We start from the raw sequence: 56,869 nt of genomic DNA, 5'->3' as shown, positions 1-56,869 counted from the left end.
TGCGCTGATCGTGCCGCCGCTGCATTTCGACCACATCGGCATGATGGAACAGCGCCTGGCGCTGCTGGAGGGGGAGCGCGCCACGATCCGCCGCTATCTGGCGGCCGGGCGGTTGGTCGCCTCGTCATTCACGGGGGTGGCCATGCTGGCCGATGTGCTGCCCCCCGGCCAACGGCTGACGGTGACGTGGCTGATCGCTGGCTGGGTGCAGGGCAATTTCCCGCAGTTGAAGGTGGTGCCGGCACAGGCCATCGTCAGCAGCGGCAACGTGATTACCGCGCGGGCGATGGAGCATGGCGTGGCGCTCATGCATCGCGTGGTGGGGCGGCTGGCCGATGCCAGGCTCGCGCGCACGTTGGGCAATGCGGTGCTCGATCACCCTTCACGCGGCGAGGCCATCGGCATCTGGCTACGCAGCAAGCCCGCCATTCGCGACAGCGTGGTCCTGCGCGCGCGGCGCTATCTGCAGCAGCATCTGCACGAACCGTTTGATCTGGGGACGCTCGCCGCCGCCGCCTCCACCAGCGAGCGCACGCTGCTGCGGCATTTCACGAAAACGGTGGGGATGTCGCCGTTGCAATTGCTGCACCGGCTGCGCGTGGAGCGCGCCTGTCACCTGCTGGAAGTCAGCATGCTGAGCCTGACGGCGATCGCTGAACAGTGCGGCTATCAGGACATGTCCGCCTTCCGGCGGTTGTTGCGGCGGCACACGGGGCTGCCGCCGGGGGAACATCGGCGCGCGCATTCGGTGCGCGCCGAGTTGCGCAATTAAGCGGCTTTCTTTTTCTCGCCGATGCGGCTTTCCTTGCCGGCGAGCAGCTTGGCGATATTGGCGCGGTGGCGTGCAATCAGCAGCACCGCCATCAGCGCAACCGCGCCGGCAATCCAGTCGAAGCCGTTCATCAGCACGTAGAAGAACGGGGCAAACACCGCCGACACCAGCGCCGCCAGCGACGAGTAGCGGAAGAACACCGCGATGATGAGCCACGTGGCCAGCGTTGCCAGCCCCAGCCACACGTTGACCGCCAGCAGAATGCCCGCCGCCGTGGCGACGCCCTTGCCGCCGGCAAAGCGGTGGAACACCGGATACAGGTGACCGAGGAACACGGCGATGACCACCAGCGCAATGCCTACCTCATCCACGCCAAAGCGCGGTGCCAGCAGTTGCGCGAGCCACACCGCCAGCCAGCCCTTGGCCGCATCGCCCAGCAACGTGAGGACGGCCGCCTTCTTGTTGCCCGAGCGCAGCACGTTGGTGGCGCCGGGGTTGCCCGAGCCGTAGGTGCGCGGGTCGGCCAAGCCCATGACGCGGCTCACGACCACGGCAAACGAGACGGAGCCGATCAGGTAGGCGGCCACAGCAAAAACGACGGTTGCGACGACAGGGGACATAGCGGTTCTGTGAAATCAGGCTGCGCGATTGTAGCGTGGGCGGGTAGGGTGCCTAAGGGTGCCCTAGCCGCCGGGGCCGTTTCAATCGGGGTTTGCACAGTGGACGGGCTGCGCGTTCAGCACCGTCGTCAGCGCGCTGGGTGCAATGCTCACCAGAAAGCCGCGCCGCCCGCCATTGATGTAGATGCTCTCCAGCTCCAAAACAGACGCTTCCACGTACACCGGCATCGCTTTGCGCACGCCAAACGGCGACGTGCCGCCCACCAGGTAGCCGCTGTGCCGCTGCGCCACCTCGGGCTTGCACGGCTGCACGCTCTTGCGGCCGGTCTGGCGCGCGAGGTTCTTGGTGGAGACCGAGCAATCGCCGTGCATCAGCACGATCAGCGGCTTGGCGTGCTCGTCTTCCATCACCAGCGTCTTGATGACGGCGTGCTCGTCCACGCCGAGCTGGCGTGACGATTCAGTCGTGCCGCCCTTGTCGATATAGTCGTAGGTGTGTTCGGTAAAGGCGACGCCGTGCGCCTTGAGGAACTGCGTGGCCGGCGTTTCGGAAACGTGCTTGGACTTGCTCATGGGCAAAAAGAACAACGCTATCCGCGCGGATGGTGCTGCGCATGCAGCGTGCGCAGGCGCTCGCGCGCGACGTGGGTGTAGATCTGCGTGGTGGAAATATCTGCGTGGCCGAGCAGCATCTGCACCACGCGCAAGTCTGCGCCATGGTTGAGCAGGTGCGTGGCGAACGCGTGCCGCAGCGTGTGCGGCGACAACGGCGCGTGAATATCGGCGAGCAACGCGTAGCGTTTGATGAGGTACCAGAACGCCTGCCGTGTCATGCCATCGCCGCGTGCGGTGACGAACAGCGCATCGGCGGTGCGTTCGCCCAGCAAAGCCGTGCGGCCATCACGCAGATAGCGCCGCAGCCAGTCGCCCGCCTCGGCGCCGAAGGGCACCAGCCGGTCCTTGCCGCCCTTGCCGCCGATCACGCGGACCACGCCTTCGTTCAGGCCCACTTCCACCGTCTTCAATCCAACGATTTCCGACACGCGCAGGCCGCTCGCATACATCAGCTCGATCATGGCGCGGTCACGCAGGCCTAGTGGCGTGTCGACATCGGGCGCGTCGATGAGCGCCTCGACCTGCGCTTCGGACAACGTCTTCGGATAGCGCGGCGGTTGCTTGGCCGTGGGCAGCAGGCGCGACGGATCAGTGCTCACCACGTGCTCGCGCATCGCCCACACGAAGAAGCGCTTGAACACGGTGCGCCGGCGGTTGGCGGTCGAGGCGCGGCTCTCGGCATGGCGTGCGGCGAAGTAATCGGCCAGGTCGCCGTCTTCGGTTTCAGCGATGGACTTGTTGCGCTCGGCCAGCCAGTGCGCGTAGAGCGTCAGGTCGCGCCGATACGCATCGAGCGTGTTGCGGGCGAGGCCGTCTTCCAACCACAGTGCGTCGCAGAACCGCTGGATGGCGTCTGCGCTTTGCGGCGGCAGGGCAGGAGTGTCAGCGTCTTTCAGTGCAGCCTTTCTCATATCAGCATCACGCCTTCGTGGCGCAGCAGCCAGTGCTTGATGTTCATCAGGTAGCCATCGGTGTGGTGTGCGAACCCGCCGATGCCCGACGCGCTCACTACGCGGTGGCAGGGGATGACGATCGGGAACCAGTTGTCGCCGCACGCCTGGCCCACCGCGCGCGGCACGCTGCTGATCTGCTTGGCGATGGTGCCGTAGGTAATGACGCTGCCGCACGGGATGGCGCGGATGGCATTCCACACGCGGTGCTGGAAGTCCGTGCCGGCGGGTGCGAGGGGGATGTCGAACGTGGCGCCGGGGTTGCCGTAATACGCATCGAGCTGCTGGGCCAGCGTGCGGACCAGCGTGTCGCTCGAATCGACGGTGGGGGTGCTCTCCGGCAGGTAGACGAGCTCACGCAGGGCACCATCGGCCACGCGCACTCCCAGCTTGCCGAAGGGTGCGGCGAGAACGGCATCAAACGGGGAGGGCATGACAGAGTCCGGCGCGAAAAAAGCGATCCCGAGAATCTAGCATGCCGCCGGCGCGGGCCCTGTCGGGCGAATGCTCAGGTGCCGAGCAACCCGCTCTTCAAGTCGCGGTCGACGGGGTAATTGCCGATGAAGATGCTGAGCACGGCCTGGTAGAAATCTTCGCCGGGGATGGGCTTGGCGCGAGCCACGCCGTTGATGCTGATGGTGGTGCCGGCCTCGGGCGCGTAGTCGAAGTTGATGGTGTCACCGCGCTTGGTCGAGCCGATCTGGCGCATCGTGTCTTCCAGTTGCGTCAGGCGGTCGGCCAGCTTTTGCATCTGGATTTCGGTCTGATTGCGATGGATGCCGTCGTTCAGCGCGCGAATGAAGGTGTCGGCGCCCACGTCGCGCAACGGATGGATCTGCAACCGCTTCGGCCCCTTCATGCCGAGGATGACCGCCGCATTCTTCGCGCGCTCAGGCAGGTACAGCCCTGCCACGTAGCCCTTGATGACGAACACCGCGCGCAGGCCCGTGCCGTTGAGCAGCAGCTCGCGGCCGGCCACGCGAGCGGCATCGTCGAATGGCACGCCCTCAATGCTCACCGTGGCCCATGCGGGTGCGGCGCAGGCGGCGAGCAGCACGGCGGCCATCACGCTGTGGCGCCACGCGCGTCGCACGACAGGCAGACGACCAAAAGCGTGGGCACGCACGACAGAACGCAGCGCGCGGCGGAAATCAACAAGAGCGGGAAACATCGAAATGGGCGGTTTTTGGACAGCCTCTATTTTGTCGATGTTTTATCTGCAAACAATTGGTATCTGCCCGGATGCGAAACCGTTTGCATACCGCGTGGTATCAAGGTTTGCGTCAACGGGCGTTAACAATGGAATGCGAGTGGAATGCGGCATTTGTGTTAAGCGCGACATTGTCTTGCTTTTAAAACATTTGCGATTGGGTTTGCCGCGCTGACATTAAAACGGCAAAGGGTGAGCTGGCGCCGTCAGGTCGCCAGTGCCCAGGCCACGTGCTCTCGCACGAGTTCAGAGGCGTCTTCCGCGCGCGTCTGCAAGGCAGCGGTGATTTGCGTGCGAGCCCGTTCGGGCAACGGCCCGCGCAGCGCATTGCCCATGGCCACTGCCAGGTTGCGCAGCCAGCGTTCATGCCCGATACGGCGGATCGGGCTGCCTTCCAACCGCTGGTTGAATTCCGCTTCGGTCCAGTTGAACAACGCAACCAGCGAGGCAGCATCCAACCCGTTGCGCACATCGAAGTCCGGCAGATTGGCCGGCACCGCGAACTTGTTCCACGGGCAGATGAGCTGGCAGTCGTCGCAGCCGTAGACGTGGTTGCCCATCGCCTTGCGCAATTCCACGGGGATGCTGCCCTTGTGCTCGATGGTCAGGTACGAGATGCAACGGCGCGCGTCCACCACATACGGCGCGACGATGGCCTGCGTGGGGCACACGTCGATGCAGCGCGTGCAGTTGCCGCAATGCGGCTCCACGGGTGGGTCCACGGGGAGCGGCAGGTCGATCAGGATTTCGCCGAGGAAGAACATCGAGCCGGCATCGCGATCGAGCAGCAGTGTGTGTTTGCCGCGCCAGCCCAGGCCGCCGTTGGTGGCGAGCGCCACCTCCAGCACCGGCGCGGAATCGGTGAACACGCGAAAGCCGTACGGCCCGGCGACACCGGCAATCTTCTCTGCGAGCTTCTGCAAGCGCTGGCGCAAGACCTTGTGATAGTCCCGGCCACGCGCATAGAGCGAGATGGTGGCGTCTTCCGGGCGGCGCAGGCGGTCCCACTCGATGGCGCGCCAGTCACCGCCCGCAGGTTGCGCCCCTGTGCCATGTGGCAGATACGGCATCCGCGCGACGATGGCACGTACCGTTCCGGCAACAAGTTCGGCCGGGCGCGCGCGGAGCATGCCATGGTTCGCCATATAATCCATGTCACCGTGAAACCCCTGCGCAAGCCACGTCTGGAGCCCTTCTTCCGCGTGCGAGAGGTTAACATCGGCGATGCGGATGGCATCGAAACCGAGTTCGGCGCCCCAGGAGCGGATCTGCGCCACCAGCGCGAGCATGCCGGCTTCATCGGCTGGCAAGCGCGCATCCAGGTTCGTTTCGAGTGAGGACGTGGGGGTGGCGGACATGCCCAAATTGTACGCAATGCCCACCGTGCTCCCAGCTCTCAATCGCCTGCCATGCCCTCTGGTTTGACCCCGCCGCTCGCCGAGCACACCGTGACGCTCGCCGACGAGGCAGCCACGTCGGCCTTTGGTGCGGCGCTTGCGCAGGCCGTGCTGGCGCTGGGTCCGCGGCCCGTGCAGGTGCAGCTTTCGGGCGATCTTGGCGCGGGCAAGACCACGCTTTCGCGCGCCATCCTGCGTGGCTTCGGCCATACCGGCCGTGTGCGCAGCCCCACCTATACGCTGGTCGAACCCTACGAGGTTGCCGGAACCACTGGCACGCAGAAGGTCTATCACTTTGACCTGTACCGTTTTGCCGATCCGGAAGAATGGACCGACGCGGGCTTCCGCGACTGCTTTGCCGAACCCGCGCTGTGCCTCGTCGAGTGGCCGGAGAAGGCTCAGGCGTTGCTCGGCACGCCCGACCTGCATGTCGCTTTATCGGTCGACGTTGTGCACGAAACCTACGATGACGGCGTTGAGCATGCACCGCGCCTTGCGCGTCTGAGTGCCCGCACGCAGACCGGCCTCCAACTCTTACAGTCGCTGTAACCGCCGCCCCATGCTGATCAAGCATCTGCCGACCGACCAACCGGATGATCCCAACCTGCCGAGCCAGGCACGCCGGCAATGGCTTGCGCGCATGGCAAAAGCCGGCGCGGGCACCGTCATCCTGAGCCTGGCCGGCCCGCAGCTCGCGCGCGGCGCCAACATCGTGGCGGTGCGCGTGTGGCCCGCCGAAGACTACACGCGCGTGACCATCGAATCCGATGTCGCGCTCAAGGCCACGCACCAGCTCATCACCGATCCGGACCGCTTGATGGTCAACATCGATGGGCTGGATCTGAACCCCACGCTGCGCGAGTTGGTCGCCAAGATCACGCCGAATGATCCGTACATCCGCCAGGTGCGTGTGGGCCAGAACCGGCCGAACGTGGTGCGCCTGGTGTTTGATCTGAAGGAGAGCGTCAACCCGCAGGTGTTCACGCTGCTGCCGATTGCCGGTTATCGCAACCGGCTCGTGTTCGATCTGTATCCGACCAATCCGCCCGACCCGCTGATGCAGCTCGTGCAGGCCACCGAAGGCAAGCAGCAGCGCTTTGCGGCTTCGGGTGGCACGCCGATGCCGACACCGGCTGAAGACGACGACCCGATCGCCGCATTGGCCCGCCGCGACGGCAGTGCGACGACACCCGCCGCGCCGCCTGCAACGGCAACGACAGCGGAATCGCGCCCGGCGCTCGCCAACCGCACGCCGCCGCGCAAGACACCGCCGACCACGTCAGCGAATCCGCCGTCGACGCTCGCCAACGCGCCGAATACCCCGCCGCTGGACGTCGTGCCGGAGGCACCCGTGTCGCGCACGCCGTCCAGTGGCCCGCGCATGCGCCGCCTGCTGACGGTTGCCATCGACCCCGGCCATGGCGGCGAAGACCCTGGCGCCACGGGCGGTGCCGGCACGCATGAAAAAGACGTGGTGCTGTCGATCGCCCGCATGCTCAAGGCCAAGATCGACGCCCAGCCCAACATGCGCGCCATGATGACGCGCGATTCCGACTACTTCGTCCCGCTCGGCGTGCGCGTGCAGAAGGCGCGCCGCGTGCAGGCGGATTTGTTCGTCTCTATTCACGCTGATGCGTTTGTTACGCCGGAGGCGCGGGGCGCTTCGGTGTTTGTGCTATCGGACCGCGGGGCGTCGAGCGCGCAAGCCAAGTGGCTCGCCAACAAGGAGAATGCGGCGGACATGATCGGTGGCGCGAACCTCGGTTCGAAAGACGCGCAGGTCACGCGCGTGCTGCTGGACTTGTCGACCACCGCGCAGATCGGCGACAGCATGAAGGTCGGCCGGGCCGTGCTGGAACAGATCGGCGGTATCAACCGTCTGCACAAGGGGCAGGTAGAGCAAGCGGGCTTTGCGGTGCTCAAGGCGCCGGATATTCCTTCGATCCTCGTCGAGACGGCCTTCATCTCCAACCCGGAAGAAGAGGCCAAGCTCAACGATCTGGGCCACCAGAACCAGTTGGCCGACGCCATCCTGCGCGGCATCCGCGCGTACTTCGCAAAGAACCCGCCGCTGTCGCACAACCCCGGCGTTTGATGGCCCTACGCTGATTAAGCCGTGCGTCGTGCCGGTGCCCCTTCTTGGACCTTGGCATCGGCCTCGGCATGTGCGACGCGATCCGCATACTTGCGCGCCAGCGCCGAGCACACGATCAACTGCAGCTGGTGGTAGATCATGGTGGGCAGCACGATCAAGCCCAGCGCGGGGTTACCGGCAAATAGAATCTTCGCCATCGGGATGCCGTTGGCGAGGCTCTTCTTGGAACCGCAGAACACGGCGGTCACCTCATCGGCCAGCACAAAGCCGGCGCGCCGCGACAGCCATGTTGTCGCGCCCAGCACCACAAACAGCAGCGCGCCGCTCATGATGGCCACCGCCACGATGGTCTCCCATGGGTACTTCGACCACACGCCAGCGTGCGTGGAATCCGCAAACGAGTTGAAGACAATCAGCAGGATCACCACGCGGTCGACCTTGTTGATGATGGTCTTGTACTTGTTGATGAGGCCGCCGACGGCCGGGCGCAGCAACTGACCGAGCACGAACGGCAGCAGCAATTGCTCGGCCACGCCCAGCAACGCCTTACCTACCGATAGATCTGCGCCCGACGCGTGAATCACGAAACTCATCAGCAGCGGCGTGGCAATCATGCCGATCAGCCCCGAGATGGTCGCGTTGAAGATGGCCGCCGGCACGTTGCCCTTGGCCATCGCCGTCATTGCCACCGAAGACGACACCGTCGAGGGCAACGCGCATAGGTAGAACACGCCCAACAACAGTTCGGCGGGAATGAATGGCTTGCACGCCAACAGAATCGCTGCGCCGATCAACGGAAACAGGATGAACGTGCAGCTCTGCACGAACAGGTGCAGGCGCCAGTTGCGGGCGCCTTCGATGATCTTCTCGCGCGAGAGCGCCGCGCCGTGCAGAAAGAACACCAGCGAGACGCCAAGAATGGTGACGACATCCAGATGCAACGGGCCATCGCTCGCGCCCAGCGCGGGAAAGAACAGGGCCAGCAGCACCATGACCAGCATGGCCTGGATGAACCCATCAATGCGGGAGAGCAGCGGAATCTTCATGTGCAAGTGCCATCACCATGACGCGATGGCTGGAGGAAATGCGGGGAAGGCGTTATTGCACAACATCGGCATCTAGAATACAAATGCATTGATCGAATCAATTCATACGGTGCTGGCATGAATGTGACGCTGCGGCAGTTGCGCGTGTTTCTAGCGGTGGCACGTGCGCACAGCTTCAGTCGCGCTGGCGACACAATTGGCTTGACGCAGCCAGCGGTGAGCCGGTCGATCTTGGAGCTGGAAGGCGAACTCGGTCTCAAGCTGCTCGACCGCACCACGCGCGAGGTCGTGCTGACGGAAGTGGGGCGCTCGCTGGCTACCGCGCTCGACCGCCTGATCGCTGACCTGGACGACACGCTGCATCAAGCGCGCCAGGTGGGGGAACAGCGACGGGGGCGGGTGGTGGTGGCATCGAGCCCGACCGTATCGACACGCCTGATGCCCGTGTACGTGGCCGAGTGCGCGACGCGCTACCCGGACATCCGCATGATCGTGCGGGACTCGGTGCAGGTTGACACGCTGCAACTCATTCGTACTGGCGGGGCGGATTTTGGCGTGGTGGTGGAGCCGCTCGATACCGAGGGCTTATGGACCGAGTCTGTGTTGACTGATCCGTTCTGCCTCGTCTGTCGGCGCGACCATCCGTTCGCCCAGCGCAGCAGCGTGCGCTGGAAAGACTTGCATCGCACCGCAGTCGTGCTGCTGGATCACGCTTCGGGCAGCCGCCCGCTGATCGATCGGATCTTCCTGCGCCACGGCGTGCACCCTGATGTGGCCCAAGAGATGGGCCATAGCAGCGCCGTGTTCGGCATGGTGGAGGCGGGCATCGGCGCTGGCGTGGTGCCGTCGCTGTCGTTGCCACTGCCGTCGTCGTCACCGCTCGTGGCGGTGCCGCTCACGCCCAAGGAAACGCGCGCCATTGTGCTAGCGCGCCGGCATGACAGATCGCTCTCGCCGGCGGCCGAGGCGGCGTGGCAGATGATTCGCCGGATGGCGTTGCCTACCGTCAAATGACCGCCTGATCGCGCTGCTTACTTGGGTTGCATGCGGATGGCGCCGTCCAAGCGGATGGTCTCGCCATTGAGCATCGGGTTCTCGACAATCGCACGCGCGAGTTGCGCATACTCCGCCGGCTTACCGAGCCGCGGCGGGAACGGCACCATCTTGCCCAGCGCGTCCTGCACTTCGGGCGGCATGCCCAGCAGCATCGGCGTCTCGAAAATACCCGGCGCAATCGTCATCACGCGGATACCGTCACGCGACAGGTCACGCGCAATCGCCAGGGTCATCGCCACCACGCCCCCCTTGGACGCCGCATAGGCCGCCTGGCCGATCTGCCCGTCAAACGCTGCTACCGATGCCGTGTTGATGATCACGCCGCGCTCGCCACCCGCGTTGGGCGTGTTGCCCGCCATGGCCGTCGCGGCCAGGCGGATCATATTGAACGTGCCGATCAGGTTGATGTTGATGACGCGCGCGAACTGATCCAGCGGATGCGGCCCCGTCTTGCCCACCGTGCGCGAGGCGGTGGCGATGCCCGCGCAGTTCACCAGCCCACGCAGCGTGCCCAGCGACGTGGCGGCTTCCACCACGGCTTGCCCATCAGCTTCCGACGTGACATCGCAGCGTACGAAGCGCCCGCCCAGTTCCTGTGCCAGTGCCGTTCCGGCGGCTTCGTTCAGGTCGGCAATCACCACCTTGCCGCCAGCCTCGGCCAGCGTGCGTGCCGTGCCGGCGCCCAATCCCGATGCGCCGCCCGTAACGATGAATACCTGGTCGCGAATCTCCATGCCGTGTCTCCTTGATTGTGGTTGGCGAGTTACTTGACGTTTACGTCAACGTCATATGGTACCAAGAAGGTGGCGCTCCGCAGCAATTGTTGTGGGCGGTGAATTTGCAGAAGCGGAATTTCATGCAATGTCGGCACTTTGCATCGTTTCCGACGGATGTCACGGCCAATGTGGTGCGTTTTGTGGACGACCCCGCTGACTCAGAATTCTCCTATGTGTGGGCCTGAGCGATTTCCCTACAGTACGCGCTGCCGATGGAATGGATCGGTTGTGTTCTCAACATTCAGGAAATTTTTCGCTCATGAAAAAAACCATTATTTCGGCAGCTGTGGCTGCTGTTGGCGTGCTGGGTGCATCCGCTGCATTCGCACAGGCTGTGACGCAAAGCACCGTGATTTTCCGCGGCGAAGTCACCTCGCAAACCTGCAGCATTGATGCTGCAGACCGCGACAAGGTCGTGACGCTGCCGACTGTGTCGACGAGCGCTTTGGATGTTGCCGGTAAGGCGGCTGGCTCGCAGCAGTTCGACATCAAGGTGTCGAATTGTTCGGCACTGCCGGTTCCCCCGGTTGCCGGTTCGGTTGAAACGAACGGCATTCGTGCAGTTGCTGCTCACTTTGAAACCACAAACTGGGACTCGGTCACGGGTAACGTGTTGAACGCTACCGGCACAGGCCGTGCGCAGAACGTGCAGGTTCGTCTGTACAACATGAATGGCATGGCTCCTGCCAACCAGATTCGTCTGGGCTCGACGGGTCTCAATGCCGCGGGTCAGTACTTCCCCGTGACGGGCACTGGCGTAGACCGGGGCGCGACCATGAGCTATGTGGCCTCCTACTACGCAACGGCTCCTTCTGTTGCCGGTACGGTGGACGCTGTCGCGACCTACACGCTGGCTTATCAGTAAGGCGTCCTAGTCCCCTGGTCTGGGTGACTTTTGCGGGGCGCGCTCTTGCGTGGGCGCGCCTTGCATTCCCTGTGTATCCCCTCCGTTTGCTTCGAGACCCAACATGCGTTTGTGGAAAACAATCGCCGCTGCTGCGGCACTGATGAGTGGTTTGACAGCGACTGTCTCGCAGGCAGGCGTTGTGATTACGGGTACGCGCGTGATCTATCCCGAAATGAAGCGGGAGATCAGCGTTCGGTTGACCAACCCTGACACGGAACCAGCACTCGTGCAGGCCTGGATTGACGACGGCAATGCGTCTGCGCCGCCGAACGAGATTCACGTCCCTTTTTTGATTAACCCTGCCGTGGCGCGTATCGAGCCCACAAAGGGTCAGACGCTGCGCGTGATGTTCACCGGCGAGAACCTGCCGAAGGATCGCGAGTCGGTCTATTGGTTCAATGTGCTCGAAATTCCCAAGAAGGCAGCGCCTTCTGCGACGGGTAACCAGCTGCAGCTGGCATTTCGCACGCGCATCAAGATGTTCTACCGCCCGGACACGCTTCGCGATGATCCGACGACCAAACGCAGCGAACTGAAGTGGTCGTTCGCCAAGGACGATGCGGGCAAGACCGTGCTGCGTGTGGAGAACCCATCCCCCTACTACCTTTCGTTTGCCGATGTGGTGGTGAAGGGTGAGACGGCGGCTAAGGGTCTGCAACTGGACCCCGGCATGGCACCGCCAAATGGTCATGTGGATTTTAAGGCACCCGAAGGTGCGAGTGTCCTGCATCAAGCGCCATCGACGATTTATTACACGCTGATCAACGACTACGGCGCCGGCGTGCAGGATACCGCGCGCGCCGAGTGAGCGGCCGCACAAGCATTGGTCGGTGAATGGGAGCATCAGCAGTGAGTAGCGCAGGGAACGAAATGGAACGAAGCAAGCGACAACGTAACTCCGGCAAGGCATTGCGGTATCACCCGCTTGCCTTGGCGGCGGCGTTCGTTTCCAGTTCGTTGAGTACGGCGGCGTTCGCCGTCGAGAGTGCAGTCACCAGCAGCGCTTCGCGCGCGGTGCGCTCGGGCAAGTCGGCCGATATTGCTGTTGACGAAGGCGCTGAAAGTGGTAGCCGTCCCGCCCCACCTTCGATGGCGGAGGCTGGCAATTCACCGAGTCAGGCGGCTGACAGCACCGTTGGCGCAGACGCAAAAGGCATGGGCCACTCCACTCCACCCGCGGTAGCGGCGGCGGACGATGCGCCGATGGAGATGGAGTTCAACCCAGCGTTCTTTAACGGCAACGTTGCGGATCTCTCGCGCTATACCCGTGGCAACCCGGTGTTGCCGGGCACCTACTCCGCTGATGTGTCCATCAACGGACGGGGAGCCGGCCGGATTGACGTGGTGTTTCGTGAAGTGCCGGGCAAGGATAGCGCGGCACCGTGCTTTAGCCTGGAGACCCTGGACAAATTCGGCGTCAACATGGCGCGCGTGGTGAAGCGCCTGAAGAATCTGAACCCAGAAGGCAACATCGATGTGCTGGGTATCGAGGCCTTGGCAGGCACCTTGCCCAAGGGCGCTTGTATTCCGCTGCAGGAAACCGTTCCGGATGCCAAGGTCTCGTTTGATACGTCCGATCTCAAGCTCGACATCAGCGTCCCTCAGATTGAGATGCGCAATGTGCCGCGTGGTTATGTCGAGCCCAGCCGCTGGGGCGAGGGCATCAACGCGGGTCTGCTGCAATATAACTTCAGCAGCTACACATCCCATCAGAGTTCATCGGATAGCACGAGTGCATTTCTCGGGCTGCAGGGCGGTTTTAACTTCGGTGGTTGGCGGTTTCGCCAGCGCTCCAACGTCAGTTGGCAAAACACGGGTGGGGCGCGTTGGACCAACCTAGCGACGTATTTGCAGCACGACATCACAGCGTTGCGTAGCCAACTGACGCTGGGGGATAGCTATACCAGCGGCGACATCTTTGATGGTTTCTCCGTACGGGGCGTTCAACTGTCGAGCGATGACCGGATGTTGCCGGACTCCATGCGCTCGTATGCCCCGACCGTGCGCGGTGTGGCGGAAAGCAATGCCCGCGTGGTGGTTCGTCAGAACAACAACATTCTGTACGAGACGAGCGTGCCGCCGGGGCCATTCGAATTGGGGGATTTGCCCGCCACCGGCTATGGTGGCGACCTGGAAGTCACCATTACGGAAGCCGACGGCCGTTCGCGGCGCTTTACCGTGCCGTTTGCTTCGGTGGCGCAATTGTTGCGCCCGGGAGTGTCGCGGTTCAACGTGACGGCGGGCCAGTATCAAGACCCGCTGATTTCGTCCTCTCCCATGGTGGCGCAGGCGACCTATCAGCGTGGCTTGAGCAATGTGGTGACCGCGTACGGCGGTGTGCTCGGCTCGGTCGGTTATGGCTCAGGGTTGTTGGGTGTGGCGCTCAATACACCGGTGGGTGCGGTCGCCCTGGATGCGACGCTGGCCCGCACGAATCTGCCGGGCGATACGTCGCGGCAAGGGCAAAGTTGGCGTGTCAGCTACAGCAAGCTGGTGCCAGGCACGAATACCAACTTTACGATGGCGGCGTATCGGTACTCGACGTCGGGCTTCTACAGCCTGCGCGATGCCATGACTGCGCGCAATTGGACGGGCGATACGTCAACGCTGACCAACTTCCGGGCCCGTAGCCGTGTTCAGGTGAACATCAATCAGCCGGTGGGAGAGCGCAGCTCGTTTTACCTGTCCGGTAGTTCGCAAAACTATTGGGACAGCAATGGTGCTACCGACCTGCAATACCAGATTGGTTTTACCAGTGCGTTCAAGTCGGTGTCGTATACCGCCTACGCGCAGCGCTCACGCAATGCGGTTTCGGGGCGATTCGACACACAGGTTGGCCTGAATTTCACTATCCCGTTGGGCCGGAATTCGTACGTCAAGCGCAATACGTTTGATGTCATGTCGGCCAATCTGACGCGCGGTTCCGATGGGTCGAATAACACGCAGGTGACCGCTTCGGGCAGTACCGCCGACGACGCTCCGATCAACTACGGCGTGACCGCGCTGCGCAATGAAAGTCGTGGGAGCCGCCTGGTGTCGTTGGGCGGGTACGGCACATACCGCACACCGTTTGGTACCTATAGCGCCAACGCTTCAGTGGGTGACGGCACACGGCAGGCCTCTCTGAATGCAGAGGGCTCCCTCGTTGCGCACGCGGGCGGCGTCACGCTCGGCCCGCCGGTCGGCATGGCCGCAGCATTGGTGGAGGCCAAGGGCGCCGAGGGCGCCAGGATCATCAATGGACAAGGCGCGCGCATTGACAGCCATGGCTATGCATTGCTGCCGTCATTGACGCCCTATCGTCTGAACACGGTGGCGGTGGATCCGCAGGGCATGTCAGATGATGCGGAGCTGGAATCGACCTCGGAAGAAGTGGTGCCACGTGCCGACGCGCTGATGCTCGTGCGTATCAAGACCAAACAGGGGCGTCCGGTGTTTGCCTCCATGGAGGGCTTGGATGGCATGGGGCTGCCCATGGGCGCGGACGTGCTGGACTCTGCCGGCAATTCCGTCGGTACGGTAGGCCAGGGCGGCATGGCATTCCTGCGCGGTGTGCAGGGAACAGGCGCCCTGACGGCCAAATGGGGCATGGGCCCGGGCGAGCAATGTGTCTTGCCGTACTCCATCTCGCCGCCCATGGCGGGGGAGCGCCCGTCCATGCTGACGCGCGTGCGGCTGCGCTGCGTGCCGGCGCTGGATCAATGAATGTTCAGTATTGCTCCTCGTGTTGCAGGCGAGGAACGAAGAGAAGCCAACCCATGAAACGAAAGACGCTCCACGCCACGCTCGGCTTGCTCAGCCTGCTGATGCTCCTTGGCGGGCTGGCCGCAGCAGAAGACCGCAGCACGGTGACCTTCAATGGCAGAGTGGATGAGGTGACCTGTTCGATTGACTCGGGTGACCGGGACCAAACCGTTCATCTGCCTGTCATTTCCGACAAAGCGTTGCTGGTGAGCGGTACCACAGCAGGGGCGACCCCGTTTCGGATCAACATACGTTGTCCTCTCGGTGCGCTACAGGTCCGTGCGTATTTTGAAAACTCAACCTATTCGGACCCAGACACCGGCAACCTGAGACTGCAAAACGAAGATGGAAAGTTGAGCGCCGGCAACGTTCAGGTGCGTCTACTGCGTGTGGACGGCACACCCGTTGCGGTCGGGAACCGGCTCTCCATGCCGGTCTTTCCGGTGAACGCCGGGGCGGCCAAACTCGAATATCAAGCCGTCTACTACGCAACGGGCGAGGCAACGGCAGGCCAGGTCTACACCACGGCCACCTACGCACTCGAGATGCCATGAGAAAGCACATGTTCCCGCTGCAGCCGCAACGCGTTTTCAAGCTGGTGGCATTGCTGGTGGCTGCCACCGCCTCTACCTTGGTGTCGGCGGCTAGTACGCCAACCGTGACGATCAACTTCACCGGTAAATACGTGCTGTATAGCTGCGCGATTACGGGGGGCGCGAACCAAACCGTGACGCTGCCAACGGTATCGGACAAGGCGCTGAGCTCACCAGGCAGCACGGCTGGGTCGACGCCATTCCATATCACCGTGAATTGCGATGGGGAAGATCCAACGACACCCGGTAGCGGGGTCAAGGGCGCTAGAGCCTTTTTTGAGCCTGGCACGACAGTTGATGCGGGTACGGGCAACCTGATCAATCAGCCCGCTCCAGGCGGCACGACTGCGGGTGGCGTCCAGATCCAACTGCTGAACGAAGACAACTCGGTCATCAAGATAGGCGATCGCACGACCATGCCGTTCAAAGCTGTGGGCGCGGCCGGCGGTGATGTGCGGCTGAACTACGTCGCACGCTACTACGCCGCCGGTACCGTCACGCCAGGAATGGTCCAGACGTATGTGACTTACATCCTCGAAATGCCATGAGATCGGCGTCGCCTCGCTGGCGATTTCCTTCATTTTCCAACCCTTAATCGAGCTGTCCCCACGGCTTATGTCCTCTTCACCGCTCTCCTCGCTGCAGACACTCCTGCGCCCGACCCTGTTGCTGGTGACGTTGCTCTCGCAACAGGCCAGCGCGTCGGCCGTGCACATGCTGCGTGCGCGCGGTGCGGGTCTGGTCGAGCAGCTTCAGCAAGACTTGCTCGATGCCGGTTATGACGACGCGACGGTCTCCGAAGCGACCTTCGCCCAGTGCGCATTGCTGGACGATGCCGTGCGGCGCCATCTGGCGCCCATGCAGCGGGCCGAGTGGGATCGTGAATGGCTGCAGGCTCGGTTCTTCGGTGCCCGCGACGCACAGGGCGTGGTGCTCCAACGCATCGAGGAAGCGGCGAATGGCTTGTCCGCTTCGCTGGAGATGGCGGCGATGTACCGCATGATGCTGAGCCTGGGTTTTGCCCAGGGCGCGATCGACGCCACCTATCGTCAGCAACTGGTGGCCATGCTTGCGCCACGCAGCAAGCCGGCACTCAACACAACGGCCTCGCCCCTCTTGCCGCCAGCCTTTGCTGATCCAGCCGAGACTTCGACGACGACCAAGGGGAACGTATGGGCGCGCACCGCCATCGTCGCTACTTGCTTGGCCGCGCTGTGGGCCGGACTTAGCCTGCATATCGCCCGTTTGATTCATCACACCCCTCAACCGGTCGCGACGGAGCAGCGCGACGCTCACGTTTCGCTGCCATGACGCTTCTGTCTCGTTGGATGCTGCCCGTCGTTTGGACGGTGACGGCAATTGCCCTTCTGACTCTTCTGGTGCTGCCGCTGCCTGCGCAGCCGCGCTGGCAGGTCGTTGCCCTGGCGTTGGTGCTCGTCATGTTGTTCAGTTTGGGCTCGGTTTGGCGCTCGAGGAAGGAGCGAGCCGCCAAGGTGTCGACCAACGGGGCACTGCCGTCGGTGGGCGCCGATTTGCCTGTTGTCTTTGTGATCGGGCCCTATGCGTCTGCGTTGTTCCCACGCAGTGCCGAGCCGTTGGCGATGCGTCGCGAGGGCGGCGCCGTCTGGCTGTACGTTCCCACGCCGGCAGCACTGGATCAGGCCATGACGCGCATCAAGCAAGTGCATGGTCATCTTCCACATGCCGCGCTCTTGCCGGTCATTCCCGATGGCAATACCGATGCGGCCGTGATGCGTCGCGAGTTCACGACATGGCGTCGCACGCTCACTGAAACTTGCCAGTACCCGGCGAGCGTATTGCCGTGCTTTGTTGCCACCTATGCGCACCTTGGCGCAGACGCGAAGCGTGATGGCGCTGCGTCTGCGGTGTGGTTTGGCGACACCATTGATTTCTCTGCAAGCCTGCCGAGCGTGGACAACCTGCGTCAACGCATCCGGGCCGTTCGCGAAGGGCTTGAACAGTACGTGTCCGACGCAGCCTATGAGACGAGCGTGCAGCGAAACGCAATGGGCCAAGCCTTGCTCACCTGGCTCGACGAGGCGGCGCTGAGTTCCATTCTGGCGCCGTTGGGCAACACCGCGCCGTTCGCGCTGCAGGGCTTTCTGCTGGCGGACATTCCCACAGGGCCAGCCCGCCCCAGCGCATGGACGTATTGGCTGACGGAAAAGACCGGACTGCAGGTGCGCTTCAGCGAATCCGCTTCGGGGCCGCTGCCTGTGCCCTCAGTGGCTCCCTTGCAAGCTCGATTGGCGTCGATGCCGCTTCCCGAAGCGAGTGTCCGACGCAAGAGCGCGCGCTGGGCGATCGTAGCGCCGGTGGCTTTGCTGGCACTGTGCTTCATCGCGTCTGGTTGGAATAACGCTGATCTGGTGCGCCGGATGTCTACCAGCCTTGCCGTGTACAACCAGGTGCCGAACAGCAACCCCGACGGCAAGCGAGACGCGCTGCATCAACTCGAAAGCGACCGCACGGAGTTGCGCAACTACGAGCGTGCTGGCGTGCCGCTGGGCCTGGGGTGGGGGCTCTATCCGGGCGCCGCGCTGGGTGCCGTGTTGGATCAGGCCATTGCCAGCTACCGCCCGCCACCCGTGGCGCTCACACTGGATAGCCTGTCGCTGTTCGACAGCGGCAAGACCACGCTCAAGCCGGGGGTTGCGAAACAGCTGGCCGGTCCGCTGCGGGAGATTCTTGCCAGCCAAGGTACGCGCGTACTCATCGCCGGGCATACGGACAACGTTGGCTTGGCTGCCACCAACTTGCAGCTCTCCGAAGCGCGTGCCCGCGCCATCCGAGATTGGTTTGTCAGCCAGTCGGGCTTGTCTCCCACGCGGTTTGCCATTCAGGGCTACGGCGACACCAGGCCCGTGGCCAGCAACGAGAGCGCCGACGGCCGCGCTCGTAATCGTCGGGTTGTCATCACGCTCATCCCGGACGAGCCGTCGCACTGAGCCCTATCGGGTCATGGCGTGAACGTTGGCACAGCCTGCACGTTCACGCCCCCTGCTTTGGGTTGTCGCAAGGGTTTCGCGTTGCTTAACAGCACCCATTTTTTCGGGATAACGCGACGCCCTTTAAGACAACTCTCATATATCGCGCGCTGACAGCGTCGTACGATCATCTGCGGAAAATACGTTGGGACCCCTAAGAGGCGAACCCACCGGTCCGCTCAATTTCACCACGAGATACAACGCCGGAGCTTCCATGTCCGTATCCAATAGTTCACAGAAATTCATTGCGCGAAATCGTGCACCCCGCGTTCAGATCGAATATGACGTCGAGATCTACGGCTCGGAAAAAAAGATCGAATTGCCCTTCGTCATGGGCGTGCTGGCCGATCTGTCGGGCAAACCGCTCGAGCCGCTGCCTGCTGTGGGTGATCGCAAGTTCTTCAACATCGACATCGACAACTTCGATGAGCGCATGAAGGCCATGAAGCCGCGCGTTGCATTTGCGGTGCCCAATACGCTAACGGGCGACGGCCAGCTCATGGTGGATATCACCTTCGAGAGCATGGACGACTTCTCGCCAGCCGCCATCGCCAAGAAGGTCGGCTCGCTGTCGCAACTGCTGGAAGCGCGCACCCAGCTCGCCAACCTGCAAACGTATATGGACGGCAAGTCCGGCGCCGAAAGCCTTGTGACGCAAGTGCTGAAAGACCCTGCCCTGCTGAATGCCCTCGCCAAGGCACCGAAGGCAGAACCGCGTGACGCGGCATCTGCCGAGCCGAAGTCCCAGGATTAATTGCGCATTCAGTCGCAATTATCAATTCAGCTTATTTGAGAGGAAGAGATGGCCGCACGCGAATCACAAGCAAAAGCCTCTGCTGTTAATCAACAAGAAACGCAATCCGATTTCAACGCGCTGCTGTCGCGTGAATTCAAACCGAAAACCGAGCAAGCACGCGAAGCCGTTGAAAATGCGGTGAAGACGCTGGCCGAGCAAGCGCTCGCCAACGCCACGACGATTTCCGACGACGCTTACAAGAGCATCGAAGCCATCATTGGCGAGATCGACCGCAAGCTGTCCGAGCAGATCAACCTGATCTTGCACCACCAGGAATTCCAGCAACTCGAAAGCGCATGGCGCGGTCTGCATCACCTCGTGACCAACACCGAGACCGACGAGAAGCTGAAGATCCGCTTCATGGACATCTCGAAGGAAGAACTGCGTCGCACCATGAAGCGCTACAAAGGCGTGGCATGGGACCAAAGCCCGTTCTTCAAGCAGATCTACGAAGAAGAATACGGCCAGCTGGGCGGTGAGCCGTACGGCTGCCTGGTTGCTGACTACTACTTTGACCACACCCCGCCGGATGTGGATCTGCTGGGCTCGATTGCCAAGGTTGCTGCGGCGGCTCATGCGCCATTCATCACGGGTGCTTCGCCGTCCGTGCTGCAAATGGATTCGTGGCAAGAGCTCGCCAACCCGCGCGACCTCACCAAGATCTTCACGCAGAACCTGGAGTACGCGCCGTGGAACTCGCTGCGCAACTCCGAAGATGCGCGCTACATCGGCTTGGCCATGCCGCGTTTCCTGTCGCGACTGCCGTACGGCGTCACGACCAATCCGGTCGACGAATTCAACTTTGAAGAGGCAACCGACGGTGCCGACCACAGCAAGTACGCGTGGTCGAACGCTGCCTACGCGATGGCCGTCAACATTAACCGCTCGTTCAAGCGCTACGGCTGGGCGACGTTGATCCGCGGCGTGGAAAGCGGTGGCGTGGTGGAAAACCTGCCGAGCCACACCTTCCCGACCGACGATGGCGGTGTGGACATGAAGTGCCCGACCGAGATCGCCATTTCGGACCGTCGTGAAGCTGAACTGTCGAAGAACGGCTTCATGCCGCTGATTCACCGCAAGAACACCGACTACGCGGCTTTCATTGGTGCGCAGTCGCTGCAAAAGCCGGCTGAATACCATGACGCGGACGCGACGGCCAACGCCAACCTGTCGGCGCGTCTGCCGTACCTGTTCGCGTGCTCCCGTTTTGCGCACTACCTGAAGTGCATCGTGCGAGACAAGATCGGCTCGTTCAAGGAGCGCGAAGACATGCAGCAATGGCTCAACGAATGGGTCATGAACTATGTCGACGCCGATCCGGCCAACTCGTCGCAAGAAACCAAGGCACGTCGTCCGCTGGCGGCGGCTGAGGTGGTGGTGGAAGACGTCGAGGGCAACCCGGGTTACTACCAGGCCAAGTTCTTCCTGCGCCCGCACTTCCAGCTGGAAGGCTTGACCGTGTCGCTGCGACTGGTCGCCAAGCTGCCGCTGGTGAAGGAAGCCGCCTAAGCGAAGAGCCACGTGCGCTGCCAGGCTGGTAGCGCACCGCTTGCCACGAGCTTTCACTTGAACGCCGCTCTCTAAGCGCGCGCCCAATACGCCGAATGGTCCATTCCGCAATTCGGCTGAGCGGTTGGGCGGGCGCTCTCTAAATATTCCTGACCCTTCAGCTCTTGTTTTGAAGTTCAACCACGCAAGTTAAGGAGTAGTGCGATGGCACAGGACATTTTCCTGAAAATTAATGGCATCGACGGTGAGTCGGAAGACGCTAGCCACAAGAACGAAATTGAAGTTCTGAGCTGGTCGTGGAACGTCTCGCAGCAGTCGAACATGCACGCTGGTTCGGGCGGTGGCGCTGGTAAGGCGACCGTCAACGATCTGCAATTCGAGCACTACATCGACCGTGCGACCCCCAACCTCACGCAGTACTGCCTGCTGGGCAAGCACATTCCTGAGGCAAAGCTGGTCGTCCGTAAGGCCGGCGGCAGCCCGCTGGAATACCTGAAGTTCACGATGAAAGACGTGCTGGTGACGCAAGTCAGCCCGTCGGGCGTGAGCACCGATGAATCGCGTCCGCGTGAAATCGTGCGCCTGTCGTTCTCCAGCATGAAGCAGGAGTACGTCGTTCAGAACGCCCAAGGCGGCAGCGGTGGTGCCATCACCGCAACGTTCGACATCAAGAAGAACACTGCCTAATCCCGCGTTCTCAACCGCTGGATGAAGATTCCCCGCCGACATGTCGGTGGGGGTCTTCCGGGCTGTTGACCGGAGCGTCGCATGCGGCGCTTCGGCCAGTGGCTCCTCCAGCCCATTCATAGATAGGAAGCCTCTGATGAGCGTCTCTCTGTTGGTACGCCGATCGCTTGGGCGCTCATCTGCCTGGTTGGCCGTGCTCTGTCTGTGTGTGTCGGTGAGTGCCTGTAGCTCTTGGGCGCCTCCGGCCAAGGAACCGATCGGTTTGCGGCTCCAGGTGGAAGTGGCTGACGACGTCAACCCAGACGAGCAGGGGCGGGCCGCACCGGTCATGGTGCGCATCTACGAGTTGAAGTCGGCCACGGCTTTTGAGCAGGCGGATTTCTTCTCATTGCAGAACGCAAGCAAGAAGACGCTGGGCGAAGACGTTCTGGCAACGGATGAATACATCCTGCGCCCCGGCGAAAAGCAGGACATCACTCGCAAGTCGAACCCGGCCACGACGGCAATCGGGGTTCTCGCTGGCTATCGCGACCTGGGCAAATCGGTGTGGCGTGTTGTCTACAAGCTGCCTCCCGCACCTGACGCGGCTTGGTACCGCGCGGTGCTTCCCGAGCACAAGGCCCGGCTCAAGATCGACCTCGGCCGGCAAGCGGCAGCGATCCAATCTGAGGATAACTAACCATGAGTTGGTACAACAAGGTTGTGTGGAGCGAAGGCTTGTTTCTTCGTCCGCAGCTCTTCCAGCAGCAAGAGCGCTACTTCGAGTATTTCGCGCACAAGCGTGCCGCGGCGTTGAGCCCGTTCTTCTGGGGCTTCAGCCAGTACGACATCGACCATGAATCGCTGTCGTTCGGCAAGCTCGTCTTCAAGAGCGGGGCCGGGGTCTTTCCGGATGGCACGCCGTTCGATGTGCCTGGCCATACGCCGCCGCCGCCGCCGCTGACGATCGCGCCCGAGCACCAGGACCAGGTCATCTACCTGGCGGCGCCCCTGCGTCTGCCCAATACCGAAGAAACGACGTTTGCCGAGCAGGATGGCGGGTCACTGGCGCGCTATCTCGCCTTCGATAACGAATTGCGCGACAGCAACGCCATCGGGCAAGGGCCGAAGCCGGTTCAACTGGCGCATCTTCGCTTGCGTCTGTTGCCTGAGAAGGAGCTGACGCAATCGTGGATCGGCATTGCACTGACCCGCATCAAGTCGCTGCAGGCTGACGGTTCCGTCACGCTGCATGATTCCGACCATATTCCACCCGTGGTCAGCTATGGCGCCAATCCGCTCCTGCGTGAGTGGGTGCTCCAGCTGCATGGGCTGGCCAAGCTGCGCGCCGACGCGTTGGCGGGCCGCCTGTCGGGCAGCGACGGCAAGCCTGGCGTGTCAGCCGAAGTGGCGGACTACTTGCTGCTGCAAGTATTGAATCGCTATGAGCCGCTGCTCGACCATATGCGCCGCATCGGAGAGACAGCGCCGGTGGAGTTGTACAGCCAACTGGCGATGCTCGCAGGCGAGCTGTCGACGTTTGTGCGTTCGCAGACGCGTCGCCCGCTTGCTGCGCCTGGCTACGACCATGCCCGTCTGTATCAGAGCATCAAGCCGCTGGTCGATGATGTCCACTATCTGCTGAACCAGGTGCTGGTGCGCGGTGCGCAGCCGATTCCGCTGGTCGAACAGCCGCACGGTATCCGCGTGGCCACGATGCTGCCGACCGAGCTGGCGGGCTACGCCAGCCTGGTGCTGGCCGTCGGCGCCCAGATGCCGTCGGAAGTGCTGCAGCAACAGTTTGCCGCGCAGACCAAGATCAGCCCGCCGCAGCGCCTGCCGGAGTTGATCCGTTCTCACTTGCCGGGTCTCACGCTGGTGCCGCTGCCGGTACCGCCGCGCCAGATTCCGTTCAACTCGGGCTACATCTATTACGAGCTGTCGCGTTCCGGTCCGTTCTGGGATCAGATCGCGCAACAGGGCGGGCTGGCCATGCACATCGCCGGACACTTCCCCGAACTGAAGCTTGAACTGTGGGGGGTCCGTCTGAAATGAGCGGATATGACGAGGCGTCGTTCGATTTTCTCGCGACGTACCCCGCTTCCGACGCGCCAGTGAAACCCGAGGCGCGCGCGCAAGCGCCTGCCACAGAGCAACAGCATCAAGAACCGGTGGTCGATCTGAGCCTCTTCGACCCGCTGGCGGATTCGCAGGCGCGTCTGGACCAAGTCTTGGCAGCGCCGAACCCGTTGCTGGAAGCGGCTCAACCGCTGCTGCGCGCGCTTGCCGATATGCCGACAAGGCTCGACAACCTGCAGGCGGTGGCCTCCTTGCGCGCGTTGCTCGTGCGTGAGGTCAGCGTTTTCCAGAAGCTCTGCGACAAGGCCAATCTGCCCTGGAAGCACATGGCGGCGGTGCGTTATTGCCTGTGTACAGCGCTGGACGAAGCGGCTAACCGTACGCGTTGGGGCGGCGGTGGCGTGTGGGCGGCCAAGAGCCTGCTCATCACCTTCGAAGGCGAAGTGGATGGCGGCGAGAAGTTCTTCCTGTTGATCGGCCGCATGGCGACCGATCCGCAAGAGTACGTCTCGGTGCTGGAGATCCTGTATCGCGTGCTCGGCCTCGGCTTCGAAGGGCGTTACAGCGTGGTCGACGATGGCCGTCGCCATCTGGACAAGATTCGTCAGCGCTTGCTGACGCTCATCAGCGGCGCGCGTGAAAACGTGCAGCACGAACTCTCGCCGCATTGGCAGGGCGAGGCGCCGGGCCAGCTCCGCGTCATGCGCACGGTGCCGGTATGGGCCATGGGTGCCGTGTTTGCCCTGGCGTTATTCGGTTTGTTCTCTTGGTACAAGTACCAACTGCTGTCGTCCAGCAATGGGCTCGAGGTGCGCATTCTGGAGATCGGGCGCCAGCAGGTGGTTGCCGCGCCCGCGCAGAAGCTGCGCCTGTCGGTGCTGCTCAAGGATGAAATCGCACGTGGTCTGGTGACCGTGAAGGAGGACGACCACAGCAGCCTGGTGACGTTCAAGGGCGATGCGATGTTCGTGCCCGGGCAGAGCCAGGTACGTCCTGAAATCGATCCGATTTTGGAAAAGGTCGCGCGCGAAGTCGCCCGTGTTGGCGGCAACGTGACGGTGACGGGGCATACCGATAGCCAGCCGATCAAGACGAAGGAGTTTCCGAATAACCAGGTGCTGTCGGAAAAACGTGCGGCGTTCGTCGCGCAGATCCTGCAGCAGCACGGCACACCGGCAGCGCGCATCCAGTCCGTCGGCCGAGGTGATAGCGAGCCTATCGCCAGCAACGCCAACGCGGCCGATCGCTCCCGCAACCGACGCGTCGAGATTCTCGTCGTGACGCCGTGACGGGAGGACAGCTATGTCTTATTTGAAACGATTTTTCCAGTTCATTTTCTCGCGCCAGATGCTGGCGTTCATCGCCATCGTCCTGCTGGGTGTTGCCGTTTGGTTTGTCGGCCCCTTGCTGGCGTTTGGCGGGCTGCATCCACTCGCAAGCGTGCCAATGCGCGTGACGGTCATCGTCATGCTGCTGGCGCTGCTGCTGTTCTGGTGGCTGAAATGGCCGGCGAGCGTCATTGGCGTAGCCGCACTGTGTCTGCTGTTCTGGCACGCCGCGCCGCTGCTGGCTGTGGGCGAAATGCATCCGTTTGAGCCTGTCTGGGTGCGGGTGCTCGCTATCTCCATCGTCGTGTTCTGCTACGCCATCTATGGGCTGTATCGCTTGTGGCAGGCCGTGCGCTCGAATGATGCGCTGCTCAAGCGGATTCTGCATCCGTTGACCGACAAGAGCACCGGCTCCATCGCCCGCGATGAAATTCGTGAGGTGAGCAACGTTGTCGCCAAGGCGATGCAGCAGCTCAAGCGCATGCGCAGCACCTCCGTGGGTGTGCGTCAACTGTTCGAAAGCAAGCGCTATCTGTACGAGTTGCCGTGGTACATGGTCATCGGCACACCGGGCGCGGGCAAGACCACCGCGATTCTGAACTCCGGCCTGCAGTTCCCGCTGGCCGAACAGATGGGCGCGGTTTCGGTGCAAGGTGAGGGCGGCACGAGTAATTGCGATTGGTGGTTCACCAACGAGGCCGTGCTGATCGATACGGCCGGCCGCTACACCGAGCAAAACGAGCAGAACGACAGCAACGTTGCCGATACCAACGCCGCTGAGTGGCAGGGTTTCCTTGGACTCCTGCGTAAGTATCGCCCGCGTGCGCCCATCAACGGTGCGGTGCTGACGATCAGCGTGGCCGATCTGCTGAGCCGCTCGGCCGCCGAACGTACCGCCATGGCAGCCGCTATGCGTGCTCGCCTGGGCGAGTTGCGCCAGCACCTGGGGATTCGCTTCCCGGTGTATGTGGCACTGACCAAGCTCGACCTGCTGCCGGGGTTCGCCGAGTACTTCCAGTCGTTGACGGCCGAGGGGCGCACGCAGGTGTGGGGCTTCACGCTGCCCTACGAGGAAGACTTCACCCGCGTGAGTGCCGAGAGCCTGCGCCAGCGCTGCGTGACCGAGCTGCAATTGCTCGAGCGCCGTCTCGAGGCGGGCATGGATAACCGCCTGCAGGAAGAGTACGAGAACGATCGCCGCAAGAAGCTCTACGCGTTGCCTCAGGAGTTCCGCAGCCTCGCGCGCCTGGTGACGGCGACGGTCGATCTCATCTTCCTCGACTCGCGCTACGACGACACGCAACTGCACAGCAACCTGCGCGGCGTGTACTTCACCAGTGCAGCGCAAACTGACCGGCCGATGCCGGGGGACCGCACGACCCTGTTCCAGCGACTGCGTCGCGGGCTAGCCCGCCTGGCGCCTGGGCAAGGTGCGGATGACGGCTTGGCTCAAAGCACGGTGCCCACCGCACACCGCAGCTATTTCCTGCACCATCTGTTCCAGAAGGTCGTGATTGCCGAAGCGCACCTTGTGCGGCCAAACCTGCGCTGGGAATTCCGCTTCCGCATGCTGCGCATGCTGGGGCACGTGGTGTCGCTGGTGCTGTTCATCTGGCTGGTGAGCGCCCTCATCGTCAGCTTTGACAACAACCACGCCTACCTGCAGGCCATCAGCAAGAAGACCGATGCGCTGGCTGCGCAGGTCAAGACTTTCCGCAAGGCGCCGAACGTGAGCGGTATCCGCGAGATCCTGACCGCCTCGCGCGATCTGCCGCAGTATCAGAACATCGACCTGGAAAGCCCGGGCGGCGGGTATCGCTACGGCTTGTATACGGCACCGGGCGTGATCGACGCTTCCGAGAAGACCTACCAGAGCCTCGAGCGCCAGATGCTACTGCCGCAGATCGTGCGCCGCATCGAAGGCGCGCTGGGTGATGCCATTGCCGCGAATGATCCGGATGGCACATATCGCACGCTGACCATCTACCTGATGCTGTTCGACAGCAAGCACTATGACGCCAAGGCGATCAAGCATTGGGTGATGCGCGATTGGGAACGCAATGACAGCGGCAGCGCCTTTGGCGACCGCACGGTCATGGCACAGCATCTGGACGCCCTCTTTGCCGACGGCAAGCCGGTGGCACCGAGCGTGACCCGCAACGCCGAGCTGGTGCAACGTGCCCGCACGTTCCTGAACAGCAACCCCGCCCCCGCGCGTTTATACGAGCGCGCGAAGGCGGTCATGGAGCGTGAAGCGCCCGAAAACTTCACGCTCGTCACGGCGGTGGGCCCGCAGGCCACCTCCGTCTTTACCTTGGCCGGCAATCCCGCGCTCGATCGCGGGGTGCCCGGGCTCTATACATACGAGGGTTACCACGAGGTGTTCGAGAAGCGCCTCCCCGAGTTTCTCGCGCAGGCGCAAACGGAAGACGCGTGGGTCATGGGTCGTGAGGACATCGCCGCAAAGGTGACCAGCGCCATGCAGAACACTGGTCTTCCGCTTGCGCGCGGCGCGTTGGCGCAGGACATTCGCCGGCAATACCTCACGGACTACGGCAACTACTGGCAGCAGTTTGTCGACGACATTCGACCTGTCTCGATCGGTGACGATGTGTCCGGATCGCTGGCGCTGGATCTCCAGACCCTACGCACGATGGCATCGCCCGATTCCCCGCTGGTGCGCTTGGCACGTGCCATCGTCAAGCAAACGTCGTTGTCGGCGATGGACGCCGCGCCAGCCGATAGCACCGGGTTGGCCGACGCGGCCGCGAGCGAGGCCAAGCGCCGCTCGCGCGCGGCAAGCATCGCTGCATCGGCAGCAGAGAAGGTAGGTGCCGCCCGCCCCGAGCTGCGCATGGAGAAGGAGCTCGTGGACAACCACTTCGCCGCCTTGCGCGAGGTTGTCACGGGCATGGCCGACACGGGCAACGGACCCGCGCCGCAGAGCGCACCAGTCGCCAGCGCGACCAAGCCGCTGCAGCTTGACGCGATCATCGGGCTGATCAATGAGCAATACACCCGGCTGGCAGTTGCCGACAACGCACTCGCCACGTCGACGATGCCACCGACGGCCGACATCGGTTCCGCAATGAAGATGGAATCCGCCAAGCTGCCCGCGCCGCTGCGGGCCATCTTGGCCGGCATCTCAGACCGCACGACGCAGAAGGTCAACCAGGGGGTCGGCAGCATGCTCGCACTCCAAGTCGATTCCAGCGTTGGCGAGGTGTGCCGTCGCGCCATCGATGGCAAGTATCCGTTTGCCGCGAGCACGCAGGAAGTCGATATCGAAGACTTCAACCGTGTGTTCGCCGCCGATGGGCTGCTCGATACGTTCTTCCAGAAAAACCTGGCTGCCTATGTCGACACGGGAACGAAGCCGTGGCGTTACAAGCCGCTGAGCCCAGGCATGCCGGCCATCAATGGCCCGAGCCTGTTGCCGTTCCAGCAGGCGGCGGCGATCCGCGACATCTTCTTCCGCGAGCCGGGCGCCAAGCGCATGGCTTGGAAGATGGACGTCAAGGTGGCGTCGCTCGATCCGGAGGTCACCGAGTTGTCGATGGACATCGATGGTCAGGGAATGCGTTACGCACACGGGCCGGTCGTGCCGTTCTCCGTCACCTGGCCAGGGCCCCGCGGTGGCGCCACGGCTGAGATCACGGCCAACCCGCGTGTGCGTCCGGAAACGTCGACGATCCTCGCCAATGGGCCGTGGGCGTTGTTCCGGATGATGGAGCGGGGCCGTGCCGTTGAAACGGCATCCGCGAGCCGCATGGCGGTCAACTTCACGCTGGACGGCCGACACGCGGTGCTGGAGCTGGTGACCAGCGGTCAAGCCAATCCGTTGACTTCGTCGCTGCTCAAGGGCTTCCGTTGTCCGCGAGGAGGAGGGGCATGATGGCGTGTCAGGCTTCAGTGTGGGGAAAACTGCCGGCGTTCGGTGATTTCATTCGATCGAGGGCCAGTGCGGCGCAGGTCGAGGACTGGCGCCACTGGTTCCAGTGTCATCCCATCCAGGAGATGGGGCGGCGGCCGCTGTCGCTACAGCGGCATGGTTCGGGTATTGCGCCGGACTGGCATCGCGCGGACGCCGCAGCGTCCGCTTCGGTGCCGGCGCACCCATTGCCGTGGAGCTTCGTCTTGTCGCCAGGATGTCTGCCGTTTTCGGGCAACCGGTTTGTGGCCGGCGTGATGATCGATTCCTGCGACAAGGTGGGCCGGCGGCATCCGCTCGTCATCTTTCAAGTGGTTTCTGGCCGCTGGTTGGTGGACGCGCTCGCACAACCGCGCAACGCGCTGTTCTGGCAGGCAAGGTTGATTGCGCGTTATATGCCGACACCTAACGGTCAGGTGGATGTTGCTTGCACGGCGGTGCCGCTCGATGTGCGGTTGGCGCGGCTGTTCGATGCGGCGCGACCCGGTATCCTGGCCAAGCTGGGTTTACGTCGGGCTGTGCCCCCGCAAGACATGGCGGCTTTGCTCGGCCCCGAACACCAAAACGACATTGCAGGCGCACTGCGTGGCACCGCGTCTGCCCCCTGGTCCCGCTGGCCGCATTGCCTGACAGAGCAGCGTAACAGCGGCTGGTTCTGGCAACAGGACCGCCAAGGCCACTTCGTCGGTTGCCACCGCATCACGGTCGACCGCACTTACCGCTACGAGGCGGATGTTCTGGTCGGTGCATGACCGGACCCCGACGGGCGTTGGCCCCTGCATTCCTTTGATTTCCCGGTTTGTTCGACTATGCACACACGCGCCGCAGACACGACTTATTGGTTCGACCAACTGCCCAGCTACTACGAGCCCGAAACACGCGAGCTTGAGCGGGCCATCGCCTCGAACTGCCACACGCTGCGCCACTACCTTCCCGCCTATCGCGAAAGCCTGGCGTTTCGGCGGCAGCCGAACAGCGACAAGCTGCAGCGCGCACTGACGTACGTCGGGCGACGCCTGCCGGGAGCAAGCGACGAAGCCATCAGCGCGCTGCATGCGCCGCGCAACGTCAGCAAGATTGCCAGCCTGCTCGTGCATTGGCTTGGAATCTTCGCCACCCCCATCGCGTGGGTGACGGAAATCCTGGGCGAAGACGGCACGGTCGTGGCATCAGGCGTGCCCGCCGTCAGCGTGATGTACGAAATCGTCGGCTTCGGCAATGACGTGGTGGACGCCCGGACGGACCGCGACCTCGAGTTTGCGGCGCAGCGGCTGCTGCGCGCGGCGGCCGTGCTACCGGCTGACGTGGTGATCGCCATCCTGCTGCGCAAAGCGTCGGTTGGCGTACGCCGCCCCACACGCGGCACCAGCGCCGCATCTGCATAGATCTTGTGGGCTCCGTTTGTGCCGGGATGGGCCGGGTGCAAAAGCGAGTCCTTGTTGTCGATGGTTTGTAAAGAGAAGATTGAATGTCGACTAATCCCTTGACCTCAACCCGCGTGGGCAACCGAACCGTCACTGTGCGCAGTGATGCGATGCCCCAATTGCTGGGTGAACCGGCGCTGCGTTTCCTTTCGATGCAGGGCGCCGAGACGCTGGGCAAGTTGTACCAATACGACCTGTTGCTGCGCACCCCGGACGATTACACCGTGCCGCTGGCGGCCAGTGCGAACCTGGATCTGAAAGATCTCGTTGGCAACGAGATGACGGTGTCCATCCAGCTTGACGGCTCCGGTGCTGGCAGCGAAGGCGGTGTAGGCGCCGGCACCCGAGAGATCAGCGGGCTGGTGACCGAGGCAGGGTTCCTGCGCGAGGAAGGCCGCTACAACGTCTATCGAGTCGTGATCCGGCCATGGCTGTGGCTCACCACGCTGACCACCGACTACAAGATCTTCCAGGACAAAAGCGTCGTCGACATCATCGACCACGTGTTGTCGGAATACCCGTTCCCGGTGGAAAAGCGCCTGGAGGCGGCCAAGTACCAGATCGCGGGTTCCAGTGCCCGAAACGAGCCGCGCGCGTTCCAAGTGCAGTACGGCGAGACGGACTTCGACTTCCTCCAGCGCCTGATGGAGGAGTGGGGCATCTACTGGTTCTTCGAGCATGGCGATGGCAAGCACCGGTTGGTGCTGTGCGACCACGTGGGCGCGCATCGCAAATCCCCGAGCGAGGCGTATCACAAGCTGGCCTACCTGCCCGAAGGCGGCAAGGTGGACGAGGAGTACATCAGCCTGTTCACGGCATGGGAAGACATTCGCCCGGGCGTGTTCATTCAAGACGACTTTGACTTCACGCGTCCGGCCGCACGTCTGTTGACGGTCAACCGGCAGCCGCGTGAAACCAACTGGGCTCAGGGTGAAGTGTTCTCCTGGCCCGGCGACTACACCGATGGCACGCACGGCGACTTGATCGCCCGCGTACGCATGGAAGAGCAGCGCGCGCCCGGCACGCGCGGCCGTGGTTTGGGCAACGTGCGCGGACTGGCTTGCGGCCAGACCTTCATGCTGACCGGCCACGAGCACACCGACGCAAACCGTGAATACCTAGTCATCGAATCCAAGCTCAGCCTGTCGGAGATTGCGGAAGAGTCCGGCGGCGGTTATGCGTACGAGTGCCAGAACGGCTTCCTCGTGCAGCCCACCAGCGAGGTCTTCCGCCTGCCGCGCGTGACACCCAAGCCGAAGGTCAGCGGCGCGCAGTCGGCGATTGTCGTGGGCCCGTCCGGGCAGCAGATCTGGACCGACGAGTTTGGCCGCGTCAAGGTGCGCTTTGCGTGGGACCGTTACGGCCGCAATGACGAAACCGATTCCTGCTGGGTGCGCGTGAGCCAAGCCTGGGCGGGTACGAGCTTTGGTGGCATCTATATTCCGCGGATCGGCCAGGAAGTCATTCTGGACTTTTGGAATGGCGACCCGGATCGTCCGCTCATCATCGGCAGCCTGTACAACAGCTCGACGCGTCCGCCTTGGGAGCTGCCGGGCAATGCCACGCAGAGCGGCTTCAAGAGCAACACGGTCGGCGGCGGCTCGGGCAACTACAACGGCATTCGCTTTGAAGACAAGCCAGGCGCCGAGGAGCTGTACATCCAGGGTGAGAAGGACACCAACACCCTTACCAAGAACAACGAGTCGCGCACGGTTGGCGTCAACTACACCGTGGGTGTGGGCTCCAACATGGACCGCTCGATTGGCGACAACTACAACAGTGTCGTGGGCTCCAACAGCACCTACAGCGTAGGCGGCAAGCAGACCTACTCCATTGCGCAAGACTCGACGACCTCGATCGGCACGTCGAACACCATGGTGATCGGTACGTCGTGCAAGACGACCATCGGCACCGAGCACGTGATGGTGATCGGCACGAAGTCGAGCACCAAGATCGGCGCGCTTGACACCAAGCTGGTGGGCGGTGCCTCCATGCTGACCGTGGGCGGTGCAACCACCTCCACGGTGGGCGGTGCTTCTGTCAACGCAGTCGGGGGTGCCTACACCATGACCGTGGGCGGTGCCCACATGACGACCGTCGGCGGCGTGGCCTCCACCATGGTGGGTGGCGCGCTGCTGATGGAGGCGGGCATCAACGTTACCATCAAGTGCGGCCAGTCTGCGATCGTGTTGAGTCCGGACGGTACGGTCAAGATTCTTGGCAACATCATCAAGATGATTGGCGATGCCATGGTCACGATCCAGGGCGGGGTGGTGCAGATCAACCCGGGCGATTCCGACAGCGCTACCGGTGGTGGTGGCGGTGGCGGTGTGGGTGGGGCTGGCGGTATCGGCGGTGGTGCCGGTGTGGCTGGTGCTGTGCCGCTGCCGCTGGTGATCCCGGGGGCGGGGGATGCCCTTTCCGGCACGACGCTCGCTGACGGAACGGCTGGCGGTGTTAACAAGAAGAAAACGGGAACGCCGACTCCGGCACCGGCGCCTGGGCCGGCACCGACGCCTGGCCCGACGCCAACGCCTGGCCCGACGCCAACGCCCACGCCGACGCCCACGCCGACGCCGACGCCGACGCCGACGCCAACGCCAACGCCAACGCCAACGCCAACGCCAACGCCAACGCCAACGCCAACGCCAACGCCGACGCCGACGCCCACGCCCACGCCCACGCCCACGCCCACGCCGACGCCCACGCCGACGCCGACGCCGACGCCGACGCCGACGCCGACGCCCACGCCGACGCCAACGCCAACGCCAACGCCAACGCCCACGCCAACGCCAACGCCCACGCCGACGCCCACGCCGACGCCCACGCCCACGCCCACGCCCACGCCCACGCCGACGCCAACGCCAACGCCAACGCCAACGCCTTCGCCGACAGGCTTCGAGCCATAAAGCGGCAAGCAGCACAGCTCAATGTCAACAGGGCTGTGCTGCACCTACGGATCATTCAATAGCGAGAGATTTATGCAACCAGCAGCACGAGTAGGTGACTCAATCAGCGAAGGCGGCTCCGTCACGAGCGGGTCGTCCGACGTTTTCATCAACAGCATTCCCGCCGCGATTGCGAATACGAGTCAGGGCTCGTGCTCGATTCACGGGTCGGTGTCTGTGACGCAAGGGTCGGGTACGGTGTTCATCAATAGCCAGCCTGCTGCTCGGCTGAGTGATTCCGTGTCTTGTGGAGCGACTATCTCCGCAGGGTCGGGGAATGTCCTCATTGGAGGCTAACGAAGGGCGTGCGCAGTCCGTACTGCTACGCGCGGACTGCTCTCGGGTAGGCTGATGCGCGGTAGCGAGAAGGAAAAGGCCACTCCTCAATCGGGGTGGCCTTTTGTTATTTAATTGAGTGCGGTTGCGGTGGGCTGCAACCGCATGTTGCGCAGCCGCAAGGACGCGCAGAGCTTGCTGATCGAGTGGATAGCATCGAGATGGGCTACTCCAGCTCAGCGGGGGCGTTTAGGATCGGGTTGTTCTGCAGCAAAGAACCGGCCGACGGCAATGAGGCGTTTCCGGGTGGCGCGCCGGGTCGCGTGCCTTGCCCGGTGGCTGGCAGGCTATGCGTGGCCGTGGCGACCAGCATACCAATGGCTGAAAGGGTTGCCAGGGCGGGTGTGGCAGATGCTTGTGAAGTCAATGTGAGTCGGTCGCGATCTGGCATGCCCATGTGCTCGGAAAATCAGCGAGCGCAGAGTGTGGGGCGTTGGCTGGGGACTTATCCATCAGGCAAATCTGAGTACGGCCGGGGCATCACATTTGCATTGCCGACGCGGCCGCAAGGGTGAAGGGCTAGACCCAGAAAGGCATCGAAGCGTTAATGTTTACCGAGTGGCTCTTCGATGCGGGCCATCAATTGTGAGGTGGCGTTTCGCGTCGTAATCACATAGCGCATGGGCGCTCTTTCGACGTCGTCTGAGACGAAATGCAGCACGTAGTCCAGCCAATGGTTTTCGATGCGATCGCGTAGCTCTGCGCCATCAAATATTTGCCGGTGCATCACTTGGCCGGCACGGTCCTCCACCTCCACAACGCACTGGTCGATGGCGATGAGTTCGCCTAGTGGGTTCTGATGCGAGCAGATTCGTATGCTGTTGGAGCGCTTGAGTGATGCTTTCCACGTTTCGTCATCTGGCATGTCGCGCATCGTTGGAGGCAACCGCTGGAGGGTGGCCTGCTCAACACCGCGCCATTTGAAGCTGACGCCGGCATACGCTTCATACTGCCTGAGTGAGCGTTTGGTCCCAAAGCCGTACTTGCCGAAATCGATCTGCGATGGATCCTCTCCATCTATCCCGAACAAAATCCGATTGCGCTGGAGGCAACGGCGATCGCGCTCCCACCATTCCATATCAACGCTGCCGGTGTCTTTGGCTTCGGAACCATGCTCGTCCCACATCTTGACGCGGCCCTTGCGTGAGTATTCATGCCACGCAATCAGTCGATGCGGATAGTAGATGTCATAACCGTGAGTGAAAGCGCGCACAGCGATTGAGATTTCTTCACCATAGAAGAAGTACTCCGGATCGTGCTGTACCTCCTGCGCAAAGCTGCCATCGGCAAAGGCGAAGTGCGCACCGTAGAAGCGCCCAGGAAGCGGGGCGTCCATGGCTTCCCATCCCGTGATGTCTCCAGAGTTGAAGATGACGACCCCTCCTGCAGTAATTTCCCTGAACCAGGTGCCTGTGGGCGTGCGGCCGCGCGTCTCCGGAGTGTCATCGTCAGGCTCATAGGCTGGCAGGTACGCCGTGAGAAGCGGCTTCGGGCTGGATGGCCGCAGCGATTCGAGCATCTCAATCACCTTCACATCCCAGTTCGGCACGAACCGATGGTGTGAATCTAATTGCAGCGTGTAGCGCTCGCCCTGATAGTGCTGCTGAATCTTGTTGCGCGCCCAACAGGCACCTTGCGATCGCATGTGAGGCACGTCGATGAGCTCGATGCGTGCGTCGCCATAGCGCAACGTGTGCACGGTGTCTTCACCCTCGCGATTGACCGTCCAATTCCTGAACCCGTGCGCGATGAACTGCGCAGTTACCTCCTGCGGTGCATGCTGCCAGCACACCACAACGCGCAGGTTCTCGGGTCGCGAGGCTCGGTCGACAAGGTCGATGAGGGTGGGGATCAGTTGCGGATCGCGGTACGCAGCAATCTGAACAAAAATGGTCGGGGCTTGCATGGCGATGGAAATACCGAAGGCCACGGCAGCTCGCACCGTGGCCGTCCGGTGTCATTCGAGGTTCAGTGTGATGGTGGCGATGGACGAAATCGTCCCAGCCGTGGGCGTGGCAGTCCCCACGCGCAGGACTTGTGTTGTCAGCGCAAACTCGGACCCGTCATCAACAAGCGTCTGTTCTAGCTTGCTGACGGGGTTGTTGGGGGAAAACACGGTGCCCGTCGAAACGTCCGCAAGCTGGATGGCGAGATGCTGAGCGGTGCCATCGTTCTTGATGAGGCTCGCGTTGACCGGATCCGGTGTGCCACTCAACGTGGCCGTCACCTTGGTGGGAATGTTGTCCCCAGTGCATGCCAGTCTGAAATTGACAGGGCGGCTAGGGCCAGATGTAGCGGTGACGTTACGCGGACCGAAGGTACCAAAATCGATGTTGATGTTGCTGCTGTTGACGGTGCAGCGTGGCAGGATTTTGATATTGACGAAGTTGCTGCTGACCTGAATGACTGTATTTCCATCCTGCGCTATACCCGAGCCGACAACGCCGCCCAATACGTTGACGTTGTTGGCGATATCACCGGTCTTGATCAGCGTCGCCTTGAAGTGCGCACCTTCCCGGAGTTCCATGTATCCCAGTCCGCTAGGGTTGCCAGGAAAGGTCGTGTCGAACTCAAAGTCCGACGTAGTGCCGCTCGGACGGACATAGGTAAGTTGCAGGCCAACACCATCCACCCCGGTTTGATAAACAGGGCTTTTTACTTCGTTGCGGTTCGCCATGTGCCAAGTCATCGTCCCTCCGACGGCTTGTTCGCACACGCCAAAGCGCACCGTGCCGCTTTGGAGGTTCGACGTGCCAGAAGCAATGGTTCCGCCAATCGCAAGGTCGGGTGATATTTCGACTGCACTGGGGAGGGTGAGTTGGTACGACTGAAGCTTGACGGCCGCTGCAGCCGGATTGTCTATCAGCGAAGCATCGATATCGGCCTTCGACATCTGGCGACAGGCTGCAAGAGTGTGTTGCGAGACGGCTAGCGTGCCGAGAGCCAAAAGGACGGTCAGGATTCTTTTCATACCGGTTCTGCGAGAAAACATAAAAAACATCAGTCATCCACCTCATCCCACTTCGCCAACAGCTCCGCAGGAATGATGTGAGCCAACTCGGAAAACCGCTTGCCGACCATGCGTTCGGATTGGCGCAGGAGCACGATGACGGGGCTGCTGGGCTCGTTACGCTCAAACCATGTGCGCACGTCTTGCAGCGTGGCCAGGGCGGACCAGCGGTCCATGCGGGTTGGGGCGGATGGGGTCATGGGCTGGGGCGTGGGCAACGCCGGCTGATCCGGGGTTTCCGTGGTGGTGGTTTCCGCGCTCAAGGAGGGGGCAACGCTGTCATCGACGGTGTCCGATGCGGCGTCCATGGCCGGCGCGGCGCTTTCCTGCCCGCCATCCAGATGCGCGCGCGCGTATGGTTGCAGCACGCGGGCTAGCGCACCCAGGTCGGGCGCGTCGGCGCCGAGCGCATCGATGGACCAAGTGTTGATGGCCTCCAGCAACTGTTGCGACTCCATCAGCGCGGCGACGGCCTTTTCGCAGCGCCCCCACAGTTCTTGCAGCAGGCGCGTGGCCGATTCTGGCGCCAGCACGTCTTTTTGGCGCGGCACCATGAACGACCGCTCGACGTCGCGCAGTTGCAGTTGCAGACCGGAGGCCTTGGGTAGCGCGATATCGCGCACGTCTGCCAGCATGGCATCCGGGTCGGCAAGTGCGGCCAGGGCGTTGGACAGCAGGAGCGGATCCCGCTCGCCATCGGCAAACGGCGTGGGGTGCAGGGCTTCGCCATAGCGCTCAAGCATGTCTTTGAGCAGCGCCAGACCGTCGCGCAGGCCGATGGCACCGCCTTGGCGCGCACGGCAGCGGGTGAGGATGGTCACTACGCGAATGTCTTTCGTGCGCAGCAGAAGGGCGCGTGCATCGCGTTCGGCTTCGGCCCAGTTCACGGATTGCGGCGTGTCGACAAAGTTGCCGTACTGCGCTTCGGTGCGCGGGGCAACAGCCGCTTGCAACATGACGAAGGCCGGATCGTATTCGAGGTCGGGCCCGGTGGGGTGTTCGGTTGATACGGGTTCCAGGAGGTCTGCAAAGCGCAGAACGGCGGGCGGAGTGTTGGCGTTCATAGCGAGGATGTCTTTGTCAGAGGTATTGCTCAGGCTCGAAGACCATGCCCGTGACGGGCAGGTCGTCCATCGATTCACCGAGCCACGTGGAGTAGCCCAGTCGCTGCGAGGCGTCGGCGCGCGCAGGCGGTGCGGTGTGCGGTTTGACCAGCAGCTTGACCTCCCAGTCGTACTCGTGACCGACGAAGGCACGCACCCACTCGACGAGGGTCGGGAGATCATCGCCGTGTGGCGTGAGCCGCAGGTACTGGTCGAGATCGAGCGGGCCGACCACGAGCCGGAATTTGTGCTGGCGATCGGGAATCATCTCGCCCAGGATCGCACCCTCGCCCATGATGGCGGCGGGGCCTGGTTGGCCAAGGTAGGCATGTTCGCTGGAGGCCAGCGGAATCCAGTGGGTGACGTATTCATCTACGGAAAACGGCACGCCAAAGTAGTTCGACAGCGTGGCGGCCAGGCCATCGGGGTTGCGCGACTCACGCACGAGGTGGGCCACCGCGGAGAACCGTGCGTGCGGGGCCAACGGGGAGTGCTGGACTTCGGCTGGGTCAATGCCCATCAGGCTGCCGACGTAGAACGAGAAGTCTCCGTCTTCGCCACGATCGAGCGATGTGGTGGCCTGTGACGATGCCCACGCCCGATAGAACTGCGAAAGCGCGCGATGGTGGAACAGGTCGGCAAACGCGGCCAGCGTGTGGTCTTGGTGGCCTTCGCTGCGGCTGTAGGCCAGTTCCGTCATGTGCAGCGGCAGCGGGCCCTGCGGCCCCCACAGTCCCAGGCCGAACAGTTGGACGTCGAGCTTGCCGTCGTGCATCTCCACGGAAGAGATTTCGCGCGGTGGGAACGCCATCGTGGGGCGCTGCCCGATCCGGAACGACTCTTCCTGCGGGCGCGTGGCGGTGCCGGGTGCTGGAGCATCCGTGTCGCGCGCGGCAATGCAGCGCATCAGACTCAGGAAGCCGGAGTTCCACGGTGTGCGGTCGTTGAACCACGCCTGCAATTCATCGGGATGCAGGTGCGGCGTGTGCTCGATCGGGTACAGGTCAGGCGTGCTCATCGTCAGACAGCTCCGCGCCCGCCCATGCGCGCGGGCCACCGGGTGACGGGCCCGCGCTGCATCGAGATCAGTTCGGTCTCGGTAAACGTGTTGATGGAGACGTGCCGCGCCAGGTAGTGCTCCAGCACCAGGCCAAACAGGTACGGGCTGATGCCCGAGAAACCTGTCTCGTCGACTGTGAGGCTGCAGCGCACACCGCGCCCGTAGACGAGCAGGCCCTCGCCGGGCAGGCGGCGAACCACGGGCTCCGTGCGTGCACCAACCAGCGCGTCCACCTGGGCCATCTGTTCGCGCTCGCCGGCGGCAACAAACAGCCGCAGCATGTTGCGCAGCGCCTGCCCCCCATCGGCGTGGTCGAGGTCCGACAGCGGCATGTAGTTGAAGCTCAATTGGCGGATGAGTCGCCAGGCGGTTTCGCCGCTGGCGTACGGCGGGCGCGGAGCACTTGGCGGGTGCACCAGGCTTACGCCCTCAATCGGCACCGAATCCGACATCGACAGATCGCTCACCCCGTTGCGCGGAATCAGGCGCGGCAAATCACGGTTGGTGACCCAGGCCTCCACCGACAGGTAGCGGATGTCGTCGGAATACGGTGCTTCTTTCTGGTCGACCAGCGACACATAGACCTCGGTGCCGACATAAGGCGTGCGCGTGCCGTACTTGCGCGCGTTGGCCGAGAGGGCACGCTGCTCGCGCCGGATGGAGAAGTAACGCCCGTTGTTGCCCACGTCGCTGTGCAGCGTTTGGTACAGCGGGTTGAAGGCGATTTCGGAAGACGTCTCGGCCCGCTGCCCGAACACGCGCGAGACCGAGAACACCTCATAGTCGAGCGGCCGGCTGCGGTCCGGCACCAGGTGGAAATCGGTGTGGGCACGGTTGACTTCCACGCGGTCCGTGCGCTTGGGGAACAGGTTGATGATCGGCGTGCAGAACAGCAGAAAGCGCAAGGCGTCCACGTGCGTCGCCAGCTCTTCGGGCAGGCGGTTGAGCAGGATGACGATCTCGGCTTCCTTGCTGTTGACCTTTGAGAGGCCGCGCGCCAAGTCGTTGAGCGCAAAAAAGTAGAAGCGCTGGCGACAGGCGAAGTATTCCTGCAGCAGGTTGTGGCCGTGGAAGGTGTTCCACGGCAGGGGCAGCAACCCTTGCGAAGCCTTGAGCCCTTCGAATTCGACCGGGTTCTTGGCGACGACGTGCCCTTCGCCACGCGTTGCACCGTGGCGCCGCACAACGGTGGCCACCGTGCCGGCGTGGATCAGCTCGAACAGGTGCGAGGCCACACGCTCGTCGCCGCCAATGTAGATCGGCAGGCGGTCCAGCCCCGTCAGGCGGTCGAACGTGACTTCACGCGTGGTACGCAGCTTCAGGCGCAGCGCGCCACGCAACTGCATGTGCGGCAGCAGATGGCGTTCGGTGTCGGGAATGTCGGGCGGCACGGCCGTCAGCTTGGCCTCGACAATTTCGATCGGCCACAGGGTGACGTCCTGGCCGCTGCGGAATTCGCAGGCCGTTTGTTCGCCCGGGGGAATGCCCGAGCGCAGCAGGCTATGCCGCGGAACGTTGAAGCCCTGGCTGAAGTCGCCTTCGCGCAAGCTGGGGCGCAGGCGCGCCACCGCCATCGACGGCGTGGGGGCAACGTAGTTCGGATACGCCACTTCCAGCAAGCGCTGCGTGAAGCGCGGAAACTCCGCGTCCAGCTTGAGCTGCGTGCGCGCCGACATGAAACAGAACGCTTCGATCATGCGCTCGACATACGGGTCGGCCACTTCGATGCCCTGCATGCCAAGCCGGCGAGCGATCTTCGGGTGCTGGGCGGCAAACTCGCCGGCCGCCTCCCGCATGTAGGTCAGCTCGCGGTTGTAGTAGTCGAGAAATTGCGGATCCATTGGTTAGCGCTCCTTGCTCGGCGATTCGCCCAGCGACACCTTGTTCAGTTCCAGATCGAACGTGCTCTGAATGCGAAATTCGAGCGGATACGGCGACCACTTCACCAAGCCTGCAATTTCGAACATCAGCTTGTTGTAGCGGCGCGGGTCCTTGTCCTGGCGCGGACGGATCGACAGTGACTCCGGGATCAGCCGCGGCTCGAAGTGGATGATGGCCATGCGGATGCGCCGCTCGATGGCCTCCCAGTTGTGGTCGGACAGATAGTTGCCCGCCATGGCGGGCACACCATAGTTGACGACCGACGCGGCCACCTGCGGGTAGCGCTCGAGGTCGAAGTCGTCATCGAGATTGGTGGTGTTCAGCAGCAGGCTGAGGTCGCGCAGGATGATGCGGCGCATGCCTTCTTCGTCCGGCGCATAGGCTTCCGGACGTTCGCTGCGCTGCTGGGGCGCGTGGTCTTGCAGGCGATCCAGCAGCGAAGGCAGGTAGGCTGGCCGATGCCAGTTGTTAGGCTGGCTCATGGTCGATCGCCCCGAAGCGGCATTCGGTGAGTTCCATCAGGCCCCAGTCGCCCTGATCGGTCGTCCAGGTCTTCTGGCCGAGGGCGATGACGTTGGTGTCGCCCACATCGGTCCAGGTGGTTTGGCGGGCCAGCTTGAGGGCATCCGCGCCGAGTTCCGAACCCGGATAGCGCGACGGCAGGTAGCCCTTGAGCACGGTGGCGTCGTGCAGCGTGACGGTGGCCGAACGCCAGATGAGGTCGGTCAGGATGCCCACCGGCGTCAGCGCGAGCGAGCGGATGCGGTCGAACGGAATCCAGCGGTAGCCGCCGGCCACGGCCATTTCGCAAACGGGGCCGAGGCGGCTGTCGCTTTCAGTCAGCCACTGGAATGCGCCCAGCGTCGGGCTCTCACCCGCCGAGGCGGGCGCCGCGTCCAGTGCTTCGATGCGCAGGGCATCAGCGGCAGCCACATTGCCCTTGCCGAGCTGGATGTTGGCTTCGATCAGCTTTTCGACCCAGGCGGCTGGCGCGTCGATAAAGCCGGGCGTACGGGTGCCGGCAAACACTTCGGCGCGGAACATCTCGCTCTTGATCAGGCCGCGATACAGTTGCGCGCGCGTTTCGCCTTCCGGCTCGAGCTTCGCCCAGGTTTGCAGTTGCTTGAGTGCGCGCTCCCATTCGCCGTCAATGCACAGCAGTTGGAACAGCAGCCAGCGCTCGCGCACGTTGGACGGCTGCTTACGCACCGTCTCGGTCACGTGAGCGCGAATGTCGGCGAGCGACTGCGTTTGCAGGCGGGTGAGCAGGGTGTCGGTGTCGACAGACGATGCCTGGATTTCAAGCGAGAGGGTCATGAGCGGATTCCGGTAAGTGGGGCGTCGCGGTGTCAGCCAGGGGAAGGTGGCTGTCGACGCTGATCAGGTGGTGCTCGCGTCGTGCGAGCTGTGCCGAGGGCGCAGCGGCGTGCTGCTTGACGAGGCCCTGTGGCGCCACCAGCGTGAGCACCTCTTGGCGCTCGTCGGCTGCAAACAAGAGGTCGGCGCCGAAGCTGTCGAGTTCATCGAGCACGGTGTCGATGCTCTGGCGCGGCCCGAGCAGGTCGTCAAGGAGCGATCCGTCGGCAAACCGCTCGGTAGCATCCAGAAACGGATCTTCCGGCGCACGCAGGCGCGAGGTTTCGGGGCGACGGTCCTTGCGTTCGCGCAACGGGTCGCGGCCGCCATGCAGCATGGTCTGCCGGTACTCCTCCGATAGTTGGACCAGCGGGTCGGCGCGCGCGTCGTCAAACAGCAGATGATCCGGCGCCACCGCACCCGGAGCGCTATCGAGAATCGACAGTGGATCGCTGGCATCCGGGTGGTCGTGATAGCGCTCGACATTGCCGAACGCGCCCGCCAAGGCGATCAAGTCGCTGAAGTCATCGGGGTCTGCGGCCGGCGTGGCCGGTTCTTCTGCGGCATCAACGACAGGCTTCGGGATGAACAGCGGGTCCACTGCGGCGCCCAAGTCGTCGGGGTCGATGCTCTGGCCGGCCTGTGACAGCAGCGTCGTATCTGCGGAACTGACGATTTCTCCATGTGCGACCAAGGCGGCAACGCCGATTTCGATCGCATCGCCCGGCCGCACGGGGGCCTCGGCGCCGAATGGGACTTCGGTGCCGTTCACGCGGCAGGCCAGCACGCTGCAGCGGTTCTCCAACTGCGCATACGGGCCGCTTCTGCTGAATATGGCGTAGTCCGTCAGCCCGGCAGGCACTTCGTCCGCGGGGACGAATTCAGCTGCAGGCATAACGAATACGAGATCGCTGCCGTCAATCAGAATTGGACTAAATTCCGGGTTATCTGGATTGCCGTCGCGTGCTAATTCAACAAACATTGCATATATATAACGGGCTAATTTAGGTCGTGAGGTTAGCACGCACTATTTGTCACTGCGGATTCGGCACAATTTTTTATCGAGTGTTGTGCTGTGGCCGTTATTGGGCTTGAGAATGGTCTGAAAACGGGGGCGGATCAGGGTGTTCTATTGATGGGCTGGTAATGCGCCAATAAAATCGGCAGCTTCATTTTTCTAATGGCTAAATTGAAAATGGCGCTATCCCGGCAAGCCCTGTTTGGAAAATTGGATATCACGCTATTCAAGAGTATTGAAAGCGCGACCACGTTTTGCAAACTGCGCGGTAATCCGTATGTGGAGCTGGTGCATTGGCTGCATCAGTTGTGGCAGTCGGGAGACTCCGATTTCAAGCGGGCACTGCGCCACTTCGAGTGCGATGCTGATGCCCTCGAGCGCGACATGACGCGCGCGCTGAGCCAGTTGCCGGCCGGCGCAGGTTCGATCAGCGATTTCTCGCATCACATCGAGGCGGCCATCGAGCGTGCGTGGATTCACGCCACGCTGGAGTTTGGCGACCACAAGGTGCGCAGCGGCCACCTGTTGCTGGCGCTGCTTCGCACGCCCGAGCTGCGGCGCGTGACTTTGGGCATGTCGCAGGTGTTCCAGGACATCCCGGTCGATCAGCTGACCGACCTGTTGCCGATGATCACCCAGGGTTCGGCAGAGCGTGATGAGGCCGCCTTCGACGGCACCGAGCTCGCGCCGTCCATTCCTGGTGAAGCCAGCGGTGCGATGCCCGGCGAAGGCTCAGGCAAGTCCGGCCTGGCGCGCTTCTGTACCGACCTGACTGCGCTGGCACGCGAGGGCAAGATCGACCCGGTGATCGGCCGCGAGCACGAGATCCGCACCATGATCGACATCCTGCTGCGCCGCCGGCAGAACAACCCGCTGCTGACCGGTGAAGCCGGGGTTGGCAAGACCGCCGTGGTGGAGGGCTTTGCGCTGGCCATTGCCGAAGGCAAGGTGCCGCCGGCACTGGCTGAGGTGCGTCTGCTGTCACTGGACGTCGGTGCGCTGCTGGCGGGCGCCAGCATGAAAGGCGAATTCGAGTCCCGCCTGAAGGGTGTGCTAGAAGAGGCGACCGCCTCCGTCAAACCGGTCGTGCTGTTCGTCGACGAGGTGCACACCCTGGTGGGCGCTGGCGGCCAGGCCGGCACGGGCGATGCGGCCAACCTGCTCAAGCCGGCGCTGGCGCGTGGCGCGTTGCGCACGATCGGCGCGACGACGTGGAGTGAATACAAGAAACACATCGAAAAGGACCCAGCGCTAACCCGCCGCTTCCAGGTCCTGCAGGTGCCGGAACCGGAAGAAGCGGCCGCCACGACCATGCTGCGCGGTTTGGTCGGCATGCTCGAAAAGCACCATGGCGTATGGATCATGGACGCCGCCGTCAGCGCGGCCGTCAAGCTGTCGCACCGCTACATTCCTGCCCGTCAGCTGCCCGACAAGGCCATCAGCCTGCTGGACACTGCCTGCGCGCGCGTGGCTGTGACGCTGCACACGCCGCCGGCCGCACTGCAACTGCTGCAGTTCCAGCTCTCCGCCGTGCAGACCGAGCTGGATTTAGTGGAGAAGGAACAACGTGTCGGCCACGGTAACCCGACGCAATGCGCGGCGCTGTCCGCGCGCATCGCCGGCTTGCAGGCCGAGGTGCAGGCGCTGGAAGCCCGCTGGCAGGCCGAACTCGACCTGGTCGAGCGCTTGCTCGCGGCGCGTCAGGCGCTCCTCGCTGCCGAGGCGTCGGATGGGCAACCCGACCCCACGGCACTGGCTGCCGTGCGCGCCATCGAAGCCGAACTCGACGCCCTGAACGCCGACGAGCGCCTGCTGCGCGCAGAAGTGAGCGAGTCCGTCATCGCCGACATCGTTGCGGATTGGACAGGGATCCCCGTGGGCCGCATGCTCAAAGATGAGGTCGATGCCGTGCTGGAGTTGCCGACCCAACTGGCGCAGCGCGTGATCGGCCAGCCTGCCGCACTCGAGGCCGTCAGCGAACGGATTCAAACGGCGCGTGCCGGCATGGGTGATCCGGGCAAGCCGATCGGCGTATTCATGCTGGTGGGCCCGTCGGGTGTCGGCAAGACCGAGACGGCTTTAGCCCTGGCCGACATGCTGTACGGCGGCGAGCAGAACCTCATCACCATCAACATGAGTGAATACCAAGAGGCGCACACGGTGTCGTCGCTCAAGGGAGCCCCCCCGGGCTACGTGGGTTACGGCGAGGGCGGTGTGCTGACCGAAGCCGTACGCCGCAAGCCCTACAGCGTGGTGCTGCTGGACGAAGTGGAAAAGGCGCACCGTGACGTGCACGAGATCTTCTTCCAGGTGTTTGACAAGGGTTGGATGGAGGACGGCGAGGGCCGCCACATCGATTTCAAGAACACCGTGCTGCTGCTGACCAGCAACGTGGGCGGCGAGTTGCTGGCACAACTGTGCGAAGACCCGGAACTCGTGCCGGATACCGAAGCGCTGCGCGAAGCCCTGCAACCGGAGTTGCTCAAGGTGTTTCCGGCGGCATTTATCGGCCGTGTGTGCGTGGTGCCGTATCTGCCGCTGATGACAGACACGCTGGAGCGCATCGTCCGCCTGCATCTGGATCGCGTCTGCAAGCGCATGGCCGACAACCACGGCATCACGCTCGAATACGGCGACGATGTTGTCGCGCACATCGTGTCGCGCTGCCCGGTGGCCGAAACCGGCGCGCGCATGCTGATCGGCTTCATTGAGCAGCGGATCCTGCCGGGGCTGTCGCGGTTCTGGTTGAATGCGCAACACAATGCTGCCGGCATTGGGTGCATCCGCATCGAACTGGACGGCGACAGCTTCGCCTACCGGGTCGATGCTGCGGCGGCGTCCGATACACCGGCGCCGACTGCAATCCTCGCCGAGGCTGCCGAGCAGTAAGGCAGAAAAAAACGGCGCCTCATGATTGAGGCGCCGTTTTGTTTAGCGGGTAGGTGCAGAGCGCGCTTAGTCCTGCAGCGCGCCGAACACGCGGGCGGTAATTTCATCCACAGTGCCCACGCCGCTGATCTTGCGGTACTTCGGCGGCGCCACCTTGGCAGCGCCGTTGCCGTTGGCGGCCCACTGCGAGTAGTAGTCCACCAGCGGACGCGTCTGGTTTTCGTACACGTCCAGACGCTTGCGTACGGTTTCTTCCTTGTCGTCGTCGCGCTGGATGAGCGGTTCGCCGGTTTCGTCATCCACGCCTTCGGTCTTGGGCGGGTTGTACTTGACGTGGTACGTGCGGCCCGAGGCCACGTGCACGCGGCGGCCGCTCATGCGCTCGATGATGGCGTCGAACGGCACGTCGATTTCCAGCACGTAGTCGATTGCCACGGCGGCGTCTTTCATGGCTTCTGCTTGCGGGATGGTGCGCGGGAAGCCGTCGAACAGGTAGCCGTTCTTGCAATCAGGCTGCAGCAGGCGGTCTTTCACCAGGCCGATGATGATGTCGTCCGACACCAGGCCGCCGGCATCCATGACCTTTTTCGCTTCGATACCCAGCGGCGTGCCCGCCTTGACGGCAGCGCGCAGCATGTCGCCGGTGGAGATCTGCGGAATACCGAACTTCTCGCAGATGAATTTGGCTTGCGTACCTTTGCCGGCGCCGGGCGCGCCCAACAGAATCAACCGCATGGTGACGAGTTCCTCAAGTTTTCAATCTTGTCGCGCGATCAAGCAGCGTGAAGCGCGTTGGGAATCGGTCCGAGCGGGCGGATTCCCAATACGCCTTAATGCGCGCCCTTGGCGACACAATCGACGCAAACAGGCAGCCTAGCGGGCGAAGTTGACGCCAGCCTTACCGGGACACTGAATGGAACAGGCGCCCGCCGAACGGCAGCACCCCATGGCTCGATGTGTCTCCCTGCAGCCGCTGTCTCACCTTGCGTGGGCGATGACATGCGACTTGTCATCTTCGCGATTATGCCACGGCGCTGGCGGGGTTTTAGCGCCGTGGCGGCAAAGTTCAGAGAAATCGCGGGCTCAGGGGCCGTCCTGGGCGAGCAATTCAGCCCAGGCGGCGCGCACGCGGGCGAGGTCTTCGGGCGTGTCGACGCCGGCGGCGGGGGCGTCGTCGGTGGTCAAGACGGCGATGCGCTCGCCGTGCCACATGGCCCGCAGTTGCTCGAGCTGCTCGGTCTGTTCGATCGGTGCGGCGGCCAGTTGCGGGAAGCGGCGCAGGAAACCGGCGCGATACGCGTAGATGCCGATATGGCGTAGCACGGGCATGGCCGGCAGCGGGCGTTCCACCACGGAACGCGCCATCACGGCCGGCGTCCAGGTGTCGCGGGCCCAGGGCAGCGGCGCTCGGGAGAACAGCAAGGCACGGTCCGCCGCATCGAGCACGACCTTGACGACGTTCGGGTTGAACACGTCGGCGGGGTCGTGGATGGGGTGGGCGGCAGTGGCGATGGCGCAGTCCGGGTGGTCGCGCAGGTGGGCGGCCACGTTATCGATCAGCGTCGGGGCGATCAGCGGTTCATCGCCTTGCACGTTGACGACGATGGCGTCGTCGGGCAGCCCGAGCACGGTGGCCACTTCGGCCAGCCGGTCGGTGCCCGAGGCGTGGTCGGCGCGCGTGAGCACGGCTTCCACGTGGTGCTGCATGCAGGCGTCGGCGACCGACGCGGCATCGGTGGCGACTACCACGCGCGCGGCGGACGACTGGTGCGCGCGTTCAGCCACGCGCACGACCATCGGCTTGCCGTCGATGTCGGCCAGCGGTTTGTTGGGCAGCCGCGTGGACGCCAGCCGCGCGGGAATGACAGCGATGAACGGCGCGTGCGACATGGCGTGATCTCGGTATCAGGCCGGATCGACCGGCGTGCCTTCCAAGGTCTGGCGGGCTTCATCGGCCAGCATGACGGGGATGCCGTCGCGGATCGGGTAGGCCAGCTTGTCGACGTGGCAGATGAGTTCGTTGTTGGCGCGGTCGTGTTGCAGCGTGCCCTTGCACAGCGGGCAGACGAGGATTTCGAGCAGGCGATTGTCCATGGCGGTAGAGGCTCCGTGGCGGCTGCTCAAAGGGCAGGGCAGCGCGCCGGTACAGCAGGTCGGGCGACAAGAAAGGGTGGCGTTATTGTGCGCCGGCTTTGGCGGTGGCGCGATCGGCCAGGGCGCGTACGCGCTGGCAGACCTGTTCGACCAGTGCCGGGTCGACCACCGGTGTGGTCGGCACCACCCAGATGCGCGGGTCGTCGAGATGGCCGCATTTTACGGCATCCTTTTCGGTGATCAGGATCACCTCGGCGTGGCTGTCGGCGAACGGGTTGTCGGCGAAATCGTAGTGGTCAGGCAGCGGCAGGGTGCTCGGCTTGAGCCCCGCGGCGCGCAGCGAGGCGAAGAAGCGCTCGGGGTTGCCGATGCCGGCAGCGGCCAGCAATTGCTCGCCTTCCACGCGGGCGAACTGCGCGAGCGGGCGGCGCAGCGCTGGGTCGGCCAGGTTGTACGCGTCCTGCAATTCGAGGTGCATGCCGAACACGTTCGGGCGATCCGGCGTGGCGCGGTAGTGCGGGTCGTTGATCAGCGTGGCGTCGCGCTTGCGGGTCATCGGCTCGCGCAGGGGGCCGGCGGGCAGGAGGAGGCCGTTGCCGCCCATGCGGGTATCGAACACGATGATCTCGATGTCGCGGCGCAGGCGGTAGTGCTGCAGGCCGTCATCGCAGACGATCACGTTGCAGCCTGGGTGCGAGGCCAGCAGCGTCTGCGCGCACAGCACGCGGTCGGGGAAGACCCACACGGGCAGGTCGGTGGCGCGGGCGATGAGCAGGGGTTCATCGCCAACGTCTTCTGCGCGGGAGTGCTCGCGCACCGGGCGCGGGTGCTTCAGCTGCGCACCGTAGCCGCGCGAGACGATGCCCGGGCGCAGGCCGGCTTCGGCCAGCGCCGAGGCCAGCGCAATCACGGCGGGTGTCTTGCCGGCACCGCCGACGGTGACGTTGCCGATGACGACCACTGGCATCGGCAGCCGTACCGAACGCAGCCAGCCCATGCGGAACAGCAGCCGGCGCAGCGCGCTGATGCCGCCAAACAGCCACGACAGCGGCCACATCACCCACGCAAACCAGCCGCGTTGCTGCCATTGGCGGGTGACGAAGCTGGCGAGGCGATGCTGGGCGACGGGCATGCAGTGTGGGTAGTGGGTTAGAGACCGTTGCAAAATGAAGCGAAGCGGTTCTGACGGTTCAGTCCCGACGCAGACAGTACACAAGGTACGGCAAGGCGGGGCTGGGCCGTCAGAATCATTTTTCAGCGGTCTCTTAGCGGGCGTTACCGGTTTGTGTAGCAAAGGTCAGGTGCGACAGCCCGGCCACGCGCGCGGCTTCCATGACATTGACCACCGCTTGGTGCGCAGCTTGCGCATCGGCGTTGACGATGACGATGGGTTCACGGCCGCCGGCCTTGTCCGCTGCAGCGTGCAGGGCATCGGCGAGGCTGGTCACATCGCGGGTGTCGAGCACCTGCTTGTCGACCGAGTAGACGCCGTTGGCGGTGATGGACACGACGATCTGGCCCGGGCGCTCGGTGGCTTTCTCGGCCTCGGCGGTGGGCAGGTTGACCTTCAGTTCGGTGTAGCGGGAATACGTGGTCGTGATCATCAGGAAGATGAGGATCACGAGCAGCACGTCGATCAGCGGGATCAGGTTGATCTCCGGCTCTTCGCGGGCACGGCGCGGGCGGAAGCGCATGGCAGTTTTCAGTCAGCGTTGCCCGGATCAGCCGCGCCGCGGCGGCAGGATCGCGTCGAGGTACGTGGTGGAGAGGTGCTCCAGCTCGACCACGTAGTTATCGACCACGCCACGGAAGTAGCGCCAGAAGATCAGCGTTGGAATAGCCACGACCAAGCCCAGCGCGGTGTTGTACAGCGCGACGGAAATGCCGTGCGCCAGCGTCTGCGGGTTGGTGCCGGCGGCGGTCTGGCTGCCGAAGATTTCGATCATGCCGACCACGGTGCCGAACAGGCCCATCAGCGGCGCCACCGAGGCAATGGTGCCGAGCGCGTTCAGGTAGCGCTCCAGGCGGTGGGCGACGTTCTGGCCGGCTTCTTCCACGACTTCCTTGGCGGCGTCGCGGGTGGTGTTCGGATGCAGCACCACGTGGCGCAGCGCTGCGGCCAGCAGGCGGCCCAGCGGCGAGCCCTGTTCCAGCGTGTTCACCACTTCCGGCGTGGCTTTGCGCTGGTGCGCGACGGCCAGCGCCTCGTCATACACCTTGGGCGGAATGATCTTGTTGCGTTGCAGGGCGACGAAGCGTTCGATGATGAGCGCAAGCGCGAGCACCGAGGCAATCAACAGCGGCCAGATCGGCCAGCCGGCGGCTTGAATGATGGAAAACACTGGACAACCCGTTTTGTCGTTGTGGAAGAAGTGCGGTGGTGGGCGCAATGCTAACCCGGTCGCTGTTCGTGCCGATCGCGTCCCCGAACGCGGTCCGTTGCGGCAAAAACAGGCAGCACTCTAGCGCGTCGGGTCAGCCTCGGCAACACGATGGCGTACCGGGGCAACGTATGGGGCAGCATGTGGAACGATCGTCAAGGCCTTGTCACGAACCATGCCGGGCCCACAATCCACAACCGGGCGGGACAGTCTTGTGGACGGGTTGTGGACATTGCCCGGACAAGCAAGCTAAGTCATTGATAGTAAAGGGACTTGGCGGCCTCGCTTAAAAAATAGGCAAGCACCTTGGATTGGGGTGATTCCGTCAAAAACGCCGCAGGACCACGCTTTGCGGCCTAGTAATCCACACGCAAGGCGGACAGTCTTGTGGATCGATTGTGGACAGTGTCCGAACAAGCTAGCTAAGTCATTGATTTTTAAGGTGCCTCGTACGGCTGCTTAAAAAACGGGCAATGGCCTTTTCCGGCACCGACTTTGCGGAAAAACGCGATGCAGGGCGGTTTGCAGCCGCATAATCCACATCCGGCCGGGACAGTCTTGTGGACGGCCTGTGGACATTGCCCGGACAAGCACATTAAGTGGTTGATTCAAAAGGATGTTTAATGTGCTGCTTAAATAATAGGCAGAGCGGTTTTCCGCGGATAACCGGTGGGCTAGGCTTTGACACCCGCGTTGGAGGGCGGCGATTTATCCACTGCGCCGACGTCACTTTGCGGTTTTCCAGCGTGGCTGTGGATAACTTTGTGAACATCCCTGGGGCGCCTGCGCTAAATGCTTGACGCACAACGAAATTACTTACGCTGCTGAAATTTTGACAAAGGCGGTTTTTTCAACAGAATCAAAGGGTTGCATGAAAATGCCGAGAGCGCGTCACGCCGGTCCTGTCAAGCTTGACAAGGGCGTTATGCTGTGGACAGGTCGCCAGTGCGCCGCCAGTCATCTCCCTCATTCAAGGTAGAAGTCGCCCCGGCGCCCCTTTGCCTTGCGCTGTTCCCACCACTTATGACTACGTCGCCGTCTTCCCGTCGTCCGTTTTGGATGGAGGCTCCCGCCTCAGTCCCCACACCCTCTGCCAGTCCCGCGCCGGCTCCGTCTGCACCGAGCCGGGGCGGGCAGGATGTGCTGACCGTCACCGAGGTCAACCGACGCATTGCCGGGCTGCTGGAGCGCAACTTTCCCCTCGGCTGGGTGCGGGGAGAAATCTCCAATTTCACGCGGGCGGCCAGCGGCCATTGGTATTTCTCGCTCAAGGATGCGGGCGCGCAGATCCGCTGCGTGATGTTCAAGGGCCGCAACCAGTACGCCGATTTCACCCCGCGCGAAGGCGAAGCGGTGGAGGTGCGGGCGCTGGTCACGATGTACGAGGCGCGCGGCGAGCTGCAATTGAGCGTGGAGGGCATTCGCCGGGCGGGCCTCGGCAATCTGTACGAAGCCTTCCTGCGGCTGAAGGCCGCGCTGGAGGCGCAAGGCTTGTTCGACGCCGACCGCAAGCGGCCCCTGCCTCGCCACCCGCGTGCGATTGGGGTGGTGACCTCATTGCAGGCAGCGGCCTTGCGCGACGTACTGACCACGCTGCGCCGACGCGCGCCGCATGTGCCGGTGGTGGTGTATCCCGTGCCGGTGCAGGGTACAGGCGCCTCCGAGCGTATTGCTGCCATGCTGGAGAAGGTCAATGCCCGGGCAGAGGTCGACGTCGTCATCCTGTGCCGGGGCGGCGGCAGCATTGAAGACCTGTGGGCGTTCAACGAAGAGCCGGTCGCCAGGGCCGTGGCAGCTTCCCAGATTCCCATCGTGGCAGGCGTCGGGCACGAGACGGACGTGACCATCGTCGATTTCGTGGCCGACGTGCGCGCGCCCACGCCCACCGGTGCTGCAGAACTGGTCAGCCCCGACCGCGCCCGCATGTTGCGCGATGTGGGGCGCGACTGGGACGCGCTCGCCGCGCAGTTCCGTCGCCAGCTGGATCGCCGCGCCCAGACTGTCGATTGGCTCGCACGCCGCCTGCGCAGCCCGCAGGCGCAGATGCGCGAACGCCGCACGCAGCTGTCGCATCTGGAAGGGCGGCTGCGTTTTGCGCTGACCGGCCGGGTGCAGCGCGCCGAGCACGTGCAGCGGCTGCTGACGATGCGCCTGACCGCTGCCCGTCCGGATATCACGCAGGAACGCGTTAGCCTGCAACGCACCGAGGCCGCGCTGGCACGCGCCATGCGTGACACCTTGGCTCGCGCGCACGACCGCCTGGCGCGCCAGCACACCGGTCTGGAACTACTGGCACCGCAACGCACCCTGGAACGCGGCTATGCGGTTTTGCTCGATGCCCGCGGTCACGCGATCCGCGATCCGAAGGCATTGCACGCGCGTGCGCGCCTCGAGGCCCGGCTGGCGCAAGGCACGGTCAACATCGAAATCGCCCAGGCGCAGCCCAAGCTCGATATGTGACCAGCGCATGACCATGGTACGAATCGGATCGATTCCGCACCTGTTTCACGGGTATTCCGACTATTTGGCGTGCGGTTTGCGCCGGTTTTGCAACTCTCCTACAATCGTCGCTCCCGAGTCACGCAACCCCATACACAACCCACAGAAGGGAAAATCCACATGGCCCACACGCTCCCCCCGCTGCCGTACGCACTCGACGCCCTGGCGCCGACCATCTCCAAGGAAACGCTGGAGTTCCACTACGGCAAGCATCACCAGACCTATGTCACGAACCTGAACAACCTGATCCCGGGTACCGAGTTCGAAAACCTGAGCCTCGAAGAGATCGTCAAGAAGTCCTCGGGCGGCATCTTCAACAACGCCGCACAGGTGTGGAACCACACGTTCTACTGGAATGGCCTGAAGCCGAACGGCGGCGGCGCTCCGACCGGCGCGCTGGCTGACGCCATCAACGCCAAGTGGGGCAGCTTCGACAAGTTCAAGGAAGAGTTCACGAAGACGGCCGTTGGCACCTTCGGTTCGGGCTGGGCCTGGCTGGTGAAGAAGGCCGATGGCTCGCTGGACCTGGTGTCCACCTCGAACGCCGCTACGCCGCTGACCACGGACGCCAAGCCGCTGCTGACCTGCGACGTGTGGGAACACGCCTACTACATCGACTACCGCAACGCGCGTCCGAAGTACGTCGAGGCGTTCTGGACGCTGGTGAACTGGGACTTCGTTGCAGCAAACTTCGCCTAAAGCGAATCGCTCCGGCGACCCAAGAAAAAACCTCCGCACCAGCGGAGGTTTTTTTATGCGCGCACGCTGCCCAACATGTCGTGCAACTCGTGACTCATCATCGCCAGAAAGACCACCAAGCCGATGTAGTACACCGTGTAGGTCAGGCGCGACTCGTTGGAGATGCTGTAGTACGCCCGGTTTTCCGGCGCATGCGGGTCGTAGCGCCAGGCCTTCATCAACTGCGGCACGGCAAGCACCGCAATCAGGATGAGGATCGGGCTGGGGCGCCAGATGAACAGGGCCACCAGCACCGGCACCCCCAGAAACCAGATCCGCGGCGACAGCACCGCCGTGATGCGCCCGCCATCAAACGGCGAGAGCGGGATCAGGTTGAACAGGTTCAGGAAGCAGCCGGCGTACGCCAGCGCGAGCAGCAACTGGCTGCCGGTATAGCGCGCGAGGCCGTAGCAGAGCATCGCGCCCACTGTGCCGGCGACGGGGCCTGCGAGGCCGATGTACGCCTCGGTCTCCACATCCATCGGCTGTTCTTTCAGGTCGATCCACGCCCCCACGAATGGGATGAAGGTGGGCGTGCCCACCGCCAGCCCGCGTTGGCGCGCGGCCATGAAGTGGCCCATCTCGTGGATGAACAGCAGCACCACGAAGCCCACCGCATAGCGCCAGCCGAACACAAAGGCATACGCCACCACCGACAGCAGCATCGTGCCGCCGATGGTCAGCAGCTTGCCGAATTTCAGCCCCGAGAACAGCAGGATCAGCAGCTTGGCCATGATGTCCTTGCGCGCGTGATCAGGCGCTCGGCTTGCGCTTGAAGAACTTGGCGATGGCCGCACCAAAGCCCGCCACCGCCAGGATGGCAATCTTGGCGAACTTGGCCAGGAACGCGGCAATCACGGCAAACAGGCCCAGCTTCTTGACGGCAATACCACCCACCAGCGCGGCCAGACCGTACTCCGCGATCTTGTCAGTCTTCGAGTTGAAATCTGCATAGCGTTTGCCGTCCTTGAAATCGAGATCGGCGAGCAGCTTTTGGACGGCGGGCTTGTCGGCGTCGACGTGGTCGCTGGCGGTGATCAGGTTCAGGCTGATGTAGCCGTCGCGGCCCAGCGCGTAGGTGTTGTAGTTGACCGAGCCCGGATCGTTGGCCGGTTGGCCCTGCGAGCGCGCGGCCATCGACCAGATCAGGCGGTGCGTGGCGGCATCGTAGTGCGGGCGCTCAACCCAGCCCTGGATCTCCAGCGCGGGAATACCACGCTTGGCGCGCTCTTCATTGGCGGCGGCGGTGCCTTCCTTGAGCGACTTGAACAGATCGTCGACGTTCCAGTCCTTGGCATCGTCATCCTTGATGTAGCCCGAGGCTTCGTACTTGGCGACGACCATCCATTCCGCTTCGTCGTTGGTAGGCATGACGAGGCCGAGCATGTCGGGGTTGTCACCGTTGCCCATGGCGTGCATGAGCTGGCCGGCGGCAGGCTGCGGAATGAAGACTTCGTCCTTGCCGATCTTGAGCGTGGCCTGGTCGCGCAGTTCGATCGACGTCGGGCCGGCCTTCGAGGCCGCCTGGGCGGCCGCCCAGGCCTGCTTCATTTCCTGTTCCGGATTGCCGGCCTGTTGCGCGTACGCGGCCGAGACCCCCATGAACGACACGCAAGCAAGCGCGCTCACGCAGGTACGCAGTGCGCCCTGAAACCCCATTCCCATGTGCTTCTCCTGAAGACTTTTTGTGTGTTGATTGGCTCGATGCTTCTACTGCTTTGGCCGCCGCTAAGCGGTCTGCAAGCTGGGCCGAAGCATAGCGGGCGCTGGGGCCGGGGCTGTTAATGGGCGTTAATGAAGCCGTGTGGATTACGGTTGAAGACCCATCTGCCGCAACAGCGTCTGGTTGTCTTCCAGGTGCCAGTTTTCGGCGATCTTGCCGTCGGCAATGCGGTACAGATCGAAGGCCTGGAAGTCGATCGGCTGATTCTGGCCATGGGTGCGGCCGAACTCACCGGTGAAGTGTCCGCGGAACCGCAGGTGCACCGTCACCCGGTCTGCGGCGACGACCATGTCTTCAATCTCTACGCGCATGTCGGGCACGGCCGCACGGAAGGTCTTGGACGCATCCAGCGGGCCCTGCGTGCCCTGCACACGCCCAGCCGGCAGCGTGCGATCGGCAAAGTTGGGCGACAGCGCGGCGGTGGCGTAGCGCGCATCGCCCGTGTGCCAGAAGGTGGCGTAGCGGCGCGCGGCCAGCACGGCGGCGGCAGCTTGCGGCGTGTCGGGTGCGGCCAGGTGGTCGGGGCGGACGAGGTCTGCATCCTCCGCGGCGGCCCATGTCGGGAGCGAGATCAGCGCGGACGCCAGCGCCAAGGCGGCAGCGGTCAATGGGGCGGGGCGAACAAACATGGTGGATTCCGGTGAGTTGTGATGCGCTGCACTGTAGAGCGCTCGCTGGGCACGATAAACGGCCTTTGCGTCGATCCGGTTTCAATTGCGGTTTGATGATCCCGGTTTGAAGGTGGGTGGGCATGCCCGACGCTCACGCAAACGCAATGCCGCGCACGTGATACCCGATATGCCGTATTCGGCGGCGGTCGGATGCCCCGCGCCACGCCGGCTTTTTCTAGACTGCCGCATCACCACATCCACAGTCAGAAAAACGGGAGGGGAGACGATGGACCTGAGCCATATCCTGTCGCGCACCGAGCGCGGCATGCAGGAGCTGCAGACACGCAGCGGGCAACTGACGCATCGGCAGCGCGCCATGCTGCTGCTGATCAACGGCGCGCGGCCTGCGGCGGAGGTGCTGGCGCAGTTGCGCAGCGCCGGCCCCGATGAAGGCGACCTGAGCCATCTGCTGACCGAGGGCTATGTGGCGGCACGGGCCCCCGCGATTGCGGCGCCGCCCAAGCCAAAGCCCGCCCCGCCAGCGCCGGTGGTGGCGCGCCACACCCGGCAGGCGTCGATTGCCGATTGGCGCTTGAGCCAGGCGGGCGCGTTTTCCGCGCTGCAGCGCTATCTCGCCGAAGGGCCAGAGGCGCCGGCCGATTTTCTCAACGGCCTCGCGGCACCGTTGTACGCCGCGCTG

Annotated in this window: 51 protein-coding genes (2 of these 51 cut by a window edge); 26 read left to right on the top strand and 25 right to left on the bottom strand. The window is 63.4% G+C overall.

Going from position 1 to position 56,869, the window contains the following annotated elements:
• Window positions 1–772 carry the 3' portion of a GlxA family transcriptional regulator gene (locus ACS7SF_RS05265; protein WP_439892000.1) on the top strand. It extends 245 nt beyond the left edge of the window, so only the last 772 of its 1,017 coding nucleotides appear in the window; the start codon falls outside the window, past its left edge; its stop codon occupies window positions 770–772.
• On the opposite strand, the gene plsY is transcribed toward ACS7SF_RS05265, so the two are convergent.
• The 6 genes from plsY to queG form a co-directional block, all read right to left on the bottom strand.
• Window positions 769–1,392 (bottom strand): glycerol-3-phosphate 1-O-acyltransferase PlsY, encoded by a 624-nt coding sequence (gene plsY, locus ACS7SF_RS05260; protein WP_439891999.1) that lies wholly within the window; start codon window positions 1,390–1,392, stop codon window positions 769–771. The genes ACS7SF_RS05265 and plsY overlap by 4 nt on opposite strands.
• Window positions 1,393–1,473: 81 nt before the next feature.
• Entirely contained in the window at window positions 1,474–1,965 is a 492-nt protein-coding gene (ybaK, locus tag ACS7SF_RS05255; RefSeq protein WP_439891998.1) for a Cys-tRNA(Pro) deacylase, read from the bottom strand.
• A 17-nt stretch (window positions 1,966–1,982) separates the two neighbouring features.
• Entirely contained in the window at window positions 1,983–2,918 is a 936-nt protein-coding gene (xerD, locus tag ACS7SF_RS05250) for a site-specific tyrosine recombinase XerD (RefSeq protein ID WP_439891997.1), read from the bottom strand.
• Window positions 2,915–3,391 carry a methylated-DNA--[protein]-cysteine S-methyltransferase gene (locus ACS7SF_RS05245; protein WP_439891996.1) on the bottom strand — a complete coding sequence of 159 codons (477 nt, stop codon included), beginning with the start codon at window positions 3,389–3,391 and terminating at the stop codon, window positions 2,915–2,917. Before ACS7SF_RS05245 ends, xerD begins: the two co-directional genes overlap by 4 nt.
• 74 nt (window positions 3,392–3,465) lie before the next feature.
• Complete coding sequence (locus ACS7SF_RS05240) at window positions 3,466–4,128, bottom strand: chalcone isomerase family protein (RefSeq protein ID WP_439891995.1); 663 nt, start codon at window positions 4,126–4,128, stop codon at window positions 3,466–3,468.
• 245 nt (window positions 4,129–4,373) lie between these two features.
• Window positions 4,374–5,525: a tRNA epoxyqueuosine(34) reductase QueG gene (queG, locus tag ACS7SF_RS05235; RefSeq protein ID WP_439891994.1), complete on the bottom strand. Its 1,152-nt coding sequence runs from the start codon at window positions 5,523–5,525 to the stop codon at window positions 4,374–4,376.
• A gap of 51 nt (window positions 5,526–5,576) precedes the next feature.
• Between queG and tsaE the strand changes: the two genes are divergently transcribed.
• Both tsaE and ACS7SF_RS05225 read left to right on the top strand, forming a co-directional pair.
• Window positions 5,577–6,113, top strand: coding sequence for a tRNA (adenosine(37)-N6)-threonylcarbamoyltransferase complex ATPase subunit type 1 TsaE (tsaE, locus tag ACS7SF_RS05230; RefSeq protein WP_439891993.1), 537 nt, complete (start codon window positions 5,577–5,579; stop codon window positions 6,111–6,113).
• Between the two features lie 10 nt (window positions 6,114–6,123).
• Window positions 6,124–7,659: an N-acetylmuramoyl-L-alanine amidase gene (locus tag ACS7SF_RS05225; protein WP_439891992.1), complete on the top strand. Its 1,536-nt coding sequence runs from the start codon at window positions 6,124–6,126 to the stop codon at window positions 7,657–7,659.
• A gap of 14 nt (window positions 7,660–7,673) precedes the next feature.
• On the opposite strand, the gene ACS7SF_RS05220 is transcribed toward ACS7SF_RS05225, so the two are convergent.
• Window positions 7,674–8,705 (bottom strand): bile acid:sodium symporter family protein, encoded by a 1,032-nt coding sequence (locus ACS7SF_RS05220; RefSeq protein WP_439891991.1) that lies wholly within the window; start codon window positions 8,703–8,705, stop codon window positions 7,674–7,676.
• 117 nt (window positions 8,706–8,822) lie between these two features.
• Between ACS7SF_RS05220 and ACS7SF_RS05215 the strand changes: the two genes are divergently transcribed.
• Window positions 8,823–9,719, top strand: coding sequence for a LysR substrate-binding domain-containing protein (locus tag ACS7SF_RS05215; RefSeq protein ID WP_439891990.1), 897 nt, complete (start codon window positions 8,823–8,825; stop codon window positions 9,717–9,719).
• Window positions 9,720–9,736: 17 nt separating this feature from the next.
• On the opposite strand, the gene ACS7SF_RS05210 is transcribed toward ACS7SF_RS05215, so the two are convergent.
• Window positions 9,737–10,495, bottom strand: coding sequence for a 3-hydroxyacyl-CoA dehydrogenase (locus ACS7SF_RS05210; RefSeq protein WP_439891989.1), 759 nt, complete (start codon window positions 10,493–10,495; stop codon window positions 9,737–9,739).
• A gap of 301 nt (window positions 10,496–10,796) precedes the next feature.
• Between ACS7SF_RS05210 and ACS7SF_RS05205 the strand changes: the two genes are divergently transcribed.
• The 18 genes from ACS7SF_RS05205 (at window position 10,797) to ACS7SF_RS05120 (ending at window position 33,767) form a co-directional block, all read left to right on the top strand.
• Window positions 10,797–11,402, top strand: a complete 606-nt coding sequence (locus ACS7SF_RS05205) for a fimbrial protein (protein WP_439891988.1) — start codon at window positions 10,797–10,799, stop codon at window positions 11,400–11,402.
• A gap of 103 nt (window positions 11,403–11,505) precedes the next feature.
• The gene (locus ACS7SF_RS05200; RefSeq protein WP_439891987.1) at window positions 11,506–12,252 is read left to right on the top strand and encodes a fimbria/pilus periplasmic chaperone; all 747 of its coding nucleotides are present in this window, start codon (window positions 11,506–11,508) and stop codon (window positions 12,250–12,252) included.
• A gap of 62 nt (window positions 12,253–12,314) precedes the next feature.
• Window positions 12,315–15,149 (top strand): fimbria/pilus outer membrane usher protein, encoded by a 2,835-nt coding sequence (locus tag ACS7SF_RS05195; RefSeq protein ID WP_439891986.1) that lies wholly within the window; start codon window positions 12,315–12,317, stop codon window positions 15,147–15,149.
• A 53-nt stretch (window positions 15,150–15,202) separates the two neighbouring features.
• The gene (locus tag ACS7SF_RS05190) at window positions 15,203–15,742 is read left to right on the top strand and encodes a fimbrial protein (protein WP_439891985.1); all 540 of its coding nucleotides are present in this window, start codon (window positions 15,203–15,205) and stop codon (window positions 15,740–15,742) included.
• Entirely contained in the window at window positions 15,739–16,329 is a 591-nt protein-coding gene (locus ACS7SF_RS05185) for a fimbrial protein (RefSeq protein ID WP_439891984.1), read from the top strand. The genes ACS7SF_RS05190 and ACS7SF_RS05185 overlap by 4 nt, the downstream gene beginning before the upstream one ends.
• Window positions 16,330–16,396: 67 nt before the next feature.
• Window positions 16,397–17,092 carry a DotU family type IV/VI secretion system protein gene (locus ACS7SF_RS05180; protein ID WP_439891983.1) on the top strand — a complete coding sequence of 232 codons (696 nt, stop codon included), beginning with the start codon at window positions 16,397–16,399 and terminating at the stop codon, window positions 17,090–17,092.
• The gene (locus ACS7SF_RS05175; protein WP_439891982.1) at window positions 17,089–18,750 is read left to right on the top strand and encodes an OmpA family protein; all 1,662 of its coding nucleotides are present in this window, start codon (window positions 17,089–17,091) and stop codon (window positions 18,748–18,750) included. The genes ACS7SF_RS05180 and ACS7SF_RS05175 overlap by 4 nt, the downstream gene beginning before the upstream one ends.
• Window positions 18,751–19,003: 253 nt before the next feature.
• Entirely contained in the window at window positions 19,004–19,543 is a 540-nt protein-coding gene (gene tssB, locus ACS7SF_RS05170) for a type VI secretion system contractile sheath small subunit (RefSeq protein ID WP_439891981.1), read from the top strand.
• A gap of 48 nt (window positions 19,544–19,591) precedes the next feature.
• Entirely contained in the window at window positions 19,592–21,094 is a 1,503-nt protein-coding gene (tssC, locus tag ACS7SF_RS05165; RefSeq protein WP_439891980.1) for a type VI secretion system contractile sheath large subunit, read from the top strand.
• Window positions 21,095–21,298: 204 nt separating this feature from the next.
• Window positions 21,299–21,781: an Hcp family type VI secretion system effector gene (locus ACS7SF_RS05160; RefSeq protein WP_439891979.1), complete on the top strand. Its 483-nt coding sequence runs from the start codon at window positions 21,299–21,301 to the stop codon at window positions 21,779–21,781.
• A 136-nt stretch (window positions 21,782–21,917) separates the two neighbouring features.
• Window positions 21,918–22,460, top strand: coding sequence for a type VI secretion system lipoprotein TssJ (gene tssJ / locus ACS7SF_RS05155; RefSeq protein WP_439891978.1), 543 nt, complete (start codon window positions 21,918–21,920; stop codon window positions 22,458–22,460).
• Window positions 22,461–22,462: 2 nt separating this feature from the next.
• A complete protein-coding gene (tssK, locus tag ACS7SF_RS05150) occupies window positions 22,463–23,815 on the top strand; it encodes a type VI secretion system baseplate subunit TssK (RefSeq protein WP_439891977.1) in 1,353 nt (450 codons plus the stop codon).
• Window positions 23,812–25,128: a type VI secretion system protein TssL, long form gene (gene tssL, locus ACS7SF_RS05145; protein ID WP_439891976.1), complete on the top strand. Its 1,317-nt coding sequence runs from the start codon at window positions 23,812–23,814 to the stop codon at window positions 25,126–25,128. The genes tssK and tssL overlap by 4 nt, the downstream gene beginning before the upstream one ends.
• A 13-nt stretch (window positions 25,129–25,141) precedes the next feature.
• Window positions 25,142–29,062 (top strand): type VI secretion system membrane subunit TssM, encoded by a 3,921-nt coding sequence (gene tssM / locus ACS7SF_RS05140; protein ID WP_439891975.1) that lies wholly within the window; start codon window positions 25,142–25,144, stop codon window positions 29,060–29,062.
• Window positions 29,059–29,850: a type VI secretion system-associated protein TagF gene (gene tagF, locus ACS7SF_RS05135; protein ID WP_439891974.1), complete on the top strand. Its 792-nt coding sequence runs from the start codon at window positions 29,059–29,061 to the stop codon at window positions 29,848–29,850. The genes tssM and tagF overlap by 4 nt, the downstream gene beginning before the upstream one ends.
• Before the next feature lie 57 nt (window positions 29,851–29,907).
• Window positions 29,908–30,483: a hypothetical protein gene (locus ACS7SF_RS05130; protein ID WP_439891973.1), complete on the top strand. Its 576-nt coding sequence runs from the start codon at window positions 29,908–29,910 to the stop codon at window positions 30,481–30,483.
• A gap of 83 nt (window positions 30,484–30,566) precedes the next feature.
• A complete protein-coding gene (locus tag ACS7SF_RS05125; RefSeq protein WP_439891972.1) occupies window positions 30,567–33,431 on the top strand; it encodes a type VI secretion system Vgr family protein in 2,865 nt (954 codons plus the stop codon).
• A gap of 21 nt (window positions 33,432–33,452) precedes the next feature.
• Window positions 33,453–33,767 carry a PAAR domain-containing protein gene (locus ACS7SF_RS05120; protein WP_439891971.1) on the top strand — a complete coding sequence of 105 codons (315 nt, stop codon included), beginning with the start codon at window positions 33,453–33,455 and terminating at the stop codon, window positions 33,765–33,767.
• A 583-nt stretch (window positions 33,768–34,350) separates the two neighbouring features.
• On the opposite strand, the gene ACS7SF_RS05115 is transcribed toward ACS7SF_RS05120, so the two are convergent.
• The 8 genes from ACS7SF_RS05115 to ACS7SF_RS05080 are packed head-to-tail and all read right to left on the bottom strand — an operon-like array spanning window position 34,351 to window position 43,111.
• Window positions 34,351–35,712 carry a GlcNAc-transferase family protein gene (locus ACS7SF_RS05115; protein WP_439892700.1) on the bottom strand — a complete coding sequence of 454 codons (1,362 nt, stop codon included), beginning with the start codon at window positions 35,710–35,712 and terminating at the stop codon, window positions 34,351–34,353.
• A gap of 51 nt (window positions 35,713–35,763) precedes the next feature.
• The gene (locus ACS7SF_RS05110) at window positions 35,764–36,777 is read right to left on the bottom strand and encodes a fimbrial protein (protein WP_439891970.1); all 1,014 of its coding nucleotides are present in this window, start codon (window positions 36,775–36,777) and stop codon (window positions 35,764–35,766) included.
• Between the two features lie 29 nt (window positions 36,778–36,806).
• A complete protein-coding gene (locus tag ACS7SF_RS05105) occupies window positions 36,807–37,880 on the bottom strand; it encodes an ImpA family type VI secretion system protein (protein ID WP_439891969.1) in 1,074 nt (357 codons plus the stop codon).
• Between the two features lie 16 nt (window positions 37,881–37,896).
• On the bottom strand, window positions 37,897–38,943 hold the full coding sequence (gene tssG, locus ACS7SF_RS05100) for a type VI secretion system baseplate subunit TssG (protein ID WP_439892699.1): 1,047 nt from the start codon (window positions 38,941–38,943) through the stop codon (window positions 37,897–37,899).
• Window positions 38,940–40,820 carry a type VI secretion system baseplate subunit TssF gene (tssF, locus tag ACS7SF_RS05095; RefSeq protein WP_439891968.1) on the bottom strand — a complete coding sequence of 627 codons (1,881 nt, stop codon included), beginning with the start codon at window positions 40,818–40,820 and terminating at the stop codon, window positions 38,940–38,942. Before tssF ends, tssG begins: the two co-directional genes overlap by 4 nt.
• Before the next feature lie 3 nt (window positions 40,821–40,823).
• Window positions 40,824–41,342 (bottom strand): type VI secretion system baseplate subunit TssE, encoded by a 519-nt coding sequence (gene tssE, locus ACS7SF_RS05090; protein WP_439891967.1) that lies wholly within the window; start codon window positions 41,340–41,342, stop codon window positions 40,824–40,826.
• Complete coding sequence (locus ACS7SF_RS05085) at window positions 41,329–42,177, bottom strand: type VI secretion system accessory protein TagJ (protein ID WP_439891966.1); 849 nt, start codon at window positions 42,175–42,177, stop codon at window positions 41,329–41,331. Before ACS7SF_RS05085 ends, tssE begins: the two co-directional genes overlap by 14 nt.
• Window positions 42,161–43,111 (bottom strand): TagK domain-containing protein, encoded by a 951-nt coding sequence (locus tag ACS7SF_RS05080; RefSeq protein WP_439891965.1) that lies wholly within the window; start codon window positions 43,109–43,111, stop codon window positions 42,161–42,163. Before ACS7SF_RS05080 ends, ACS7SF_RS05085 begins: the two co-directional genes overlap by 17 nt.
• 300 nt (window positions 43,112–43,411) lie before the next feature.
• Here ACS7SF_RS05080 and tssH point away from each other — a divergent pair, with 300 nt between their 5' ends.
• Window positions 43,412–46,123 (top strand): type VI secretion system ATPase TssH, encoded by a 2,712-nt coding sequence (gene tssH / locus ACS7SF_RS05075; protein ID WP_439891964.1) that lies wholly within the window; start codon window positions 43,412–43,414, stop codon window positions 46,121–46,123.
• Between the two features lie 66 nt (window positions 46,124–46,189).
• Here the strand turns inward: tssH and adk are convergent, their stop codons facing one another.
• The 6 genes from adk to ACS7SF_RS05045 all read right to left on the bottom strand — a co-directional run bounded on the left by adk (window position 46,190) and on the right by ACS7SF_RS05045 (window position 50,559).
• Window positions 46,190–46,858 carry an adenylate kinase gene (gene adk / locus ACS7SF_RS05070; protein ID WP_439891963.1) on the bottom strand — a complete coding sequence of 223 codons (669 nt, stop codon included), beginning with the start codon at window positions 46,856–46,858 and terminating at the stop codon, window positions 46,190–46,192.
• A gap of 348 nt (window positions 46,859–47,206) precedes the next feature.
• Window positions 47,207–48,013 carry a 3-deoxy-manno-octulosonate cytidylyltransferase gene (kdsB, locus tag ACS7SF_RS05065; protein ID WP_439891962.1) on the bottom strand — a complete coding sequence of 269 codons (807 nt, stop codon included), beginning with the start codon at window positions 48,011–48,013 and terminating at the stop codon, window positions 47,207–47,209.
• 15 nt (window positions 48,014–48,028) lie between these two features.
• Window positions 48,029–48,217 (bottom strand): Trm112 family protein, encoded by a 189-nt coding sequence (locus ACS7SF_RS05060; RefSeq protein ID WP_439891961.1) that lies wholly within the window; start codon window positions 48,215–48,217, stop codon window positions 48,029–48,031.
• Between the two features lie 82 nt (window positions 48,218–48,299).
• A complete protein-coding gene (gene lpxK / locus ACS7SF_RS05055) occupies window positions 48,300–49,349 on the bottom strand; it encodes a tetraacyldisaccharide 4'-kinase (protein WP_439891960.1) in 1,050 nt (349 codons plus the stop codon).
• Between the two features lie 133 nt (window positions 49,350–49,482).
• The gene (locus ACS7SF_RS05050) at window positions 49,483–49,911 is read right to left on the bottom strand and encodes an ExbD/TolR family protein (RefSeq protein WP_426394668.1); all 429 of its coding nucleotides are present in this window, start codon (window positions 49,909–49,911) and stop codon (window positions 49,483–49,485) included.
• A gap of 27 nt (window positions 49,912–49,938) precedes the next feature.
• Entirely contained in the window at window positions 49,939–50,559 is a 621-nt protein-coding gene (locus ACS7SF_RS05045) for a MotA/TolQ/ExbB proton channel family protein (RefSeq protein ID WP_439891959.1), read from the bottom strand.
• A gap of 1,098 nt (window positions 50,560–51,657) precedes the next feature.
• Between ACS7SF_RS05045 and xseA the strand changes: the two genes are divergently transcribed.
• Both xseA and sodB read left to right on the top strand, forming a co-directional pair.
• Complete coding sequence (gene xseA, locus ACS7SF_RS05040; RefSeq protein WP_439891958.1) at window positions 51,658–53,058, top strand: exodeoxyribonuclease VII large subunit; 1,401 nt, start codon at window positions 51,658–51,660, stop codon at window positions 53,056–53,058.
• Between the two features lie 159 nt (window positions 53,059–53,217).
• On the top strand, window positions 53,218–53,796 hold the full coding sequence (gene sodB, locus ACS7SF_RS05035; RefSeq protein WP_439891957.1) for a superoxide dismutase [Fe]: 579 nt from the start codon (window positions 53,218–53,220) through the stop codon (window positions 53,794–53,796).
• Between the two features lie 53 nt (window positions 53,797–53,849).
• Here the strand turns inward: sodB and ACS7SF_RS05030 are convergent, their stop codons facing one another.
• The 3 genes from ACS7SF_RS05030 to ACS7SF_RS05020 all read right to left on the bottom strand — a co-directional run bounded on the left by ACS7SF_RS05030 (window position 53,850) and on the right by ACS7SF_RS05020 (window position 56,187).
• Entirely contained in the window at window positions 53,850–54,569 is a 720-nt protein-coding gene (locus ACS7SF_RS05030) for a site-2 protease family protein (RefSeq protein ID WP_439891956.1), read from the bottom strand.
• A 19-nt stretch (window positions 54,570–54,588) separates the two neighbouring features.
• Complete coding sequence (locus ACS7SF_RS05025) at window positions 54,589–55,500, bottom strand: DUF2167 domain-containing protein (protein WP_439891955.1); 912 nt, start codon at window positions 55,498–55,500, stop codon at window positions 54,589–54,591.
• A gap of 144 nt (window positions 55,501–55,644) precedes the next feature.
• Window positions 55,645–56,187 (bottom strand): ester cyclase, encoded by a 543-nt coding sequence (locus ACS7SF_RS05020; protein WP_439891954.1) that lies wholly within the window; start codon window positions 56,185–56,187, stop codon window positions 55,645–55,647.
• A 268-nt stretch (window positions 56,188–56,455) separates the two neighbouring features.
• Between ACS7SF_RS05020 and ACS7SF_RS05015 the strand changes: the two genes are divergently transcribed.
• A protein-coding gene (locus ACS7SF_RS05015) for a hypothetical protein (protein WP_439891953.1) crosses the window boundary here: on the top strand, window positions 56,456–56,869 show its 5' portion. The gene runs 96 nt beyond the window's last position; only the first 414 of its 510 coding nucleotides appear in the window; its start codon is at window positions 56,456–56,458; the stop codon falls past the right edge of the window.

This window comes from Ralstonia sp. 25C (assembly GCF_051904805.1).
In the GTDB taxonomy this organism is placed as follows: Bacteria; Pseudomonadota; Gammaproteobacteria; order Burkholderiales; family Burkholderiaceae; genus Ralstonia.
This window is presented reverse-complemented; position numbering and strand designations above follow the sequence as displayed.

Excerpts from the sequence above, each read along its gene's own strand:
- tssL (WP_439891976.1), top strand. The coding sequence starts at position 23,812 with ATGAGCGGATATGACGAGGCGTCGTTCGATTTTCTCGCGACGTACCCC.
- ACS7SF_RS05110 (WP_439891970.1), bottom strand. The coding sequence starts at position 36,777 with ATGAAAAGAATCCTGACCGTCCTTTTGGCTCTCGGCACGCTAGCCGTC.
- adk (WP_439891963.1), bottom strand. The coding sequence starts at position 46,858 with ATGCGGTTGATTCTGTTGGGCGCGCCCGGCGCCGGCAAAGGTACGCAA.
- tssM (WP_439891975.1), top strand. The coding sequence starts at position 25,142 with ATGTCTTATTTGAAACGATTTTTCCAGTTCATTTTCTCGCGCCAGATG.
- ACS7SF_RS05085 (WP_439891966.1), bottom strand. The coding sequence starts at position 42,177 with ATGACCCTCTCGCTTGAAATCCAGGCATCGTCTGTCGACACCGACACC.
- tssE (WP_439891967.1), bottom strand. The coding sequence starts at position 41,342 with ATGAGCCAGCCTAACAACTGGCATCGGCCAGCCTACCTGCCTTCGCTG.
- ACS7SF_RS05210 (WP_439891989.1), bottom strand. The coding sequence starts at position 10,495 with ATGGAGATTCGCGACCAGGTATTCATCGTTACGGGCGGCGCATCGGGA.
- ACS7SF_RS05105 (WP_439891969.1), bottom strand. The coding sequence starts at position 37,880 with ATGAACGCCAACACTCCGCCCGCCGTTCTGCGCTTTGCAGACCTCCTG.
- sodB (WP_439891957.1), top strand. The coding sequence starts at position 53,218 with ATGGCCCACACGCTCCCCCCGCTGCCGTACGCACTCGACGCCCTGGCG.
- ACS7SF_RS05185 (WP_439891984.1), top strand. The coding sequence starts at position 15,739 with ATGAGAAAGCACATGTTCCCGCTGCAGCCGCAACGCGTTTTCAAGCTG.
- ACS7SF_RS05130 (WP_439891973.1), top strand. The coding sequence starts at position 29,908 with ATGCACACACGCGCCGCAGACACGACTTATTGGTTCGACCAACTGCCC.
- ACS7SF_RS05180 (WP_439891983.1), top strand. The coding sequence starts at position 16,397 with ATGTCCTCTTCACCGCTCTCCTCGCTGCAGACACTCCTGCGCCCGACC.
- ACS7SF_RS05020 (WP_439891954.1), bottom strand. The coding sequence starts at position 56,187 with ATGTTTGTTCGCCCCGCCCCATTGACCGCTGCCGCCTTGGCGCTGGCG.
- tssF (WP_439891968.1), bottom strand. The coding sequence starts at position 40,820 with ATGGATCCGCAATTTCTCGACTACTACAACCGCGAGCTGACCTACATG.
- ACS7SF_RS05220 (WP_439891991.1), bottom strand. The coding sequence starts at position 8,705 with ATGAAGATTCCGCTGCTCTCCCGCATTGATGGGTTCATCCAGGCCATG.
- ACS7SF_RS05160 (WP_439891979.1), top strand. The coding sequence starts at position 21,299 with ATGGCACAGGACATTTTCCTGAAAATTAATGGCATCGACGGTGAGTCG.
- queG (WP_439891994.1), bottom strand. The coding sequence starts at position 5,525 with ATGTCCGCCACCCCCACGTCCTCACTCGAAACGAACCTGGATGCGCGC.
- ACS7SF_RS05240 (WP_439891995.1), bottom strand. The coding sequence starts at position 4,128 with ATGTTTCCCGCTCTTGTTGATTTCCGCCGCGCGCTGCGTTCTGTCGTG.
- lpxK (WP_439891960.1), bottom strand. The coding sequence starts at position 49,349 with ATGCCCGTCGCCCAGCATCGCCTCGCCAGCTTCGTCACCCGCCAATGG.
- ACS7SF_RS05245 (WP_439891996.1), bottom strand. The coding sequence starts at position 3,391 with ATGCCCTCCCCGTTTGATGCCGTTCTCGCCGCACCCTTCGGCAAGCTG.
- ACS7SF_RS05050 (WP_426394668.1), bottom strand. The coding sequence starts at position 49,911 with ATGCGCTTCCGCCCGCGCCGTGCCCGCGAAGAGCCGGAGATCAACCTG.
- tssJ (WP_439891978.1), top strand. The coding sequence starts at position 21,918 with ATGAGCGTCTCTCTGTTGGTACGCCGATCGCTTGGGCGCTCATCTGCC.
- ACS7SF_RS05060 (WP_439891961.1), bottom strand. The coding sequence starts at position 48,217 with ATGGACAATCGCCTGCTCGAAATCCTCGTCTGCCCGCTGTGCAAGGGC.
- tssK (WP_439891977.1), top strand. The coding sequence starts at position 22,463 with ATGAGTTGGTACAACAAGGTTGTGTGGAGCGAAGGCTTGTTTCTTCGT.
- ACS7SF_RS05030 (WP_439891956.1), bottom strand. The coding sequence starts at position 54,569 with ATGGCCAAGCTGCTGATCCTGCTGTTCTCGGGGCTGAAATTCGGCAAG.
- ACS7SF_RS05200 (WP_439891987.1), top strand. The coding sequence starts at position 11,506 with ATGCGTTTGTGGAAAACAATCGCCGCTGCTGCGGCACTGATGAGTGGT.
- ACS7SF_RS05195 (WP_439891986.1), top strand. The coding sequence starts at position 12,315 with ATGGAACGAAGCAAGCGACAACGTAACTCCGGCAAGGCATTGCGGTAT.
- ybaK (WP_439891998.1), bottom strand. The coding sequence starts at position 1,965 with ATGAGCAAGTCCAAGCACGTTTCCGAAACGCCGGCCACGCAGTTCCTC.
- tssH (WP_439891964.1), top strand. The coding sequence starts at position 43,412 with ATGGCGCTATCCCGGCAAGCCCTGTTTGGAAAATTGGATATCACGCTA.
- ACS7SF_RS05125 (WP_439891972.1), top strand. The coding sequence starts at position 30,567 with ATGTCGACTAATCCCTTGACCTCAACCCGCGTGGGCAACCGAACCGTC.
- ACS7SF_RS05175 (WP_439891982.1), top strand. The coding sequence starts at position 17,089 with ATGACGCTTCTGTCTCGTTGGATGCTGCCCGTCGTTTGGACGGTGACG.
- ACS7SF_RS05115 (WP_439892700.1), bottom strand. The coding sequence starts at position 35,712 with ATGCAAGCCCCGACCATTTTTGTTCAGATTGCTGCGTACCGCGATCCG.
- xerD (WP_439891997.1), bottom strand. The coding sequence starts at position 2,918 with ATGAGAAAGGCTGCACTGAAAGACGCTGACACTCCTGCCCTGCCGCCG.
- ACS7SF_RS05215 (WP_439891990.1), top strand. The coding sequence starts at position 8,823 with ATGAATGTGACGCTGCGGCAGTTGCGCGTGTTTCTAGCGGTGGCACGT.
- ACS7SF_RS05025 (WP_439891955.1), bottom strand. The coding sequence starts at position 55,500 with ATGGGAATGGGGTTTCAGGGCGCACTGCGTACCTGCGTGAGCGCGCTT.
- tsaE (WP_439891993.1), top strand. The coding sequence starts at position 5,577 with ATGCCCTCTGGTTTGACCCCGCCGCTCGCCGAGCACACCGTGACGCTC.
- kdsB (WP_439891962.1), bottom strand. The coding sequence starts at position 48,013 with ATGTCGCACGCGCCGTTCATCGCTGTCATTCCCGCGCGGCTGGCGTCC.
- tssB (WP_439891981.1), top strand. The coding sequence starts at position 19,004 with ATGTCCGTATCCAATAGTTCACAGAAATTCATTGCGCGAAATCGTGCA.
- plsY (WP_439891999.1), bottom strand. The coding sequence starts at position 1,392 with ATGTCCCCTGTCGTCGCAACCGTCGTTTTTGCTGTGGCCGCCTACCTG.
- xseA (WP_439891958.1), top strand. The coding sequence starts at position 51,658 with ATGGAGGCTCCCGCCTCAGTCCCCACACCCTCTGCCAGTCCCGCGCCG.
- ACS7SF_RS05225 (WP_439891992.1), top strand. The coding sequence starts at position 6,124 with ATGCTGATCAAGCATCTGCCGACCGACCAACCGGATGATCCCAACCTG.
- tagF (WP_439891974.1), top strand. The coding sequence starts at position 29,059 with ATGATGGCGTGTCAGGCTTCAGTGTGGGGAAAACTGCCGGCGTTCGGT.
- ACS7SF_RS05120 (WP_439891971.1), top strand. The coding sequence starts at position 33,453 with ATGTCAACAGGGCTGTGCTGCACCTACGGATCATTCAATAGCGAGAGA.
- ACS7SF_RS05080 (WP_439891965.1), bottom strand. The coding sequence starts at position 43,111 with ATGCCTGCAGCTGAATTCGTCCCCGCGGACGAAGTGCCTGCCGGGCTG.
- ACS7SF_RS05190 (WP_439891985.1), top strand. The coding sequence starts at position 15,203 with ATGAAACGAAAGACGCTCCACGCCACGCTCGGCTTGCTCAGCCTGCTG.
- ACS7SF_RS05205 (WP_439891988.1), top strand. The coding sequence starts at position 10,797 with ATGAAAAAAACCATTATTTCGGCAGCTGTGGCTGCTGTTGGCGTGCTG.
- tssC (WP_439891980.1), top strand. The coding sequence starts at position 19,592 with ATGGCCGCACGCGAATCACAAGCAAAAGCCTCTGCTGTTAATCAACAA.